We start from the raw sequence: 55,876 nt of genomic DNA on the forward strand, positions 1-55,876 counted from the left end.
CGGCTCATATTTGAGTTTGCATGGCGGTTATTGCTGTTGCATTGACGATATCGTTGACGGAGCATCCTCTGGAGAGGTCGTTTGCGGGTTTGGCGAGGCCCTGGAGGATGGGTCCGATGGCGATGAGGCCGCCCAGGCGCTGGGCGATCTTGTAGCCGATATTGCCCGAGGCGAGGTCGGGAAAGACGAAGACGTTCGGCCGGCCGGTCAGGCGGCTTGCCGGGGCCTTCCTCGCCCGGATCGCCTCGTCCAGCGCCGCGTCGAACTGCAGCTCGCCGTCGACCTCCAGATCCGGGGCGGCGGCGCGGATCAGCGCCAAGGCCTCGCGCAGCCGCCCCAGGCTGGGATGATCGGCCGAGCCGGCGGTCGAAAAGGACAAGAGCGCCACCCGCGGCGCCTCGGCCAGGAGCCGCCGGCAGCTCTCGGCCGCCGACAGCGCGATGGCGGCGAGCTCGGCCGCGTCGGGCTGGATCACCAGCCCGCAATCGGCAAAGATCATGCCGCCCCGGACCGGCGCCCCGGGCCCGCAGGACAGCATCAGAAAGAAGCTCGACACGATCCCGGCCCCGGGGGCCCGGCCGATGATCTGCAGGGCCGCGCGCACCGTGTCGGCGGTGGTGGCGACCGCGCCGCCCACCGTGCCGTCGGCCTGGCCCAGCCGCACCCGCATCGCCGCCTGGCGGATCGGGTCGCGCATCTCGGAAAGCGCGCGTTCCGCGGTCATGCCCTTGGCGGCGCGCAGCCGGTGCCAGTGGTCGGCCAGCTCGGCCAGGTCGGGCGCGCCCGCCGGGTCGATGCGGCCCACGCCGGGGATCTCGGGCCCGCCCAGCAGGGTGACGCGGGCCAGCCCCTCGGCCACCAGCCGGCGGGCGGCCTCGGCGACGCGCGGGTCCCCGCCCTCGGGCAGGATGATGTGGCGGTCCAGGGCCTTCGCGGCCTCGTGGATGCGCTCGAGCGGTTTCATGGCACTACCCCCAGAAATGCAGGCCGGCGACGACGAAGACGCCCAGGAACACGGTCTCGGCCACGATCAGCGCGATGGCGCCGCCCCCGACCTCGAGCATCCTGCCGAGCGAGGTCTTGATGCCGACCGCGGCGATCGAGATCAGCAGCGCCCAGCGGGACAGCTGCCCGGCAAGCGCCGAGACCGGCTGCGGGATCAGCCCGGCGCTGTTCAGCGCCGCCAGCGCCAGGAAGCCCAGCACGAAGCCCGGCAAGAGCGGCGGCGCCTTGCCGCCCCTGGCATCGGCCAGCCCGCGCGCCCGGATCGCCAGCGAGAAGCACAGCACCACCGGCGCCAGCATCGAGACGCGGATCAGCTTGACCAGCGTCGCGGTCTCGCCGGCCTCGGGGCCGATGGAAAAGCCGGCGCCGACCACCTGGGCCACGTCGTGGATGGTGCCGCCCAAAAAGACGCCGCTGTCGCGCGCCGTGAAGCCGAAGGCGTTCGACAGCATCGGGTAGAGCACCATGGCCAGGGTCGAGAGCACGGTGACCGAGAGCACGGTGAAGACCAGGTCGCGCTCGGATTTCTCGTGCCGGGGCAGGACCGCGGCGATGGCCATGGCCGCCGAGGCGCCGCAGATCGCCACCGCGCCGCCGGTCAGCAGCGCGAAGCGCCAGCCGCGGCCGACGAGGCGGGTGGCGAGGAGCGCGAAGAGGATGGTCAGCACCACCCCCGCGACCACCAGCGCGATGGCGCGCGGCCCCAGCCCGCTCAGCATCTCGACCGAGATCCGCGCGCCCAGAAGCGCCACCCCGAGCCGCAGCACGGTGCGGGCGGTGAAGGCGATGCCGGGCGCGGTGCGGGTGCCCTCCTCGGCCAGGAAGTTCAGCGCCAGGCCCAGAAGCAGCGCCAGCAGCATGGCCGGGGCGCCGTAATGGTCCGACAGGAACTGCGCCGTGGCCGCGACCAGCGCCGAGACCGCGAAGCCCGGGAAGGCCTCGCCGAGCAGGCTGCGCGAAGGGATCAGGGTGGTCATCATCGTCGTCACCGGGATGCGGGGATGGGGCCGGGGCGGGGGCCGCGCCGGGTCGTCGTCGGAAGGGCGTCATGCGCCCCGGGAGAGGGCCTCATGGGCGGATGTGTCCGGCGGTCCTGCGGTCCTTCCCGGCCGCCGAGGGGGGCGCTGCCCCCTCGCGCTTGCCCGGCCCCTCGACGGGGCCCGGCAAGCGCCCCCCGGAGTATTTGGGAAACGGTGAAAGCCGGGGGGCGCCGGCGCCCTGCGCCGCCTTTCCGCGTCAGGCCGCGCCCTTTTGCGGGCGCATGTCGGCCGGGTCGATGCCGGCCACCACCACCGGCTTCTTCATCGCGTCGCGGCGGAAGGGCTCGCCCAGCTCCTGGTTCAAGAGCACCTCGATGAAGGTGGTCTCGCCGTCCCGCATCTGCCGCTCGACCGCCTCGTGCAGGGCCGCGGTCAGCTCCTCCTGCGACTTGACCTGCACGCCGGCGAGCCCGCAGGCCCGGGCGATGCCGGCATAGGAGGTGTCGCGGTCGAGCTCGGTGCCGACGAAGTTGTTGTCGTACCACAGCGTCGTGTTGCGCTTTTCCGCGCCCCATTGGTAGTTGCGGAAGATCACCATGGTGATCGCCGGCCAGTCCGCGCGCCCGCAGGCGGTCATCTCGTTCATCGAGATGCCGAAGGCGCCGTCGCCGGCAAAGCCGATCACCGGCACCTCGGGATTGCCGATCTTGGCGCCCAGGATCGCCGGGAAGCCGTAGCCGCAGGGACCGAAGAGGCCCGGCGCCAGGTATTTGCGCCCGGCCTCGAAGCTTGGATAGGCATTGCCGATGGCGCAGTTGTTGCCGATGTCCGAGCTGACGATCGCCTCCTTCGGCACCGCCTGCATGATCGCCCGCCAGGCCTGGCGCGGGCTCATCAGCCCGGCGTCGCGGACCCGCGCCTCGGCGTTCCATTCGGTGCCCGGATCATCCTCCTCGTGGTCGAGGCTCGAAAGCTCCTGCGCCCAGCGGGACTTGGTCTGCGCGATGAGATCCTTGCGTTCCTGCCGCCCGGCATCGCCCGCCGCGGGGGCAAGCTGCGCCAGGATGCCGCGCGCCACCTTGGCCGCATCGCCCTGGATGCCCACCGTGACCTTCTTGGTCAGCCCGATGCGGTCGGCATTGATGTCGACCTGGATGATCCTGGCCTGCTTCGGCCAGTAGTCGATGCCGTAGCCCGGCAGGGTCGAGAACGGGTTCAATCGCGTCCCCAGCGCCAGCACCACATCGGCCTTCTGGATGATCTCCATCCCGGCCTTCGAGCCGTTGTAGCCCAGCGGCCCCATGGCCAGCGGGTGGCTGCCCGGGAAGCTGTCATTGTGCTGGTAATTGCTGCAGACCGGCGCATCCAGCCGCTCGGCCAGCTTCACCAGGTCCGGGATCGCCCCCGACAGCACCACCCCGGCGCCCGACAGGATGACCGGGAATTTTGCCTCGCTGAGCAGCCTTGCCGCCTCGGCCACCGCCTGCTCGCCGCCCGCGGGCCGCTCGAAGGCCACCACCTGCGGCAGTTCCACGTCGATCACCTGGGTCCAGAAGTCGCGCGGGATGTTGATCTGCGCCGGGGCCGAGTTGCGCCAGGCTTGCATGATCACCCGGTTCAGCACCTCGGGGATGCGGCTCGCGTCGCGCACCTCCTCCTGGTAGCAGACGCAATCGGCAAAGAGCCGCATCTGCTCCATCTCCTGGAAGCCGCCCTGGCCGATGGTCCGGTTCGCCGCCTGAGGCGTCACCAGCAGAAGCGGCGTGTGGTTCCAGTAGGCGGTCTTCACCGGCGTCACGAAGCCCGTCACCCCCGGCCCGTTCTGCGCGATCGCCATCGACATCTTGCCGGTCGAGCGCGTGAACCCGTCCGCCATCAGACCCGCATTCGTCTCATGCGCGCAGTCCCAGAACCTGATCCCAGCCTTCGGAAACAGATCCGACACAGGCATCATCGCAGAGCCGATGATCCCGAAAGCATGCTCGATCCCGTGAAGCTGCAATACCTTAACAAAAGATTCCTCAGTCGTCATTCGCATGGCTGTTTCCTCGTCCTTCAGGCGGCTTTGTCGATACCGGGGCGGGGTCCCGCGCCGGTTTCGGCGCGACGGTCGTCAAGGACCATGCGCGCCAGCTTGGCGCCGATCATCATCGCGGGCGCATTGGTGTTGCCCGAGACGATCTCGGGCATGATCGAGCAATCGGCCACCCGCAGGCCGCGGATGCCGCGCACCCGCAGGCGCGGGTCCACCACGGCGCGCGCGTCCGCGCCCATGCGGCAGGTGCCGGTCGGGTGGTAGATCGTGGTCGAGTTCATCCGCGCCCAGGCCAGCACCTCGTCATAGCCCTGCACCTCGGCGGTCGGCCGGAACTCCTCGGAAATGGCGGATTTCAGCGGCTCGGTGCGCGCCAGCTTGCGGGCGATCTCGATGCCGGCGACCAGCGTGTCGCGGTCGGTCTGGGTGGCCAGGTAGTTCGGCTCGATCAGCGGCGCCTCCAGCGGATCGGCCGAGCGCAGCGTGATGGTGCCGCGGCTTTCCGGGCGCAGCTGGCAGACCGATTGCGTGAAGGCCGAGAAGGGATGCACCCCCTCGCCGGGGCTGTCGGCAGACCAGGGCTGGATGTGGAACTGGATGTCGGGCGTCGCCAGCCCCGGCCGGGTGCGCAGGAAGCCGAAGACCAGGCTGGCCGCCATGGTCATCGGTCCGCTGCGGAACAGCGCGTATTCCAGCCCGATCCGCGCCTTGTTCATCAGGCTGCGCACCTCGTCGTTCAGCGTCGCCTCGCGGCATTTGAACACCAGCCGGGCCTGCAGATGGTCCTGCAGGTTGCGGCCGACCTCGGGCGCGTCATGGGCGACCGCGATGCCGTGGTCGCGCAGGTGCTCGGCGTCGCCCACGCCCGAGAGCATCAGGATCTGCGGCGAGCCGATGGCGCCGGCACACAGGATCACCTCGCGCGCGGCGCGGATCACCTGGCGCCTGCCGTCGGGGCGCCGGATCTCGACCCCGGTAGCGCGGCCCTGCTCGATCACCACGCGGCGCACCTGGGCGTTGGTGACGACCCGCAGGTTCTGCCGGTGCCGGATCGGCTTGAGGAAGGCGACCGCCGCCGAGCAGCGCCGGCCCTTGTCCACGGTCAGCTGGAAATGGCCGACGCCGTCCTGCACCGGGCCGTTGTAATCGGGGTTGTAGGGGATGCCGTTGGCCTTGGCCGCCTCGATCCACAATTCGCAGATGCGCCGGCGCAGGCGCGGGTCCGAGACCTGCAAGGCGCCATGCGTGCCGCGCCCCTCGCCCTCGCCGCGCTGAAAGGTTTCCAGCTCCTCGAAGATCGGGCCGACCTCGCGCCAGGACCAGCCCTCGTTGCCCATCTGCGCCCAGCGGTCGTAATCCTCGCGCTGGCCGCGGACATAGAGCAGCCCGTTCAGCGACGAGGACCCGCCCAGAACCTTGCCGCGCGGCCAGTGCAGCGAACGGCCGTTCAGGCCCGGATCGGGCTCGGTCTCGTAGCACCAGTCGAAGTCCGGGTTATGCATGGTGCGGAAATAGCCGACCGGGATATGGATCCAGGGGCTCGAGTCGCGGTTGCCAGCTTCCAGCAGGGTGACGCGGATCGCGGGATCGGCGGACAGCCGGTTGGCGACGACGCAGCCCGCCGAACCCGCGCCCACGACCACATAATCCGGCAACTCTGATTCATGGCTCATGATTTCATCCCTTGCGGGGCGGTTGCGCCCCCGAATTCCTGAAGGTCGCGGGCGGCCCGGGGCGGGCCGCCCGGCATGTGCTCAGCGGCGCTCGCGCCGGCCGATGAGAATGGCGCAGAGCATCGAGACCAGCCCGGCAAAGACCACATAGGCGCAAAGCCAGAAGGGATCGTTGTCGTTCGCCGCCATCAGCCAGGTGGCGATCATCGGCGTGATGCCCGAGGCGAAGATGCCCGAGAACTGGTAGACGAAGGACACGCCGGTATAGCGCACGCTGGGATCGAACAGGTCCGAGAACAGCGCCGCCTCGGGGCCGTAGCACATCGGGTAGACGATGCCGAAGGGCAGCACGATGCCCAGCACCACCAGCAGCGGATCGCCCGAGGACATCAGCGCGAAGGCCGGGAACACGCTCAGCGCCAGCAGGGCCGAGCCCATCGCATAGGTCCGCGGCCGCCCGACCCGGTCCGACAGTCGGCCGAAGAACGGGATGCAGACCACCATCACGATGGCCGCGCCGCAGACCGTCCACAGCGCGAAGGACCGCTCCATCCCCACATATTTCGTGAGGTAGAGGATCGAGAACACCGCAAAGACATTGAAGAACACGCCGTCGATATAGCGCGCACCCATGCCCAGCGTGACATTGCCCGGATAGCGCTTGATCATGTCGACGAAGGGCAGGCCTTGGTCCTTGGCCCGCGATGCCGCCTTGGCCTTCTTGAACTCGGGGCTTTCGCCGATATTGCTGCGGATCCAGGTGCCCAGCAGCACCAGCACGATCGAGGCGACGAAAGCGGTGCGCCAGCCCCAGGCCATGAAGGCCTCGTCTGGCAGCATGGTCAAGAGCGCCATCACGCCCGAGGCCATGAACAGGCCCAGCGACAGGCCGATCTGCGGGATCGAGGCGTAGAAGCCGCGCTTGTGCTCGGGCGCGAATTCATAGGCCATCAGCACCGCCCCGCCCCATTCGCCGCCGATGCCGATGCCCTGCGCCACCCGCAGCAGCAAAAGCAGGATCGGCGCCAGGATGCCGATCTGGTCATAGGTCGGCAAAAGGCCGATCAGCACGGTGGCGCCGCCCATCAGCAACAGCGTGATGACCAGCATGGTCTTGCGGCCGATGCGGTCGCCGAAATGGCCGAAGACCAGCCCGCCCAGCGGCCGGGCGACGAAGCCCACCGCGAAGGTCGCATAGGCCAGCAGCACCGAGATCGTCGGGTCGTCGGCCGGAAAATACAGCTTGTTGAAGACGATGCCGGCGACGACGCCGTAAAGAAAGAAATCGTACCACTCGATGGTCGATCCCACGAGGCTTGCGAAGACCACCTTCTTGACATCGTGCTCCCGGTCGCCAAACGCGTTGGCGCCAGCGGTTGTGACCGCCATGACATCCTCCCTGATGCTGCGACGTTGTTCGATTGTTCAGCTGTGCCCCGGCAAACTCCTCCTTTTGCCGGCGGACCCACGTTGCCCCAGCCTGCCGAGTCATGTCAAAGCATTTTTGGTAGTCATGCTCTCATTTTTACATATCCATGTTTCACAGCCGGCGGTTGGAGCGGCGCCGGCAACCATGTAGAGTCGGGTCGGGTAAACGACGGAAACAGCCGATCATGACGAGTATCCAGGACAAGTCCGCCCTGCCGCCGAGCTTCCGGAATCTGCAGATTCTCGAGGTTCTTGCCAGCGAGGGCCGGCCCCTGACCGCGACCGAGATCAACGCCTCGCTGAACCTGCCGGTGCCGACCATCCACCGGCTGGTCGGCAATCTGGAAGCCGAGGGGTTCCTGAGCCGCGACATCGACGGGCGCAGCTATCAGCCGGGGCCGAAGCTGCGGCAGATGATGCAGGGCGTGATCCGCTTCTGGCACCAGAACCTGCCGCAGCGCGACGTGTTGATTCGGCTGAACCAGCGCCTGGGCGAGACCTGCAACCTGTCGATCCCCGACGGCGACGCGATGCTCTATATCGACCGGGTCGAGACGCATTGGCCGCTGCGCATCCAGCTTCACATCGGCTCGCGCGTGCCGCTGCACGCCACGGCGGCGGGCAAGCTCGCCCTGTCGCAGATCAACGACGGCAGGCTGGAACGCTATCTGAAACGCGCCGAGCTGCGGGCCTATACGGCGCAGACGCTCACCGATCCGGACCGGCTGCGCGAGGAGCTGCGCCAGATCCGGCAGCAGGGCTATTCGACCGATACCGGGGAATTCGTGCCCGGCATGATCGCCATGGCCGTGCCGGTGCTGGACCGCTCGGGGCAGATGATCGCCACCGTGTCCTTCCACGCGCCGGTGCAGCGGCTGACCCTGGACGAGGGGCTGAAATACCTGCCCGACCTGCGCGCGGCGGCCGAGGAACTGGCCGAGCTGATGTGAGGGGCGTCAGGGCCGGATCATCTCGGCGGCGATGCCGGTGCTGGTGCGCATGATCAGCTCCAGCTCGGCGCGGCTGCGGATCATGAAATCGGCATCCGGGCGCCCGATCGCCTCGACGATGGCCTGCCCGGCCGAAATGCCGATCTGCTGCGCCGGGATCCGCACCGTGGTCAGCGCCGGCTCCATCTGCGCCGAGCCGGCGAAATCGCCGATGCCGATCACCGACAGGCTGGCAGGGATCGCGATCCCCAGCCGGGCCGCGGCATAGATGGCCCCCTGCGCGATCACGTCATTGGCGCAAAGCAGGGCGCTCGGCCGGTCCTCGCCGGCCAGCAGCTCCAGGCAGGCGGCCTTGGCCTGGGCGATGCTGTAGGGCACCTCGACCTGCCAGCGGTCCTGCAATTCGATCCCGGCGGCGCGGAACACCGCCGTCGCCGCCGTCTTGCGGTCCCGCGCCCGGTCGTTGTCGAAAGTGGCGGGAAAGACCATGCCGATGCGGCGATGCCCCAGCGCCACCAGATGCTCGGCCGCCAGCCGCCCCGCCTCGCGATTGTCGACGCCGATGCAGGGCAGCGGCGAATCCGCCAGGTAGTTCCAGATCGCCAGCAGCGGCACGCGCTGTTCCGCGATCAGCCGGAAGGTGCCGGGGCTGTGGTCCAGCCCGACCACCGCCAGCGCATCGACCCGGTGCTCCAGCAGCTTGCGGACCAGCCGGTATTCGCTGTCCAGGTCGTAGCCATGCGAGGCCAGCAGCAGGGTAAAGCCCTGCGCGCTGACCGTGTCGTTGAAGGCCTGCACCACCTCGGCGAAGATGGTATTGGCGACGGTCGGCACCACCAGCCCGATGGTGGCGCTGCGCTTGCCGTGCATGGCCTGCGCGGCGCGGTTGCGGATATAGCCGGATTTCTCGACCGCCAGCTCGACCTTCTTGCGGGTCGCCGGATGCACCAGGTCGGGGTGATTCATCACCCGCGACACCGTGGCAGGTGAAACGCCTGCAAGCTTTGCTACGAAAACGATATCTGGCTTAATCATCGGATTTTCCGGATATAATTTTATCAATCATGGGAGTTAATGAAAACATTTGCAAGACTGTTTTCATCGCCTAAGGTCGAAGATCACGGCAAGAGGAAGCCGTGCCAGACCAACATTGCAGACATGGTGAGACCCGGTTTCCCGGGCCGCTGATCCATTCACCTTCCCGGCGGGCAGCCTGCCGGGAACCGGAGCAAGTGACAGGTATGAACATCTCGAACGATATTCTCTCGGTCGACGCGGCGATGGCGCGGGCCCGCAAGGCGCAGGCCGGATACGAGGCGCGGGGCAGCCAGCGCCGCTATGACCGCGCCGCCCTGGCCGCCGGCTGGGCGATCATGCAGCCCGAGCGCAACCGGCAACTGGCCGAACTGGCGGTCCGCAGCACCGGGCTTGGCAATGTCGCCGACAAGATCGTCAAGAACCACCGCAAGACCCTGGGCCTTTTGCGCGACATCCGCGGCGTGGCCACGCATGGCATCCTGTCCGACGACCCCGAGACCGGCATCACCGAGATCGCCCGGCCCATCGGCGTGATCGGCGCGGTGGTGCCCTCGACCAACCCGGCGGCGACGCCCGCGAACAACATCATCAACGCGCTGAAATGCGGCAATGCCATCCTGCTGTCGCCCTCGCCCAAGGGCGTGGCCTGCTGCGAGATGCTGCTGGGCTTCATCCACGCCGAATTCGACCGCATCGGCGAGGATCGCGACCTCGTGCAGATGCTGCCGGGCCAGGGCAGCAAGGCCAAGACCCAGCGCCTGCTGGAGACCGCCGACCTGGTGGTGGTGACCGGCAGCCAGGACAACGTGCGCCGCGCCTATGAAAGCGGTACCCCAGCCATCGGCGTCGGCGCCGGCAATGTCGCGGTGATCGTGGACGAAACCGCCGACCTGGCGGCGGCGGCCGGAAAGATCGCCGCCTCGAAGACCTTCGACAACGCCACCTCCTGCTCGTCGGAAAACGCGCTGATCGTGGTCGATGCGGTCTACGACGCCTTCCTGGCCGCGCTGGCGGCCGAGGGCGGCGCGGTGCTGCCGCCGTCCGAGGCGCCGGGCATCGTCGCCCGGCTCTGGCAGGACGGGCACATGAACCGCGAGATCATCGCCCAGGATGCCGAGGTGATGATCGACAGGCTGGGACTGGCCGGCAAGGTCCCGACCGGCACCCGTCTGATCGCGGTCGAGACCGAAGGCATCGGTCCCGATCATCCGCTGTCGGGTGAAAAGCTCAGCCGCATCGCCGCGCTCTACCGCGCCCGCGATTTCGGCCATGCGGCGGAACTGGCGCGGCGCATCCTGCTGCATCAGGGCGCCGGCCATTCGGTCGGGCTGCATTCGCGCGACACCGGCCGCCCGCTCTGGCTGGGCCGCGAATTGCCGGTCTGCCGGGTCATCGTCAATCAGGCGCATTGCTTCGCCACCGGCGGCGCCTTCGACAACGGGCTGCCCTTTTCGCTGTCGATGGGCTGCGGCAGCTGGGGCGGCAATTCCATCGACGCCAACCTGAACTGGCGGCATTTCATGCAGCGCACCCGCGTCGTGCGTCCGATCCCGCCACGCGAGCCGGCGCTGGACGAGATCTTTGGCGATTACTGGCAGGAGGTCGGGCAATGAGGCTGGACCCGCACCACCCGCCGCAAGGCACCGTCCGCGACTGGCTCGACATCCGCGCCGCCGAGCGGGGCGATACCACCAGCCACATTTTCCCCGGCGACGGCGGCGCGCTGACCTGGCGCGAACTGCGGGACGAGGCCGCCCGCATCGCCGGGCACTTGGCCGGGCTGGGCCTGTCGCTTGGCGACAGCGTGGCGCTGATGATGCCCAACGGCCGCAATGCGGTGCTGGGCCTGTTCGGCGCGCTCTACGGCGGCTTTCGCGCCACGTTGATCAACCTGGTCGCCGGGGCCGAGGCCGTCGGCTATGCGCTGTCGCATTCCGGCGCCCGGGCGCTGCTGCTGGATCCGGGCCAGCGCGGGCTGCTCGACAGCGCGCTGGCCGCCCATCCCGCCGAGCCCATGGTCATCGAGGCCGGGGACGGCTTCCGCTGGCCCGCCGGCTGCGAACCGGCGGCACCGCATCCGCATGGCGCCGGGCACGACGCGCTGCTGATGTATACCTCGGGCACCACCGGCCGGCCCAAGGGCGTGCTGCACAGCCATGCCAGCCTGCTGGCCGGCGGCTGGACCACCGCGCTGGCGCATGAGCTTTGCCCCGAGGACCGGGCGCTCTGCGTGCTGCCGATCTATCACATCAACGGGCTTTGCGTGACCATCCTGGCGCCGCTGCTCTCGGGCGGCTCGGTGGTGGTCTGCGAGCGTTTCTCGGCCAGCCAGTTCTGGGGCCTCTGCGAGCGGCACGGGGCCAGCTGGTTCTCGGTCGTGCCGACGATCATCTCGCATCTGCTGCATGGCGAGGGCGCGCCGTCGCCCGAGGCCCGGGCGCGGCTGCGCTTCGGCCGCTCGGCCTCGGCGGCGCTGGCGCCCGAGGTGCAGGCGGGTTTCGAGCGCCGCTTCGGCATTCCCATCGTCGAGACCATGGGCCTGACCGAGACGGCGGCGCAGATCCTGTCGAACCCGCTGCCGCCGGGTCCGCGCAAGATCGGCTCGCCCGGCCGGGCAGTGGGCAACCAGGTGGCGATCCTGTCGCCCGACCTGCGCCCGCTGCCACCCGGAGCCGAGGGCGAGATCGCAGTGCGCGGGCCCAATGTCATGCGCGGCTATCTGGGCGATCCGGTCGCGACCGCCGCCGCGCTGACCGCGGACGGCTGGCTGCGCACCGGCGACCTGGGCCGGATGGACGCGGAGGGCTACGTCTTCGTCACCGGCCGCCTGAAGGAGCTGATCATCAAGGGCGGCGAAAACATCGCCCCGCGCGAGATCGACGAGGCGCTTTACACCCATCCCGACGTGATCGAGGCCGCGGCCTTTGCCCGCAAATGCGCCCGCTATGGCGAGCGGGTCGAGGCGGCCGTCACCCTGCGCCCCGGCTCGGCGCTGCAGCCGCCCGAGCTGATCTCGATCTGCCAGCAGCGGCTGGGGGCGTTCAAGTCGCCCGAGGTGATCCACTTGATGGCCGAACTGCCCAAGGGCCCCTCGGGCAAGATCCAGCGCCTGAAGCTGGCGCAACTGACGCAATAGCGTCCAAAGAGGCAGGAAGGAGGTGTGATTCCCAAGAACCCGGCCCGGCGCCAAAAGCCCGAAGACCCGTCGGAGGAGGGCGGGACTTCAACAGGGGACCGCGCAACGGGCCGCAAACGGACGTGCCAACACATCCAGCATAATCCAGGGAGGAGACATGCTAAGGCTTACCCGATTCAGGACGACGGACCGGGTTCTGTTCGTCATCTGCCTGATGTATCTGGTCACCTATATCGACCGGGTGAACATCAGCACCGCCGCCCCCGCCATGCAGGCCGAACTGGGCCTGACGAATTTCGAGCTGGGGCTGGCGTTTTCCGCTTTCGCCTATCCCTATGCGCTGTTCCAGATCCTGGGCGGCCGTCTGGGCGACCGGCTGGGGCCGCACAAGACGCTGATCATCTGCGGCACGGTCTGGTCGGCCGCGACGGTGATGATCGGCTTCGTCGAGGGCGCGGTCTCGCTGATCATCGCGCGCGTGCTTCTGGGCATGGGCGAGGGCTCGGCCTTCCCGACCGCCACCCGGGCGCTGTCGAACTGGATGCCGGCCGAAAAGCGCGGCTTCGCGCAGGGCATCACCCATGCCTTCGCGCGCTTCGGAAACGCGCTGACCCCGCCGCTGATCGCCTTCCTGATCATCGCGCTGTCCTGGCGCGAGGCCTTCATCATCGTCGGCCTGATCAGCTTTCTATGGGTGGCGCTGTGGTGGTGGTATTTCCGCGACGATCCCCGCAGCCACAAGGGCATCACGCCCGAAGAGCTGGAGGCCCTGCCCGACCAGAAGATCGTGGGCGAGCGCAAGACCCTGCCCTGGGGCCGGCTGCTCAAGCGCATGTTGCCGGTGACGATCACCGATTTCTGCTATGGCTGGACGCTGTGGCTGTTCCTGAACTGGATCCCGTCCTATTTCCTGCACCAGCACGAGCTGGACCTGAAGAAATCCGCCATCTTCGCCGCCGGCGTCTTCCTGGCCGGGGTGGTGGGCGACCTGGCGGGCGGCTGGCTCAGCGACGGCATCCTGCGCCGCACCGGCAACGTGACGCTGGCGCGGATCAGTGTCATCATCCTGGGCTTCCTTGGCGCCTTCGCCTGCATGCTGCCGGTGATGTTCTCGACCGATCTGGTCACCGTGGCGATCAGCCTCAGCGCGGCCTTCTTCTTCGCCGAGCTGATCGTGGCGCCGATCTGGGCCACGCCGATGGATATCGCGCCGCAATATTCCGGCACCGCCAGCGGCTTCATGAACTTCGGCTTCGGGCTGGCCGGGATGATCTCGCCCATCGTCTTCGGGCTGATCATCGACCTGACCGGGCGCTGGGACCTGCCCTTCGCGGCCTCGCTGGTCCTGCTGCTGGTGGGCGCGGCCTGCGCGCTGCTGATCCGCCCGGACCGCCCGTTCCGCGACGATCCCGCCGATGACGACGAAGGTCTCGGATGCGATCCGCAGCTGGCCGCCGCGGTGTCGAAATGACGAAAGGGGCCTGCCCTGGCGGCAGGCCCCTTTTCCCGGCCGGCCGTCAGGCCAGATGGCAGGCGACCGCCTGCCCGGCGGCGACTTCGCGCAGGGCCGGCATCCGCTGCCGGCAATCCTCGACCGCGATCGGGCAGCGCGAGGCGAAGCGGCAGCCCTTGGGCAGGTTGACCGGGCTGGGCGGGTCGCCCTGCAGCCGCGCGCCGCCGCCCCGCCGCCGATGCTCGGGCGCAAGCGAGGGCGCGGCGGCGATCAGCGCCTGGGTATAGGGATGGCGCGGCGCGGCGAAGATCTGCGCCGCCGGCGCCTTTTCCACGATCTGGCCCAGATACATCACCGCGATCTCGTCGCAGATATGGCGCACGACGCCGAGGTCGTGGCTGATGAACAGATAGGTCAGCCCGGTCTCGCGCTGCAGGCGGCGGATCAGGTTCAGGACCTGCGCCTGCACCGCCACGTCCAGCGCCGAGACCGGCTCGTCGAAGACGATCAGGTCGGGCTTGGTCGCCAAGGCTCGCGCCAGCCCGATGCGCTGTCGCTGCCCGCCGGAGAACTGGTGCGGGTAAAGCGATTTCAGCTCGGGGCGCAAGCCCACCTGGGTCAGCAGCTCCTCGACCCGCGCGTCGCGGCCGGAGGGCTCGCCCAGACCCAGCAGGTCCATGGGCTGGCGGATGATCCGCCCGACCCGGTCGCGCGGATTGAGCGACGAGAACGGGTCCTGGAACACCATTTGGAAGCGCGGCCGGGCGCGGCGCAGCGCCTCGCCCTCGATGCGGCTGACGGGCGTGCCGTCCAGGTCGATCTCGCCGCCGGTGATCGGGGCAAGGCGCATCACCGCCAGCGCCGTGGTGGTCTTGCCCGAGCCGGATTCGCCGACGATGCCCAGCGTCTGGCCGCGTTGGATGTCGAAGCTGACCCCGTCCACCGCATGGACGGTGCCGCCCTTCGCGGTGGGGAAATGCACCTTGAGGTCGCGGACGGAAAGAAGCTGGGTCATGCCGGGACCTCGCGGGATTCAAGCTGGATGCAGGCGGCCGAGTGATCGCCGGTCATGGCGATATGGCGGGGCTGGGCGGCGCGGCAGGCTTCGACGGCCAGCGGGCAGCGCGGCGCGAAGGCGCAGCCGCGCCCCAGGTCGGTCAGCGCCGGCACGATGCCGGGGATTTCCGGCAGATCGGCATCCGGGTCGGCATCGACGCGCGGGATGCTGGCCAAGAGGCCGCGCGTATAGGGATGGCCGGGGTTATCCAGCACCGCGTCGGCCGGGCCGCGCTCGATGACGCGGCCGGCATACATCACCGCGACCTTGTCGGCCATTTCCGCCACCGCGCCCATGTCATGGGTGATCAGGACGATGGCGGTGCCGGTCTTTTGCCGCAGCTCGTCCAGCAGGCCGAATATCTGCGCCTGCACGGTCACGTCCAGCGCCGTCGTCGGCTCGTCCGCGATCAGCAGCTTCGGCTCGCAGGACAGCGCCATGGCGATCATCACCCGCTGGCGCATACCGCCGGAAAGCTGGTGCGGATAGGCGCGGGCGCGCAGTTCCGGCTCGGGGATGCCGACGGCGCGCAGCATGTCGACGGCGCGGGCGAAGGCGGCCTTCGGGCTGACCTTCTGGTGCAGCCGCACCGCCTCGGCGATCTGCTCGCCGCAGGTGAAGACCGGATTGAGCGAGGTCATCGGCTCCTGGAAGATCATGGCGATGTCGCCGCCGCGGATTTTGCGCATCTCGGACTGGCGCAGCTTGGTCAGGTCGCGGCCCTGGAACAGGATGCTGCCGCCGACCACCTTGCCGGGGGGCGAGGGGATCAGGCCCAGCACCGACAGCGCGGTCATGCTCTTGCCGCAGCCGGATTCGCCGACGATGGCCAGCAGCTCGCCCGGGGCGACGCTGAAGGACACGTCGTCCAGCACATGGGCCACGCCGCGCCTTGTGGTGAAATCGACCTTGAGGTTGCGGATGTCCAGAACGGGTTCGGTCATGGCTCAGCGCTCCCTCATCCGGGGGTTGAACGCATCGTTCAGCCCGTCGCCGACCAGGCTGACGCCCAGCACGGTCAGGAAGATCATCGCGCCGGGCAGCGTCACCACCCACCAGGCGTCCAGCAGGTATTCCCGGCCCGAGCCGATCATCAGCCCCCAGGACATGACGTTGGGGTCCGACAGGCCAAGGAAGCTGAGCCCGGCCTCGAACAGGATCGCCATGCCGATGGTCAGCGTGGCCGAGACGATCAGCGGCGGCAGGGCGTTGGGCAGGATGACGCGCCAGATGATGTTGCCGTCGCCGGCGCCGATGGCACGCATGGCGCTGACATATTCCAGCGTGCGGATGCGGCGGAACTCGGACCGGGTTAGCCGCGCGGTCTGCGGCCAGCTGACGATGCCGATGGCCAGCGCCACGTTGACCAGCGTCGGCTGGAACAGCGTCACCACGACCATGGCGAACAGCAAGGGCGGCAGCACCTGGAAGAACTCGGTCACGCGCATCAGCATGTCGTCGACCAAGCCGCCGTAGAAGCCGGCATAGGCGCCGATCAGCACCCCGATCAGCATGGTGATCGCTGCGGCGGCAAAGCCCACCGCCAGCGTGGCGCGGCCGCCCGCGATCAGCCCGGCCAGGATGTCGCGGCCCAGGTTGTCGGTGCCCAGAGGAATGGTCGCCTCTTCGCCGGGCGGCGTCAGCGGCGCCCAGACGATCTCGAACGGATCGACCTGGTAGATATGAGGTCCGGCGAAGGTCATTCCCATGACCAGGATCAGCAGCGCCAGGCCCAGCATGGCCGAGGGGCTGCGGCGAAAGATGTCCCAGGCTTCGGCCATGGGACCGCGGGCGGCTGGAACCGTGGTTCTGGCGGGCGCGGTCATGTCTCAGCGACCTCCGGCAAGGCGCGGGTCCAGCAGGCGCGACACGAAGTCGGTCAGCAGGTTCGCGATGATGACGATCAGGGTGGAGAAGAACAGGATGCCCAGCACGGTCGGATAGTCGCGCGCCAGGATCGACTGGAAGGCCAGCGTGCCAAGGCCGGGCCAGCTGAACACCGTCTCGACCAGCACCGCGCCCGAGATGATGGCGCCGAACTGCATCCCCGCGACGGTGACGACGGGCAGAAGCGCGTTGCGGAAGGCGTGGCGGCCGAAGACCTGCCGCTCGCTGACGCCCTTGGCGCGGGCGGTGCGGATATAGTCGGCGCCCAGCACCTCCAGCATCGAGGCGCGGGTCAGCCGGCTGTATTGCGCCAGATAGACCAGCCCCAGCGTCAGCGCCGGCAGCACAAGATGATGGGCGATGTCCAGCGCGCGGACCAGCGGGCCGCCCTGTTTCACCACGTCGATCATGCCGGCGATGGGAAACAGCGGGATGGTGGCGCCGAACAGGATCACCAGCATCAGCCCGGTCCAGAACACCGGCGCCGAATAGCCGATCAGCGACAGCACCGTGACCAGCGCCGAGGCGATGCCGCGCGGGTTGCGCGAGGCGAGCATCCCCAGCCGCGTGCCGACGACCAGCGCGAAACCCAGCGCGGTCGCCACCAGCAGCAGCGTCGGTCCCAGCCGCGACAGGATCAGGTCGACCACCGGGCGGTTGTAGAAATAGGACATGCCCAGGTCGCCCTGCAGCGCGCGGCCCAGATACAGCGCCAGCTGGGTCGGCAGCGGCTTGTCCAGCCCATATTGCTGGCGGATCGCGGCCATGACCTCGGCGCTGGCGCCGCCCATCTCGCCGGCGATGACCTCGGCCGGGTCGCCGGGGGCGAGCTGGATCAGCAGGAAGTTCAGGACAAGGACAGCAAGGATCAGGGCGGCCGCATAAAGCAGCTGCCGCAGGATAGGTCGAAACATCGGGATTGCCTCCGCCGGTTACTGCTTCAGCCAGACCTCATCCATCGGCCCCATCGCGCCCCAGATCGAGACGGGCGGGTTCTGCACGGCCTGCGAATAGACCGTGTGATAGGGCACTTCGTTGATGAAATGGATCGGGATGTCGCTGGTGATCTGCTTGAACGCCTGGGCGTAAAGGTCCTTGCGCTTGGTCAGGTCCGGCTCGACCCCCGCTTCGTTCATCAGCTTGTCCACGCCTTCGTTGCAATATTGCTGGGTGTTGGACCAGATGATCCCCTCGCGGATGTTCGAGCACAGATAGGTCCGGTTCACCCCGATCACCGGGTCGCCCCAGTTGAACACCTGGTCCATGGTCATGTCGAAGTCATACGAGGCCACGCGCTGCGCCCAGGTCGGGAAATCGGGCGAGGCGCGCACGGCGACCTCGACCCCGGCCTTGGCCAGCGCCGCCTTGACATATTCGGCGATGGCGCGCTGCTGTTCCTCGTTGTCGGGGATGTAGTCGATGCGCAGCTTGAGCGTCTTGCCGCCCTCGCCGAAACCCGCCTCGGCCAGCAGGGCCTTGGACTTGTCAAGGTCGAAGTCGTAATGCTCGACCTCCTCGGTAAAGAAGGGGCTGCCCTGCACGACCGGCTCGATCGCGGGCTTCGACAGGCCGGAATGCAGCGCCTTGGTGATGAAATTGCGGTCGATGGCATAGGCGATGGCCTGGCGCACGCGCACATCCGACAGTCCGGGGCTTTTGGTGTTGAAGGCCAGCCAGTTCACCGGGCCGATGCCGGCATAGCCCTGATCGGTCACGGTCAGGCCGCCGGACTTCTCCAGCCGCCGAATCAGCCGGGTCGAGTCGAGCAGCGGGAACATCTGCGCCTCGCCTGATTCCAGCGCCAGCACGCCCGAGTTGGCGTCCTGGTATTGCCGGATCACGATGCGGTCCAGATAGGGCTTCCCCTCCAGGAAGAAGCCGTCATAGCGTTCAAGGATGATGTGCTGGCCCGGCTCGAAGGCAGTCACCTTGAACGGACCCGAGCCCACGGGCAGATTGTTCTTGGGGTTCGACTTGATGTCTTGGCCGTCGTCGAAGACATGCTTCGGCAGGATCGGCGTCAGCGCCGAGGACAGCACCAGCAGGATCGCCGGATGCGGCTGCTTCATGCGGATCACCACGGTCTGCGGATCGGGCGCCTCGAAGGCCTCGACCGGTTCCAGCATGCTGGAAAACGGGTGGTTCTCCTTGACCACGCCCAGCGACCAGATCACGTCATCGGCGGTGATCGGCTGGCCGTCGTGGAAGGTGGCGCCGCCGCGCAGCTTCAGGGTCAGCACCTTGCTGTCATCGCTGAATTCCCAGCTTTCGGCCAGATAGGGCTGCGGGGTGAAATCCTCGCCATAGCGCAGCAGCGTGGCGAAGATCTGCGCCGCCGGCACGCCGGTAGCGATGCCCGATTGCACGGCGGCGTTCAGGTGGCGCGGCTTCTGCACCGAGGCCACGACCAGCGTGCCGCCCTGCTGCGCCTCTTGCGCAAAAAGCGCGGGGGCGGTGGCGATCGCGGCCAGCGCCACGGCACCGGCCAGCAGGAAACGACGCGAGAAGGCGGGGGGAAGGGTCATCTGGTTCTCCGTGTTGGGCGCGCGCCGAATTCTGCGTTGACGCTGCGTCCTTATGGATCGGTCATCGGCAGGCTTTGCGGCAAATGCATTTTTGCGCCCGAATTCCTCAGAAATCCTGTGGAAGGTAGGGCCGCACGAAGGCGCGGTCGAATTCGCCGCGCATCGCCTGCATCTCGCAAGTGGCGATGATCGCTTCGCAAACCGGGGTCAGCTGCACGTCGCGCCGGGTCAGAACCCCGGCGCGCGGCGCGTCGTGTTCGCCGGCCAGCGGCAGGCGCACCAGGTCGCCGCGGGCATAGGTCTGCTTGCTCATCGGGCGGATGTTGAAGATTCCGTAGCACATGCCGGCCGCGATCAGCGCCCGCATCATGTCGGTCGAGCGCGCCGAATAGACCACGTTCGGCTTGAGGCCCCGCGTCGCGAACAGGTCCATCAGGTAGCGCCGCGACAGGTCCAGGTCCAGCACCACCAGCGGCTCGGGCGCCAGCTGCTCCAGCGTGACGAAGCGGCCGCTGGCCAGCGGATGCGCCGCCGGCAGCGCGGCATGGGGATGGCCGACGAAAAGCGGCAGGAATCGATAGGCCAGCTCGTTCATCAGCCCGTAGCAGAATGCGAAATCGGCGTCGCCCGTATCGACGGCGCGCACCACCTCCTCCCAGTTGCCCTCCATCACCTCGATCATCAGGTTCGGATAGCGTTCGCGCACCTCGCACAGGATCGTGGGCAGCAGGATCGGCGCCAGCGGCGTGAAGCAGGCGATGCGGGCGGTGCCGTCGATGCGCTGTTCAAGATCAGCGATCTTGCCGTCGAAACGCGCCTGCGCCACCAGCAGCAAGCGGATCTCGTCGATGATCTTGCGCCCGAAACTGGTCGCGGCGATCCCGCGCGAGGGCACGCGGGCAAAGACCGGCTGGCCCAGCTGCGCCTCGACATGGTCGATGGCGGCGGCGATGGACGAGGGCGAGACCGCCAGCGCCTCGGCCGCGGCGGTGATCGACTGGTGCCGCTCGGCCGCCTCGATATAGCGCAGGTGTTTCAGGGTGTAATGCATCCGACCCTCAGGAAAATAGCGGAAATCCCGCGCAATTATGCATTTCACGCAGGATGTTTGTCACGGCTAATCTGCCCGCGAAGCCGCATCTGACGGAGAAATTGCATGATCCCGACCGTTTTTTCAGCACGCCGCATCATCACCATGGACCCGTCGCGGCCCGAGGCGACGCATGTGATGGTGTCCCATGACGGGCGCATCCTTGCCGTCGGCGGCCCCGAGGAGATGCGTGGTCGCGGAGATCTGCACCACGACGACCGATTCGCGGACAAGGTGCTGATGCCCGGCTTCGTCGAGGGTCATGCCCATATGATGGAGGGCTCGGTCTGGCGCTTCACCTATCTGGGCCATTACGACCGGGTGGCCCCGGATGGCCGGCTGTGGCAGGGCATCACCAGCACCAACGCGCTGGTCCAGCGCCTGCGCGACCGCGCCGAGGAACTGGGGGACGGGCCCGTCGTCGGCTGGGGCTTCGATCCGCTTTTCGTGCCGGGCGACCGGCTGTCGCGGCTGGACCTCGACCGGGTCTCGACCACGCGGCCGGTGGTGGTGCTGCATTCCAACATGCATCTGCTGACCGCCAACAGTGTGGCGCTGGACCTGGCCGGCTATGACGAAAACACCGACGTGCCCGGCGTCATCCACACCGAGGACGGCGAATTGCACGGCGAGTTGCACGAGATGGGCGCCATGTTCCCGGTCATGCGCCGGGTCGGCGCCAGCTTCCGCGCCATGGGCGGCGATCCCGAGGCGATCTGGAACTTCGCGCGCTCGGCCTGCCGGGCGGGGGTCACCACCTCGACCGACCTGCTGAACGAGCTGGCCGAGGAGACGCTGGCCGACCTGTTCGCCACCACGGCCGAGGCCGGCTATCCCTTGCGGCTGGTGCCGATGCTGTCGGCCATGGCGCTGCCGCCCGCGGCGGTGGCGGCGCGGGCGAAGGAGCTGCGGGCGCGCTCGACCGACCGGGTGCGGCTGGGCGGGGTCAAGATCGTCACCGACGGCTCGATCCAGGGCTTTACCGCGCACCTGCTGGCCCCGGGCTATCATCGCGGCACCGACAACGGCATCTGGAACATCGCCCCCGAGGCGCTGAACGCGATGGTGGACGACCTGAACCGCCAGGGCATCCAGATGCATATCCATGTCAACGGCGACGGCGCCAGCCTGGCCGCCATCGAGGCGCTGGAGGCGGCGCTGGCCGGGCATTTCCGCCCCGACCATCGCCACACGTTGCAGCATTGCCAGATGGCCGACCGCGCCCAGCTGCGCCGCATCGCCGCGCTGCAATGCTGCGTGAACCTGTTCGCCAACCACCTGTATTATTTCGGCGACAAGCATTACGAGATCACCATCGGCCCCGAGCGCGCCTGCCGCATGAACCCCTGCGCCAGCGCGCTGGAGATGGGCATTCCGCTGGCCATCCATTCCGACGCGCCGATCACGCCGCTGGCGCCGCTGGTCACCGCCTGGTGCGCGGTCAATCGCCGAACCGACAGCGGCCGGCAGCTGGGCACCTCGGAACGCATCCCGCTGGACGCGGCGCTTTACGCCATCACCCTGGGCGCCGCCCATACGCTGAAACTGGACGCCGAACTGGGCTCGGTCGAGGTCGGCAAGCGCGCCGATTTCGCCGTGCTCGAAGACGATCCGCATGCCCTCGGCCCCGAGCGGCTACGCGAGGTCCGGGTCTGGGGCACCGTCTTCGGCGGCAGGCCGGTCGCGGCCGGGTCGTTCTGACCATGGCCGCGCCGCTGCCCGTCAACCTGCTTTGCGGCTATCTGGGCGCGGGCAAGACCACGCTGCTGAACCGGCTGCTGGACCGGCAGGACGAGCGCATCCTGGTCATGGTCAACGATTTCGGCGACATCGCGGTCGATGCGGCGCTGATCGCCGGCCGCTCGGCCGACACGATCCAGCTCAGCAACGGCTGCATCTGCTGCTCGATGGGCGGCGGGCTGTTCGACGCCTTCGAGCGGGCGCTGAGCCTTCGCGACCGGGTGGACCGGCTGGTGATCGAGGCCAGCGGCGTGGCCGAGCCGCAGCGGCTGGCCGCCTTTGCCCTTGCCGAGCCCGAGCTGGACTGCCGGGCGGTGGTGGCGGTGGTCGATCCGCAAAGCCTGGCCGAGCGGCTGGCCGATCCCCGGATCGGCAGGGTGGCGGAAAGCCAGATCCGCGGCGCCGATGCCGTGTTCCTGTCGCGCGCCGACATCGCCGGCCGCATTGCGCTGCGTCGCGCGGCGCGGCTGGTCGCCCGGCTCAACCCGCTGGCCAGCCAGCATCTGGCGGCGGACGGCGGCTTCACGCAGGCATTGGCGACGCCCCATGACGGCCGCAGCCTTACGGCCCTGGCCCCGGATCGCGACCATGGCCGGCTGTTCGCCAGCCGCATCATCGGGATTTCCCCGCCCGCGGACCGCGAAGGGCTGGCCGCAATCATCGCGCGGCATGGGCGCGCCATCCACCGCCTGAAGGGCTATGTCCAGCTGCCCGACGCGGAGCGCCCGCATCTGCTGCAGCTGGCCGCCGGCGTGCTGGCGCTGGAACCGGCCGAGGCGCCCGAAGGCATGGCCATGAACCGGCTGGTCGCCATCGCGCCGGATGCAGAGGCGTTGGCACGGCTGGCCGCCGATCTCGAAGGGTTCGGCATCTCCTCCGGCACGAACTCCTTGGCGCGCCGCTGATGCGCGCCTTCGCCGATTCCCGGCAGAAACCAGGCCAGCAGCCCGGTCAGCGTCGACGCCATGGCTCTCCGTCAGGCCGCCCAGGATCGCCGTCGCGACGAATTCCCGTCTCGGCCTGCTTGCCGGGAAGCAGCGGAGCAAGGATATCGAAAATGGTCGGGCTCGGCATCCACCGCGAACTGCCGCAGCAGGCGATGCGATGCACCGCGCCCGCCCCTTGCCGGGCAACTTGCGACGGCGGCAGTGCGTCGAAGTCGATCTTCGACATGGCCGAGGAGGATTTCGACATGACGATCCGCATCTCCGCCGCGCCTTCGGACAAGTTCACCATCTGGCGCAAGATCGGCCCGGTCAAACGCCTGCTGGTCGCGGCACCAGGCAGGCCGCATGCCGAGGTCCAGCATCCCAGCGAATTGTCGCCCGGCGATTGCCCGGCCTGCAGCGCCGGCACCCACCGGGAAAGCGGGCTTTGCGGGGCGGTCCATCAGCGCCAATGATGGCGATCTGCCGGCGCATAGGCCGATGGCGCGGGCGTGGTGCTGTTGCCGGATTTCATCCGGGCGGAACACTTGTGCAGCGGCCGATCGGGGCCGATCCTGCCCGACTGGACGCCGCCGCAGATGTCGCGCCAGTCGAATGCATGGCTCTGCAAGCCCCCGGGCAGCACGGCTCCGGCGCGATCTCGGAGACGGCGCGGGGCGTCCGCCGGATTTCCGCGGCTCGCGACCGGTCGCCACCCGGTGAAGGGCCGGGACAAGCCGCCGCGGCGAGGGTCAGAAGGAAAGGGTGAAATGCTCTCCCATATCCGGCTTGTCGCCGGTGACCTTGGACTTCGCGATCTGGTAGAGGAAGGACAGGCTGCCGCCCGTCAGCCAGACCTCGGCCTCGGCAAGGTCGAAGCGCAGAAGCTGGACATCCTCGTCCTGCCGGCCGTCCTCGAACCAGCTTGAGGCCACGGCGTTCCACAGCTCGTCAAGCTTGGCGCGGTCGTCGGACAGGGCCAGCGTGCCGTGGATCCGGGCAAAGAGCCCTTTCCCCTCGTCGCCGACCACATGCACGGCCTCCTTGCCGCCAGCGGCCAGCGAGCGGGCCAGATCCGTCCCCTTGGCGGTGATGAACCACAGCCTGCCCGCTTCGGCTTCGGCATAATGCGACATGGGCACAAGCCGCGCGTCCTGGATCAAGCCCAGCATGCCGGAGTTGATGCCGCCGAGCCGGCTCCAGAATTTCTCGACGTGGTCGTCATGATCGGTCATGCTCGCCTCCTGTTCATGCCGGTCCAACACAATGCGCCGGGAAATGTTCCTGAGGATGCATCGGGCTGGAATCTACCCAAGCCGGCGATCATGCTCATGCGATTGTTTGCCGCGAGGCTTCGCCATGCGGATCAGGGCGTGCAGGGCCAGCGCCCCGGCCAGCAGAAGCTCATGGCGGGGCGAGCCTTCCGCCGAGGCGCCGGACGCCCCATCCGTGCCGTTCCCGCCTTCGCCGTTCGGATGCGCTGTTCCGGGCGGAGGCGTGTCCGCCTTGACGGCGCCGCGCAGGCCCATGGGCTGCGGTGCGCCGGCCGTCGTGTCGCGTGCGGTCTGCTGTTCGATCTCGGCATTCAGTTCGGCGCCGGCCAGGATCACATAGGCCGACAGCCAGAGCCAGGTCAGCAGGATCACCACCCCGGCCAGCGTCCCGTAGGTTTCGGTATAGCTGCCGAAATTGCTGGCATAGAGCGAAAATCCGAAGGATGCGGCGATCCAGACGCAGACGGCCAGCGCCGCACCCAGGCTGAGCCAGCGCCATTTCGCCGCCTTGCGGGACGGGCCGAACCGATAGACCACCGCCAGCCCCAGCACCGCAAAGCCTGCAAGGATCGGCCAGGCGATCCACGAGATCGCCGCCTGCACCCTTCCGCCGAGATGCAGCAGATCGGCAGCCAGGGGCAGCACCACGATCAGGCCGATCGCGACGATCAAGCCCACCATCAGCGCCAGCGTCAAGGCGAAGCCGGTCAGGTAGAGCATCGGCAGGCTGCGCGTCTCGTCTTCGTCATAGGCGATGTTCAGCCCCTCGATCAGCGTCATCACCCCTTTCATCGCGCCGTAAACTGCGATCCCCAGGCCCGAGACCGCGACGAGCCCGGTGCCGGTCCCGCCATCGGTGACCTTGACGAGCTGGTCTCGGATGATCGCCGCGGCATCGGGGGGCAGGAAGGCGAATATCCGCTCCATCGTGCTGCCCAGATCGGTGGGATCGAGGATCAGGCCGGAAATCGCCACCAGCGCCGCGATGGCCGGGAAGATGGCGACCAGCCCATAGAAGGCGATACCTGCCGCCACCACGCCGACATGGTCTTCGGCGATTTCGGACCGGACCCGCCGGAATATCTGCCGCCAGCCGTTCCTGGGAATTTCGGCGGGAGTGTCCGCGCCATGGCCCAGATCGTCGGTTGGCCTGTCGGGAGAGATCGGCATGAAAGGCCCTTGTGAGACGCGGATGACTGAATTTCAACGCAAAGGGACGGGCGCGGATCCCTTTCCCGGAGGAACGGCCCGTGTTCGTCCCTTGCGCCGCCCGTCAGCGCGGCTGCGCGCCGCCACCCTCAAGCTCGGCAATGATGGCACCGCAGAAGGCTTCCAGGTCGTCCGGGCTGCGCGAGGTGATGATGCGCTCGTCCGATACCACCGGGCTGTCGGTCCAGATGCCGCCCGCATTCACCAGATCCGTGCGGATGGACTTGTAAGAGGTCACCTTGCGGTCCTCGACCAGATCCGCCTCGACCAGCAGCCAGGGCCCGTGGCAGATCGCCGCGACGATCTTGCCCTCGTCGTGAAAGCGCCGCACCAGATCGACCGCGCCGGCCTCGATGCGCAGCTTGTCGGGGTTGATCTGGCCGCCCGGCAGCACGATCGCGTCATAGCCCGACGCATCGACCGAGGACAAATCCAGATCGACCTGGACCCTCTGCCCCCAATCCTCGCCCTGCCAGCCTCGAATGCTTTCTCCGTCGGGCGAGGCGATCTCGACCGTCGCGCCCGCCTCGCGCAGCCGGTCGCGCGGCACTTCCAGTTCGGATTGCTCGAACCCGTCGGTGGCGAGGATGAGAATCCTGGCATCGGCCATCTTCGGCATGTCGTCGTCCTTTCCTGTTGCAGGTTTCACGCCTTCAGCAGCATGGGGACAACAACAGGGAAACGGGCAGGATGTTCCTGGCGGCCCGGCCGGCGGACCGGACAAGCCGGCCGATTGCACCGCAAGCCTTCGGCGACCGACCCTTCAGGGCCGGGTGCGGGTCAGGCTGCTTTCGCGGCCAGAAAAGACGTCTTTTGCCCGCCGATCCGGGACCGAACCGCCCGGTCGGGCGCCTGATGCGGCCTCCGGGATGGGCGAGGCCCCCCACCGGCATTGCCTCCGCCCTATCTCAAGTCGCCCCAGAGCACTTGCCAGCCCTCGTTCCCGGGGATGAAAAGCGCCTCCTGAACCTCCAGCCGGGCGGCCCTCTCTCCGAAGGTGCCGATGAAATCCTCAAGATTCATGCGGGCGCCGCCGGGGCCGAAAAACTGTATCTCCTGCTGGAAATAGCATCGGAACCCCCCGGCGTCGGGAGAGCAGGATATCTTGGTGACCGAGACCAGCTCGGATGCAAAGCCCTTTTGCCCCGTCCAGACCGCCGGCATGGTCAGGCACTCGATCCCGCGCGCCGGACTGTTGCCGATGGCCGCGACCCCCTGCAGGCAGTCGTCCTCGATCTGCGAGATCGTCGCGTTCACCTCGCGCACGCGGTCCAGCGCGAACCGGGCGATATCCTCGGCACGCGGCTCGTCCCCGCCGGGATTGCGGCTGTTGTCGGTGATGATGATCGCGCGCCACTCGGCATGTTCCAGAGCCGCCTTGTAAACCGCATCATATTCGGGCAGGCGCTGCATCGCCGCCTCGTCGAGATATTGCGCGGCAGCGGCCCGGACCGCCTCTTTCGCGCCGCGACCGGAGGGGGCATCCGCCAGCAGTTTCCGGAAAGCTTCCAGCACGGCCGGATCGCTTTCGATCATGCTGCGGCGAAGAAAGAGCGGCTGGATGCGGGGCCGGAGGTCGGCACCGAAATGCTCGTGCACCGCCTCGACGACCGGCCCAAGCGCGGCACCGATCCGCCGGGCATCCGCAAGGCCCTGCAACGAGGCCGGCAAGGTATCGACCTCGGCCATCAGCGCGGTCACGTATTCGTCGCTTATCTTCAGGGCAGGAGGCGCGATGCGATCATGCAGCTCTTGCCGCGCGTCAGGCAGGACATCCTCATCCGCGATGCGCCCGGCCAGCCGGAAAAGCTGGTCGAGGGCGCCGTCTTCCCGGCTGCCGGCGGAAAGTCCGGGCAGGTCGCGGTCGATATCGGCCCGCAGGATATCGGTGCGGATCTGACGCGCGCGAAGCGCCAGCCCCGCGTCAAGCCCGGCGATCTGCCGCGCCGAAAGCTCCCGCGCGCGATCCCGGGCCCCGGCCTTCAGCTGCTCGATCCGGGCGAGGGAAGCCGCCGTGCTGGAGAGCGCCTGCGCCTCGTCCAGCGCGGCCTCGGCCCAACGCGAGGATTCCGCCACATCGGTCAGGCGCTTGACCATTTCCCGATAGCCCCTCTGGTGCCCGATCACTTGCGCGCCGGCAAAGCCCACGTCGGCCATGCCTTGTCCCTGCTCGCAATCCTCGCGGATGAAACGGGCCAGCGCCCTGCGCTCCTCGTCGCTCAGAAGGGCGAAGGGCAGGCCGAACACCGGCTCGAACTTCGCGTCGGTGAAGGCCTCTGCCAGCTCGCGCTGCAGATTGGCGATCACCGTCCCGCGCATGTCCTTGCCTTCGGAATAGGGGGTGATCCATTCCTGCAAGACCGCGCATTGCGCCTCGCGCGAGCGCGCCGCCGCCAGCGTTCCCCCCAGCGGTTCGGGAAAGATCACCGGCGGCGTTTCGCCGGCGACGACGGCATCGGCAAGCCCGCCCTCGGACCGCTGCAAGACCAACACACTTGTCTTGGGCCCCGGCGGCGTGCCCGGCATGAGCGAGGCGGCCACGGCGAAATCGCCCGACCGGATCAGCGCCACAAGCTCAAGCCCGCCGGCCGGGGTTTCCGACACCAGATAGGCGCCGGCCTTGGCGAACGGCCCGACCGGGCCGGAACTGTGCCGCCGGACATCGTCTTGCGAAATCTCGAAGGCGCGCTGGCCAAGCGGCAGCATCAGCTGCCATCCGTTCAGCTCTCCCACCGGCGCCAGGACAAGATGCAGCTTGCTGCGCCGCTCCACGGGCAGATGCGCCGGGGCGCCGAGGCGAAGCTCGCCGAAGCCCCCGGCCTGGCCGTTCCGCAGCTCGAAATGCATGGCGATGGCGCCGTTCTGCTGTTCCGCCGTGCCGACCCAGCTGCCGGTCATGCTGTCGGGCAGGGGCGGCACAGCGGCGGGGCCGGCATAGGTCAGGCTGACCTTGTCGCAGCCGCGCATATTGACTGGGCCGCTCAGCGACTGGCCGTCGACGGCGAGGGACAGGCCGTTGATCTGGAACCGCGGGCCGCCGGGGGAAAGGCTGCCGAGCCCGGCCAGCTCCAGCCGCCCCTCGGCGCTTTGCCCGCCCAGTATCGTGCGCTGCTCGGCGGGCACGCCGCCCTGCTGGTTGGCCACATGCACCCGCGCATCCGCCGCGACGCGATCACCGTCGGTCAGGATCACCGCCTCGATCGGGTGCGACAGCGTGGTCTTGCGCTGGCCGCGGCAGATCACCTCTCCTTTCCAGCGCCCGGCCGGCGGGCCCATGGTCGGCGGCACGGGCTCGCTGTTCGCGTCCTCCAGCCGCACGGCCATCCCTTCCGCCGAGGCGCCGAGGAACCTGTCGTTCAGGGCGCAGCCCTCCATCTCGCCCTCGATGACGGCGCCGCCGTCGCGGGTCCTGCCGCTCAGCGCAAGGGCCTCGACGCCCGGCGGGCGCTCGATCCAGTCGCGCGGCTGCAGCCGGAAGCCGTCCGCGCCGCCCCGGCCCATGACCTTGTAGGCGCCCTTGAGCGCATGGCCGCCGGTCCCGATCTCGAACGAAAAGGTGCCCGAGATGATGCCGTTTCCCGCCTGCTCGGTTTCCAGGGTGAACTGCGCGCCGCCAAGCGCATTGCAGGCATAGGTGCCCGACCATCGCCCGGCCAAGGGTTCGGCCAGCGCAAGGGCCGGCCCGAACAGGAACGCGAGGGTCAGAAGGATACGGGCCATGACCTTACTCGGAAACCGATCTTCGGCCATCCTGAGAGGAAGCGGGGACCATGTCGACTTGTCCAAATGGATCAGATTGGTGGTCGGGGCCCGTCATTCGGCAGCGGTCCCGACGGGCGGCCTCGTCGCCTTGTCCTCTGGCCGGCTGCCGGGCGAGGGCAGCACCTTCGCGCCGAGAGGCCAGTTCGCCCGCACCGCGACGCGATGGAAAGCCGGCGCCGGTCGATCCAGAGCTGCCGCAAACCCGGCGCCGGCAAGGGCTGGACCGTGGCCGGCATGGCCCGTCTCCCGAAGGGCCGGGCCCGGTCCTGCTGGCGGCGGGTTTGTTCCGGTGCCTGGCGGTGGTCCGAAGCCTGCGGAACAATAAGCCGCATCACAGGTTATGCACGCATAACGTGTTCGAGGATCGCCCGCTTTGCGTTGCGCTGCCAGAAGCGCAGGCATGGATGCACAAGATTTATTGAGTTATTTCACCGGAATTTCCCAGTCATGCCGCAGGCGTTCTTCCATAAGGCCAGGAGAAGGACGATGCCGCATGCATTCCCGCACAACCCCCGCGCGACGATGATGGCTTGCATACTGGTTGCCGCCTGCTCGCCCCCGGACGCCCGGGATCCCGTCAAGGACCACGACGTGCAGGCATCACCGCCGGGAGAGGTCGAATGCAGCGCCCCCAGCGCGGCGGTCATCGGCTCCGGCCTGGCCGCAACCAACAGCGCCCGCATCCAGGCCGGCCTGCCTCCGGTCAGCGCCAACGCCTTGCTGGCCCGCGCGGCGGCCGAGCATGCCTGCGATATGGCCCGCCGGGGCAGGATGACCCATGCCGGCAGCCGCAGCAGCGGGCCGGCGCAAAGGATCAAGACGCTGGGATATTCGCCCCGGATCACCGCCGAGAACATTGCCGCCGGCCCTTACGGGGTCGATCAGGTGCTGCGGGAATGGAACGGCTCCAGCGGACACCGCGCCAACATCCTGATTCCGCAGGTCCGGCAATTCGGCATCGGCCATGCGACGGGCTCGGATGGCCGGACCCGGTTCTGGTCGGCCATCTATGCCGCGCCCAGCGGAAGATGAAGGGCACGGCGGGGCCATGCCCCCGCACCGCAGGCGGATGAGCGCCATGGAGACGCGCATGGGCCGGCGTCCGACCCGCTTCTTCCTGAACAGCTGCCCGGTTTCATCGCGGACAGCAGCGGATGAGCGAGGCCGCGGACATCGGCCAGCGCACACCGGAAGCGGGAAACAGCGGTTACGCCCCCCGGAGGCAGCGCGGGGACAGGGTTCCGATTCCGGCTTGCCTTCGGCCTCACTCCGCGGTCGCTATGCTGGCGAAGCACCGGGCCAATGAGGCAGGCGCGCCCTGGTCGGTCGCCCATTTGGCGACCTCGGCGGCCTCTGACGGATCGGCCATCCCGCCCCAGATGCCGTAGAACATCTGCTTGCCGCCCCGTTCCTGATACAGGAAGTAACCCACGCCGTCCGCATCGGGGATTTCCGCGCCGACGATGGTCCACGCGCCCTGCCGCAGGACATCGTCGACGGCGATCTGCGAAGCGGGGGGCGGCTCGGTCAGCGCGCCGGTGACGAAGGCGCGGAAGGCACTCCTGCCCGCGTCGTCCTGGATGCGGCCGACCCCGTCGCAGACCTCGGAAGCCTGCGCGACCTGCGGGAGGAGAAGAGCGATGGCGATCCACGAAACCTTGAACGAAGGCATGTCCCAATCCTTTCAATGCAATGATCTCTCCGGGCAGGTTACGATAAATTTCCGCCTTGGGGCTGGAAAAACGCGATCCCGGCTTTCAGGATGGATGGGGACGGTGGAAGGATGAAGGAGCCTGGCGATGGATGCTTACGGCCATCTTCGCATTCTCGTCAGCATGATCCTGGGGCTGGGGATCACCCGCGTCCTGTCGGGGCTGTCGCGGCGCATCCAGTCGCCCGCCCGGACCGAGGGCATGCTGGCCCAGACGGTCTGGGCGGTCATCGTCCTGCTGGGCGCGGTGCATTTCTGGTGGTGGGAATTCGGGCTGCGCCGTATCAGCGACTGGCATTTCGGCGCCTATGTCTTCGTTCTTTGCTATGCCTCGCTGCATTTCGTGATGGCGACGCTGATCTTTCCCGACGCGCTGCCCGACCATGCCGAAAGCGAGAGCTTCTTCATGCGCCGCCGCCGCTGGTTCTTCGGCGTCTTTGCCCTGACATTCGGCTTTGACCTGTTCGACACGCTGATGAAGGGCAGCGACTATCTTCATGCGTTGGGGCCCGAATATTTCCTGAGGCTGGCCCTGGGCCTGTCCGTCGCCTTCGCGGCGCTTCGCGCCCGGACCCTGCAAGGCGTCGCGCTGATCGGCGCGGTCTGGCTGGCCTATGACATCAGCTGGATCGTGCGCAGATATGACAGCCTGGGGTGATGGACATGCCCCGGCGCATGCCGCGCGGCCTGCAGCCCGGCGGCGCCTTTCCGCCAGCGCCTGTTTTCGTGATGCAACCTTGCGCCCCGTTGAGGCTATATGTTTCGCTGGATACTGCTTGGAGCACGAACGATGAAACTGGCGCCGATACTGATGGCCGCCTTGGTTGTTGCCGCGACGGGCGCCGCGCCGGTCGCGGCCGATCCCGGGCGGAACAACGGCAAGGGCGGTTTCGCGGGTCATCACGACCATCGCGGCCACAAGGACAAGCCCCGCACGCAGGCTCGCCATGTTGCCGATTGCCCGCCGGGACTTGCCAAGAAGAACCCGCCCTGCGTTCCGCCGGGTCAGGTCGGCAAACGCTATGGCACCCGGGTAGGCGACACGCTTCGCATTGGCAATTACACCTTGATCCGCAACCTGGACCGATACGGTCTGGAGCAGCGCCGGGGGTGGAATTATTATCGGGACGACGACCGGATCTATCGTGTCGACAGCGGCACCCGAAAGATCCTCGCCGTCCTGAACCTGATCGAGGCTTTCTCGAACTGAGAAAAGCCGGGCAAGCCCGGGCCTTGGCGCCAGCCGCCGGCGCAGCGGGCGGCTGACCGGCCCCGGTGGCGGTACGCTGTCCCGGCCCTCTGGATGGCGGTCGCGACAGACGGCCCCGTTCACAAGCAGGATCCTCTCGTCCGAAACGGTTCCGCCGCCCGGCGCCGGTCGCATGAGGCGGATGGCCGAAGGCCACCGAGCCGATGTGACCCTTCGTCCGGACAGGGTTGGCGCAGATAAAGGTGCCCGCAGGGCAGATCGGCCAGCTCCTGCAAAGGACTGAAAGGCGCCCGATCCCGGCCGGCCGGGCGCATGCGCTGCGCGACCCGGTGCGGGGGCAGGTCCTCCATATCGGCCATTGCTGGCTGAACGCCGCCCATCCGCCGCCCCTGGACCGACAGCCCGTCCCGACCGGGGCATGGGCTTACTGTCCGCGCCGCGCCTGGTGGAAGCCTGTGCTCTGCCCCCGCCGATCTTTGGAATGGAGATCGAACCTCCGCAAGGCGATCCTGTGGCCGCATCGGGCAGCTTTCGATGCCGTGCGGGCCGGGCAGCCATTCCGGCCCGGCCCGCCCGACCGCCAGCACAGGAGCACCGCCATGACCTTTCACCCCGCGAAAATCCCGGCAGATCCCGGCAAGCCCGTCGTGCCGGCCCTGATCGAGACGCGGGAACAGGCGCTTCAGGCGGCACGGCAGCTGGCGGCCGACTGGGCCCCCAAGGCGGCCGAGCGCGACCGCCACCGCATCCTGCCGCATCACGAGATCGCCGCCTTCACCGCCTCGGGCCTTGGCGCGATCACCGTGCCGCGTGACTGGGGCGGGCCGGGGCTGGACCATGTGACGCTGGCCGAGGTGTTCGAGATCCTCTGCGCCGCCGACAGTTCGGTCGGCCAGATCCCGCAGAACCATTTCGGCGTCATCCAGCTGCTCTCCGAGGCGGGCAGCCCGGAGCAGAAGGCGCGCTGGTTCGCCGACATCCTTGCCGGCGCCCGCATCGGCAATGCCGGGCCGGAGAAAAGCCGCAAACCCGTCACCCATAACGCCACCGGGCTGAGCCGCGGCCCCGAGGGCCTGCGGCTGAACGGCCACCGCTTCTATTCCACGGGGGCGATGTTCGCGCATTGGATCCCGACCCGCGCCGCCGACGAGCAGGGCCGCCCGGTCCAGGTCTGGGTGGCGCGCGACGCGCCCGGCGTGCAGGTGGTCGACGACTGGTCCAGCTTCGGCCAGCGCACCACCGCCTCGGGCAGCGTGATCTTTCACGACGTGCCGGTGGCCGAGGACCAGATCATCCCGGTCTGGCAGCGCGCCGAGGTGCCGGGACTGGCCGGCCCCGTCTCGCAGCTGATCCAGGCCGCCATCGACAGCGGCATCGCCATCGGCGCGCTGGACGAGGCGGTCCGCTTCATTCGCGACAAGTCGCGGCCCTGGGTGGATTCCGGCGTCGCCCGGGCCCAGGACGACCCTTATGTCATCAGCGATATCGGGCGGTTGCAGGTCGACCTGTGGGCCGCGCGGGCCGTCCTGCACGACGCCGCGCGCCTGCTCGACGACATCGCCGCGGGCGAAGTCACCGCCGAGGCCAGCGCCCGCGCCTCGGTCGCCGTGGCCGAGGCCAAGATCCTGACCACGGAAATCGCCCTGAACGCCGCAGAAAAGCTGTTCGAGCTGGCCGGCTCGGCCGCGACACGCGAAGGCCCGAACCTGGGGCGGATCTGGCGCAATGCCCGCACCCATACGCTGCACGATCCCGTGCGCTGGAAACATCACCTGCTGGGCAACTGGCACCTGAACGGCGCCCTGCCCGCCCGCCATCAATGGAACTGAGCATGAAGACCGCATCTCCTCCGCAGGGCGTGCATGTGATCGCCTCGGATGCCGAGGCCATCGAGGCCGCCCGCCGCCTTGCCGCCGCATTCGCGCCCGGCGCCTCGGACCGCGACCGCGATCGGCGGCTGCCCTGGCAGCAGCTCGACGCCTTTACCGCCTCGGGGCTCTGGGGCATCACCGTGCCGCGCGAACATGGCGGCGCGGCGGTTTCGGCCGTCACGCTGGCGCGCGTCATCGCCATCGTCGCGGCGGCCGACGGGTCGCTGGCGCAGATCCCGCAGAACCATTTCTATGCGCTCGAGGTGCTGCGCAGCGGCGGCAGCCCGGAACAGCGCGCCTTCTTCGACGGCTTGGCGCTGTCGGGGCACCGTTTCGGCAATGCGCTGGCGGAAATCGGCGCCCGCGACTTCCAGCGCCGCACCCGGCTGCTGCGCCAAGGCGACCGGCTGCTGGTGCAGGGCGACAAGTTCTATTGCACCGGCGCCATCTATGCGCATTGGATCCCGACGCTGGTCGTGGACGAGGACGACCGCCAGCAACTGGTCTTCATCCCGCGCGAGGCGCCGGGCGTCACCGTCACCGACGACTGGGACGGCTTCGGGCAGCGCACCACCGGCTCGGGCTCGGTCGCTTTCCGGCAGGTCGAGGTGCGGCCGGAATGGGTCGTCCCCTTCCAGTCCAGTTTCGAGCGCCCGACGCCCATCGGCCCGCTGGCGCAGATCATGCACGCGGCCATCGACCTCGGCATCGGCCAGGGCGCGTTTGCCGCCACCCTGCCCTTCATCCGCGACCGCGCCCGGCCATGGATCGACGCCGGGGTCGAACGCGCGGCAGACGACCCGCTGCTGGTCGCCGGCGTGGGCGAGGTCTCGGTCCGGCTGCGTGCGGCCGAGGCGCTCGTGGATCGCGCCGGCCGCGCCGTGGACGAGGCCATCGCCGATCCGACGGAATTCACCGTGGCGCAGGCCTCGCTGGCGGTGGCCGCGGCGCGCGCGCTGACGACGACGGCGGGGCTGCTCGCCGCCTCGAAGCTGTTCGAGCTGACCGGCACCTCGGCCACCTTCGCCGAGGACAACCTGGACCGCCACTGGCGCAATGTGCGCACCCATACGCTGCACGACCCGGTGCGCTGGAAATACCACGCCATCGGCAACCACAGCCTGAACGGCGTCAACCCGCCGCGACACGGAGCGATCTGAATGGCCCGCACGGACAAGCGCCTTGGCAAGCATATCATCGTCAACGCCTTCAACATGAACTGCGTGGGCCATATCAACCACGGGCAATGGACGCATCCGCGCGACCGTTCCGCGGATTACATCCGGCTGGACTATTGGACCGGGCTGGCGCGCACGCTGGAGCGGGGCCTGTTCGACGGGCTGTTCCTGGCCGACATCCTGGGCACCTACGACATCTATGGCGGCGGCGTCGACCTGACGCTGCGCGAGTCGGTGCAGCTGCCGGTGAACGACCCGATCCTGCTGGTCTCGGCCATGGCGGCGGTGACGCAGAACCTTGGCTTCGGCGTCACGGTGAACGTCAACCAGGAGGCGCCCTATACCTTTGCCCGCCGCATCTCGACCCTCGACCACCTGACCGGGGGACGGATCGGCTGGAACATCGTCACCGGCTATCTGGACAGCGCCGCCCGCGCGGTCGGGCGCGACGGCCTGACCGGCCACGACCTGCGCTATGACCAGGCGGACGAATATCTCGACGTGCTCTACAAGCTGTGGGAGGGGTCCTGGGACGACGACGCGGTGATCCGCGACCGCGACGCCCGTGTCTATGCCGACCCGGCCAAGGTGCGGCGGATCGTGCATCACGGCCGCTTCTACGACGTCGAGGGCTGGCACCTCAGCGAACCCTCGCCCCAGCGCACGCCGGTGCTGTTCCAGGCCGGCACCTCGGGGCGCGGCCAGCAATTCGCGGCGCGGCATGCGGAATGCGTCTTCATCTCGGCCCCGGACAAGGCGCTGGCCCGCAAGGCCTCGCGCAGCATCCGCGAGGCGGTGGTCGCCGCCGGCCGCCGCCCCGAGGACGTCAAGGTCATCCTCGGCATCAATGTCGTGACCGACCACAACGCCGCCGCCGCGCAGGAGAAGCTGGCTGAATACCGCGCCCATTCCAGCCCCGAGGCGGGGCTGGCGCATTTCGCCGCCTCGACCGGCATCGACTTTGCCCGCTACGGCCTCGACGACCCCATCCCCTATGGCCCGACCAACGCGATCCAGTCGGCGGCGACGCTGGCCGAAAGCCGGGGCTGGACCAAGCGCGACCTCCTGGGCCAGCTGGCGCTTGGCGGGCGCTATCCGCTGGCCGTGGGCGACCCGGCCGAGGTCGCGGACGAACTGGAATCCTGGATCCGCGAGGGCGAGATCGACGGCTTCAACCTGACCCGGCTGGTCACCCCCGAAACCTACGAGGATTTCGCCGACCTGATCGTGCCGGAATTGCAGGACCGCGGCAGCTACAAGACCGGATATGCCCCGGGGACGCTGCGCCGCAAGCTGTTCGGCCAGGGCGACAGGCTGCCCGAACGCCACAGCGCCCAGGCCTTTCGCCCGGCAGCCGCCTTGGCGGCCGAATAGGCTTCTTTCTTGGAAAAATATCCACGGGGGTATGGGGGCAGTCAGCCCCCATTTCCTTTCCCGATCAGCGCGCCCGCAGCCGGCGCACCGCGTAATCGCCGGTGAACTGCACGGCCGAGACCAGCAGGATCAGGATGGCGATGACCACCAGCATCACCGTGGTGTCGAAGCGTTGGTAGCCATAGCGGATGGCCACGTCGCCCAGCCCCCCGGCACCGACCGCCCCCGCCATGGCGGATGCGCCGATCATCGTCACCACCGTGATGGTGAAGCCGCCGATGATGCCCGGCAGCGCCTCGGGCAGCAGGACATGGCGCACGATGTCGAGGCGGCGGCAGCCGATGGATTGCGCCGCCTCGATCAGCCCGGAATCGACCTCGCGCAGCGAGACCTCGGCGATGCGGGCGAAGAAGGGCGTCGCCGAAACCGCCAGCGGCACGATCGCCGCCCAGACCCCGATCGTGGTGCCGGCGACCAGCCGGGTGAACGGGATCAGCGCCACCAGCAGCACGATGAAGGGCACGGCGCGAAAGCCGTTGACCACCGTGCCGACGATGCGGTTCAGCCGGGGCGCCGGAAAGATGCCGCCCGGTCCCGAGGTGACCAGGAACACCGCCAGCGGAATCCCCACCAGCACCGCGATCCCGGCCGAGACCGAGACCATCAGCACCGTATCCCAGAATGCCTGTTGCAGGCGATCAATCATCTGAGGCGTCAACATATCCCAATATCCTTGTCTGATCGGCCAGCGGGGCCAGCGCCTCGGGCGCGACGCCCGGCCCCAGCGCCACAAGCAGCTTGCCGATGGAATGGCCCTGGATGCGTTCCAGCTGCGAACTGACCAGCCGCAGCCGGCCCCGCCCCGCCCCTTGCCCCGTCACGGCGGCAAGCTGGCCAAGGTCCGGGGCGTTGCGGCCCAGAAAGCTCAGCTCGACCAGCGTTTCGTCGCCCGCCCCGTGCCGCTTGTCGCGCAGGCGCTGGACCAGGTCCTCGGGCAGGCCATGCTGCAGGGGCTGCAGCAGCGCCTGCGTCGCGGCATGGTTCGGCGCGCCGAACACCTGCCAGACCGGGCCCTGTTCGGCGATCCGCCCGGCCTCGAGCACCACGACGCGGTCGCAGATCTCGCGGATCACGCTCATCTCATGGGTGATGAGCACCACGGTCAGGCCCAGCCGCAGGTTGATGTCGCGCAACAGCCGCAGGATCGAAACCGTCGTTTCCGGGTCCAGCGCCGAGGTCGCCTCGTCGCAGAGCAGGATCTCGGGGCGGCTGACCAGTGCGCGGGCGATGCCGACGCGCTGCTTCTGGCCGCCGGACAGGCGCGAGGGATAGGTATCGCCCTTGCCCGTCAGGCCGACCAGCTCCAGCGCCTGGTCGACGCGGCGGGCGATCTCGCCCCCGGGCAGGCCGGCCACGCGCAGCGGCAGCGCCACATTGCCCCGCACGGTCTTGGCCGAGAGCAGGTTGAAATGCTGGAACACCATGCCGACGCGGCGGCGCAGCGCCACCAGCCCTGCCTCGTCCAGCGCGGCGATATCCTCGCCATCGACCAGCACGCGGCCGGTGCTGGGCCGCTCCAGCCGGTTGATCGTGCGCAAGAGGCTGGACTTGCCCGCCCCCGAGCGGCCGATGATGCCGAAGATCTCGCCCGCGCGGATGTCGAGGTGGATCCCCGCCAGCGCCTGCACCTGCCCCGCCGACGAGGCATAGCTCTTGCCCAGGGCTTCGAAGCGCACGGTCCCCGCCTTGCGCAGCGCCGGGGTGGCGGCGGCGGCGGCCGGGGCCAGCTCGGTCACCGCGCTCCGCCGGCCCAGATTTGCAGCCAGGCCCGTCATCAGCCTTGCCACGCGAGGATATACAGCTTGTCGCTGTCGGCGAAGGAATGGCGCACCTGATCCTTGACCGCCTGCGACTGCTGGAACAGCGCGATGAATTGCGCGATGCGCGGGTCATCCTTGTTGTCGGCGCGGGACACGAAGCTGACGGCGAATTGCTTGTCCTCGATGCCGGAATAGGCCAGCCCCGAGGTCGGATCAAAGGCTCCCGCCGCGACGATGAAATGCGGATAGCCCTGCGCCAGATCCACGTCGCCGGTGATGCGCACAAGCTGCGGCCCCTCGACCTCGGTGAATTTCAGCGCCCGCGGGTTTTCGGTGATATCGTCCAGCGTGCCCAGAAAGCCCACGCCCTCGCGCAACTTGATCAGGCCGGATTTCTCCAGCAGCAGCAAGCCGCGCCCCTGATTGACCGGGTCGTTGGCGATGGCGACGGTGCCGCCCTGCGGGATCTCGTCAAAGCTCTTGTGGCGCAGGGAATAAAGGCCGAGATTGGCCAGGATGCCCTGCCCCACCACCTCGAAATCATAGCCGCGTTCCTTTTCGGCATTCTCAAGGAAGGGCTGGTGCTGGAAGAAGTTCAGGTCGATGTCGCCGCTGGCCAGCGCGGAATTGGGCGTGGTCCAGTCGCTGAATTCGATCACCTCGACCGCCAGCCCCTTGGCCTTGGCCTCCTCGGCGGCGACGTTCACGGCATCGCCATAGGCGCCCGGCACGACGCCGATCTTCAGCGCCTCGGCCGAGGCGGACAGCCCGGCCAGCGACAGCGCGGCGGCAAGGGCGAATGTCACGAGTTTCACTCCTGTCTCCTTATTGGGTCTTGGCCGCTGCCAGCCAGGGCAGTGAGTAAAGCGCCGGGTTATGGGCATTCGAGGCGTCGATCTGGTCGCGCACGGCCTGAGATTGCTGATAGATGCGGATGAAGCCGGCGATCTCGGGATCGTCGGAATTGTCGGTCCGGGTCACGAAGCGGATGGCGAAATGCGTGTCGTCCAGCCCGGAATAGATCAGCGCCTTGCCCGCGAAATCGCCGCGTCCGGCGTTGACGTAATGGGCCGGATAGCCCTGCGCCAGATCGACATCCGACACGGCGCGGACCAGCTGCGGCCCCTCGACCTCGACGAATTCCAGCCCTTTGGGATTGTCGGCGATGTCGTCCAGCGTCGCCTTCCAGCCCACGCCGGGACGCAGCGCGATCAGCCCGGCGGTCTGCAGCAGCGCAAGGCCCCGCCCCTGGTTCACCGGGTCGCTGGCCACCGCCACGCGCGCGCCGTCCGGCAGTTGGTCAAGCCGGTCGTATCGTTCCGAATAAAGCCCGATATTGGGCAGGATTCCCAGCGCGACCGAGGTCAGGTCATAGCCGGTTTCCTGGACGGCATTGTCCAGAAAAGCCTGGTGCTGGAAATAGTTGGCATCCAGATCGCCATTCTCCAGCGCCAGGTTGGGCGTGGTCCAGTCGCTGAACTCGACAACCTCGACCTCCAGCCCCTGGGCCTTGGCCTCCTCGGCGGCGACGTTGATCGAATCGGCAAGCGCGCCGGGCGTCACGCCGATCCTGACCCCGGCCGGCGCCGGGCCGGCCAACAGCATCAGCGCGGCGACCGTAACAGGGATACGCGTTCTCCACCTCGTTGCTGAACTCATGGCTGATCCTCTGCGGTCAAAAAACGATAATTCTGATCGTCTTTTGCTACGCCGCCACTCATCCTGCGGCCATTCCAAAGGTCGTGCTGCTGGGAGAGCATCGTTCTCTTTCCCCTGGCAGCGACGCAGGCTCGGTTCCCCGGCCGGGCATGGAGGAAGCGCGGCAGACCGGCCGCGGCTGTGGCGCCGCGCCAGTCCGGGTCCGGCGGCGCAGGGCCGACCCGGCGAATCCGGCCGGACCCATGGGCGCGTTCTTCCGCGGGACGCCCGAGGCTTCCGCGCCGGGCAGAGAATATCAGTCCCCCAGCCACCGCTCGCATAGCGAATTTTTCCAAATCGGCGGCAGGAAATGCCGGTTTCAGCCCAAATTCCTGTCGCGCCCTAAATCACTATATACTTGGTCGTATTTAAGTGTTTTCCTGAGGCGCGAGAAAGACCGGCATCCGCTGCCCGGCCGTGATATCAGCAAAGGACTCCGACATGAGCATCCCTACTCCCGACAAGATCCGCGTGCTCTGGTTCCTGCCGACGCATGGCGACAGCCGCTATCTTGGCACGGCCGAGGGCGGCCGGGCGGTCAACCTGCCCTATCTGCGCCAGGTGGCGCAAGCCGCCGATTCCCTGGGTTACTACGGCGTGCTGCTGCCCACCGGCCGCAGCTGCGAGGACAGTTGGGTCACGGCGGCGGCGCTGGCCTCGCAGACCGAAAAGCTGCGCTTTCTGGTCGCGGTGCGGCCGGGGCTGCAATCGCCGACGCTGGCCGCGCGCATGACCGCGACGCTGGACCGGCTGTCGGGCGGGCGGCTGCTGATCAACGTGGTCACCGGCGGCGACCCGGTCGAGAACGCCGGCGACGGCATCCACCTGAACCATGCCGAGCGTTACGAGGTGACCGAGGAATTCCTGAACGTCTACAAGGCCCTGCTGGCCGGCGAAACCGTGAACCACCACGGCAGGCACCTGAAGATCGACGACGGCAAGCTGCTGTTCCCGCCGCTGCAGGAAAACGGCCCGCCGCTGTATTTCGGCGGCTCGTCGGAAGCGGCGAACAAGGTGGCGTCGCGGCAGATCGACAAATACCTGACCTGGGGCGAGCCGCCGGCCCAGGTGCGCGACAAGATCGAATCCGTGCGCCGGCTGGCCGCGACCGAGGGCCGCGAGGTCAGCTTCGGGATCCGGCTGCATGTCATCGTGCGCGACACCAATGCCGAGGCCTGGCAGGCCGCCGAACAGCTGATCAGCCGGCTGGACGACGCCACCATAGCCAAGGCGCAGGAGACCTTCGCACGGATGGATTCGGTCGGGCAGGCGCGCATGGCGGCGCTGCATGGCGGGCGCCGCGACAAGCTGGAAATCAGCCCGAACCTCTGGGCCGGCGTCGGCCTGGTGCGGGGCGGGGCCGGCACGGCACTGGTCGGCGATGCCGAAACCGTGGCCGAGCGCATCGACGAATACCGGCGCATCGGCATCGATACCTTCATCCTTTCTGGCTATCCGCATCTGGAGGAAGCCTACAGCTTCGGCGAACGCGTCCTGCCCCTGCTGCCGCTGGACCACCCGCTGCCGCAGGCCAGCCTTGCGGCCAACATGGGCCCCTTCGGCGAGACGATCGGCAACGACCATCGCCCGGCCCCGCCCGCGCCACGTCTTGCCGTAGCCGGAGGCTGAGACCATGACCGCGATCCAGAACCCCCTGCGCATCGTCATTCTGGGCGGCGGCTTCACCGGCGCCTCGCTGGCATGGCAGCTGGCGCGGATGCGGCTGCCGGTGCGCCTGACCGTGGTCGAGCCGCGGCCGGAACTGGGCCGCGGGCTGGCCTATTCCGCCACCGACCCGGCGCACCGGCTGAACGTGCCGGCGCATCGCATGTCGATCGACCCCGAGAACCGCAGCGATTTCGCGGACTGGCTGGCAGAGAATCCGGACCTGCCGGACCCGCAGGCGACGGCGCCGAATGGCGATCTCTATGTCCAGCGCGCGCTGTTCGGCCGCTATGTCGCCGAGCGGCTGGCGCCGCACCTGGCCTCGGGCGCGGTGCGCCATATCCGGGCGCGGGTCAGCGATGTGGCGCATGGCGCGAATGGCGATCTTTTGCTGCTGCTTTCCGACGACAACCGCATCCACGCCGACCTGCTGGTGCTGGCCAGCGGCCATCCCGCCCCTGCCCTGCCCCGGCCCCTGGCCGGACTGGCCGGCAGCAGCCAGCTGGTCGCCGATCCGGGCGATGCCGAGGCGCTGGCCGCCGTGCCGCAGCAGGCGCGGGTCCTCATCCTGGGCGCCGGGCTCAGCGCCGCCGACGCCATCGCCACGCTGGACCGCCAGGGCCATGCCGGGCAGATCACCTGCCTGTCGCGGCGCGGGCTGCACGCCCGTGGCCAGGGCGCGGCCGAGCATGACAGCCAGGCCGATTTCACCGCCCCGCCCGCGCGGCGCGTCTCGGACCTGCTGCGCCGGGTGCGCCATGCCATCGTCGACGATCAGGCGCGCGGCAACGGCTGGCACGCCACCTTCTGGCGGCTGCGGGCACAGGCCCCGCAGATCTGGGCGGCGCTGGACATGACCGAGCGGCGGCGCTTCCTGCGCCACCTGCGCGTCTGGTGGGACGTGCACCGCTATCGCCTTGCCCCGCAGACCGAGGCCGTGCTGGCCCGGCTGACCGATCAGAGCCGGCTGGAATTCGTCGCCGGGCATCTCCTGGACGCGACGAGGCGCGGCGGCGGCGTGGATGTCCGCTGGCGTCCGCGCGGCCGGTCCCAGCCGCAGCAGGCGCATTTCGACCGCATCATCGTCACCACCGGCCCCGCGCAGGACCGATGTATCGACGCCAACCCGGCGCTTGGCGCATTGGCGCGGCTGGGGCTGATCGTGCCCTGTCCGCTGGGCCTGGGCCTTGCCACCACAGAGATTTGCCGGGCACTGGATGCGCAGGGACGCGCCAGCAACCGCATCCTTATCGCCGGCCCGCTGGCCCGGGGCCATCTGGGAGAGCTGACCGGGGCACCGGAATGCGCCTCCCAGACCAGCCAGATCGCGCGCGAGATCGCCCGCCATGCCCTGCTGGGCCCCATCCTGCACCCGGCGGCGACACGACCCGCCGTCGCCGCCGGCCACACGCCGCCTCTGTCCTGACCCTTCGGGACCGCACAGAACAGGAGATCATCATGACCGCCCTGACCATCACCGGCTTTGCCGGCAGCTTTTCCGCCCCCTCGCGCAGCCGCGCCCTGGTCCAGGCCGCCGTGGATCTGGCCGCCGACCGCTTCGGCGCCGTCGGCCATGTCTTCGATCTTGCCGATCTGGGCCCGTCTCTGGGCCATGCTCGCCACATCAGCGACCTCGACCCAGAGGCGCTGTCGCATCTCACCGAGCTGATCCATGCCGATGCGCTGGTGATCGCAAGCCCGGTCCACAAGGGCAGCTATGCCGGGCTGTTCAAGCATGTCCTCGACCTGCTGGATCCCCCCATGCTGGCCGGCAAGCCGGTGCTTCTGGCCGCGACCGGCGGCGGCGACCGCCATGCGCTGGTGATCGAACACCAGCTGCGGCCGCTGATGGCCTTTTTCGAGGCGCAGACCCTGGCCACCGGAGTCTATGTCGCCGACCGCGAATTCACCGGCGGCAAGCTGGCCGACGATGCCGCCCATACCCGGCTGGGCCGGGCGGTGGACCAGTTCGCCCCCTTCCTGTCGCCCTATACCGTCCCCCAGCCCTCCGCCGCGCCCCCGCCGGTGCTGCAGGCCTTCTGAGAGGCTCCCCAGGCATCCCCGCGCAGGACGCGGATCTCGCAGGACTTGGCTATAGTGGTAACGTGCCGCCGATCTTCGCCCATGCCGCGGCCGGGCCCTTGCCGGCCCCGGGACAATCCCGGACCCCTGTTTCGCCCCGGTCCCGACACCCTCCCAACACCCGGATGCTGGTCACGAGCAACCAGTATGCCGCGAAGCCCCAGCTAGTCAGCCCAGATCCGCGGCGCATCGCGCATCAGCATCCGCGCCTCGATCAGGTCGAGGCGTCGGCAGACGGCCTCGGCATTGCCCGCGGCCTCGGCCATCAGCTTCCGCCACAGGCGCAGCGCCGAAACCGGGCTCCAGGGCAGTGCCGCCTGCGCCAGCCAGCGGCGCAACTCGGGCGGCAGGCGGTCGTATTGCGCGATCGGACAGGGCCGGCGGCGGCGGCGCAGCGAGGTGGCAAGGTTGCCGCGCATCAGTGCAGCCTCCGCGCCTCGGCTGCGGGTTCCACGGCGGGGTCGAGGGCCAGGAACAGCCGCACCCCGCCGGTTCCGGCGATGGGCGGGGAACGGTGCAGCAGCGTCGTGACCTCCTCGCCGGGCCACAGCCCGCCGCGCAGGATCGCGGCCTCGCCCGTGCGCATCTCGCCGGCCGGCACGACCTGGCCGCTTTCGTCCTGCAACCCGAACTGCGTTCCCGGCCCCCGATAGGTGCAAAGCAGCCGCGCGGGCATCTGGTCGACATGGAATTTCCGGCAGGCATCCGTGGTCACGGCTTCGAAGCGGAGATGCATCAGCGGATTGCGCATGATCTGCGCCAGCATCAGCGCCAGCGCCCCGATGTCGCTGGCCAGCAGGTCGCGCATCGTCCCGGCGGGCAGCCCGGACAGATCGCAGGCGGCATGGATGCAGTTCTCGACCGCGCGGAAATCCACCAGGGCGCGCAGCGCCGGCATCTGGTCAAGCGGAATGCCCTCGATCCATTCGGCAAAACCGGACGAGAGGCTGCGCCGCCAGATCGCCGCGCCGACCCCCGGCTGGGCAACCTGCTGCAGAACCAGCCCGCTGTCGGATTCGAGGATTTCCCGCGCCTCGGCTTGATCGGGGGATGCTCCTTGCGGAGTTGCGGAAACGGTTTCGGTCATGCAGCGGCTTCTCCTCACCTGTATGGTTCTCTCGTGGACGGGGGCAGCCCTGCCCTTCGTCCTTTCTGTCAGCCGCCGCGCTCAGGCGACGCGGCGCTGGCCCCATTGCGGAAAGGGATCGGGCAATCTCGCCCAGGCCTCGGGCGTGAAGTCCCAGGCGTCGACCAGGGCGTCGTCCAGAGCCTTGGTGATGGCCGCGGGGTCCATGCCCGCACCGATGAACACCAGCTCCTGACGCCGGTCGCCCCAGGGTTCCTCCCAGTTCTTCGCCACTTCGGCGAGGCTGTCGGGATGGGTCGGCCAGCGTTCGCGCGGCACCGAGGCCCACCAGCCGCCCAGCGGCACAACCGAGGAGACGACGCCGGCCAGGCTGAACTCCACCGCCCAGTTCGGGCGGCTTGCGATCCAGAAATGCCCCTTGGCCCGGATCACGCCCGGCAACTCGCCGTTGAAGAGGTCGTAGATCTTGCGGGGATGGAACGGCCGCCGCGCCCGGTAGACGAAGGACGAGATGCCGTATTCCTCGGTCTCGGGCACATGGTCCTGGAACCCGTAAAGCTCTTTCGCCCACATCGGATGCATATGCGCGCGGTCGAAATCGAACAGGCCGGTATCGAAGATTGCATCGGCCTCGACACGGCCGAAATCCGTCTCGATCAGCTGCGCGTCCGGGTTCAGCGCGCGCACGATCTTGCGCGCCCGGTCCAGCCGCTCGGGTCCCGCATCCGTCGCCTTGTTCAGCACGATCACATCGGCAAATTCGATCTGGTCGGTCAGCAGGTTGACCAGCGTCCGCTCATCCTCGTCGCCCAGGCTTTCGCCGCGTTCGGCGATGAAATCGTCGCTGGCGAAATCCTTGGTCAGGTTGATCGCATCGACGACCGTGACCATCGTGTCCAGCCGCGCGACATCCGACAGGCTGTCGCCGTTCTCGTCCCGGAAATCGAAGGTCGCGGCGACGGGCAGCGGCTCGGCGATGCCGGTGCCCTCGATCAGCAGATAGTCGAAGCGGCCCTCCTCGGCCAGCTTGCGCACCCCTTGCAGCAGGTCGTCGCGCAGGGTGCAGCAGATGCAGCCGTTGGTCATCTCGACCAGCTTTTCCTCGGCCCGGTTCAGCTCGGCCCCGTCGCGGACCAGATCGGCGTCGATATTCACTTCGGACATGTCGTTGACGATGACCGCGACGCGGCGCCCCTCCCGATTGTTCAGGATATGGTTCAGCAGCGTGGTCTTTCCGGCGCCCAGAAAGCCCGAAAGGACGGTGACGGGCAGGCGATTGTCGCGGGTTTGCTGGCTGGTCGGCATGGCGTCCTCGTAAGTGTAATGTTATTACGTTACTCCAATAGCCAGAATCACCGGGACCTGCAATGCCGTTTTCAGGCCGGCCCACCCCGGACAGCGAGGAGAGCAGAGCCATGCTGGAAGATGTGACGACCAGCCGCGTCCGGGAGGATGCCTTGTTCGAGGCAGCCGCGCGGCCCTATCTGGCGCAGGTGCGCCAGGCCCTGATGCGATGGGCCGAGGTGGTGTCCCTGGGCCGACTGGAGGATCTGCTGGCGCTTTACGCCACCGATGCCATCCTGGTCCCGACCATGGCGGACGAGATCGGCGGCCATGCCGAGGAACGCCGGGCCTATTTCGAAAGCTTCCTCGCCAATCCCAACTTGCGCTGTCGTATCGACACGCTGCGCAAGCGGATCAGCCACAAGCTGGGCACCGTGGTTGTCGGCGGGCATTACACCTTCACCTTCGAACGCGACGACGCGGAACAGACGCTGCCGGCCCGCTACCTGTTCACCTTCGAGGAAATCGACGGAGTCTGGCTGATCACCGGGCACCACTCCTCGCGCATGCCATCTTCGTCGTAATTCAAGCACGGAAACACAATGTCGCTCTTTTCCCCCCGTCTCACCGTCGCGCAGGTCGAGGAAGGCCACGCGCTGGCTCCGAAATTCGATGCCGCAGGGCTGATCCCGGTCGTCACCACCGACGCCGCGACCGGCGAGGTGCTGATGATGGGCGTGATGAATGCCGAGGCGCTGGAACGCAGCATCGCAACCGGCGAGGCGCATTACTGGAGCCGTTCGCGGCAATGCCTGTGGCACAAGGGCGCGACCAGCGGATTGATCCAGAAGATCGTCGAGATGCGGATCGACGACGATCAGGACGCGATCTGGCTGCGGGTCGAGATCGCCGGGGGCGCAAGCTGCCATGTCGGCTATCGCTCCTGCTTCTATCGCGCCGTGCCGCTGGGCGGGGACGGTGCGCCACGGCTCGTCTTCACCGAGTCCGAAAAGCTTTTCGATCCGGTTCAGGTCTACGGCGATGCGCCCAATCCCACGCAGCTCTGATGCGTTCTGGATGGCGCGGGCGCTGGCGCTGGCCCGGCGGATGCGCGGCCATGTCTGGCCCAATCCGCCCGTGGGCTGCGTGATCGTGAAAGGCGGCACGATCATCGCCGAAGGCGAGACGCAGCCGGGCGGACGGCCCCATGCCGAGCGGGTCGCGCTGAACCGCGCCGGGGCGGCGGCGCGCGGAGCCACGCTTTATGTCACGTTGGAGCCCTGCTGCCATTGGGGCAGGACCCCGCCCTGCGCCGATGCGATCATTGCTGCCGGGGTGACCCGTGTCGTTGCCGCGATGCAGGATCCCGATCCCCGCGTGGACGGCGGCGGCTTCGCCCGGCTGCGCGCGGCCGGCATCGAGGTGACGATCGGCGAAGGCGCAGCTGACGCCGCCGCGATCATGTCCGGCTTCCTGCACCGCACCCGGACCGGAGAGCCGGAACTGATCCTGACCGAACGGGCGGGGGCGGTCCCCGAGGGCGCCGACGCCCTGCTGGAGACGCGGAGCGGACGGCACGGGCTTCGCCTGCAAGGTTCCCGCCGCATGCCGGACATGGCCTGCGATCTCGGCCCGGATGGCCTTCTGCGCCGCCTCGGCGGCCTCGGCCTGACTTCGGTTGCCCTGTGGCGCGACGACCCACTATCCGCCGCGCTTTCTCCAACGCCTGCATGAGGATTTGGATGAACTACATTCCGCAAACCTATGATGAATGGGAACATTGCATCACCGTCAAATGCGGCATCCCGCTGACCCCGGGCTATGTGGCCGGGCGCATCGCCGCGCTTGAGGACAGGCATGACTTCCACACCCAGAAATTCATCGACCGCTGGGGCGAGGGCCATCACGCGAGGACGCTTGAATGGTTCCGCGCGGCCGCAGGCAAGCTCGCCGCCGGTTGACCCGCATTCATTCAGGAAGACACCATGCCGCAGATTCCGGTCACGATTCTCAACGGCTTTCTCGGCGCCGGAAAGACCACGCTCCTGCAAAGCCTCCTGGTGCAGGCCCGGGGCATGCCGGGCGTGCGGCTTGGCGTCATTGTCAACGAGATGAGCGCGCTTGATGTCGATGGCGCGATCCTCGACACCAGCGAGGTGATCTCGCGCCGCGACCCGCGCTTTGCCGCCATTCCGGCCGGCAGCATCAGCGACGCGCAGGGGCTGAAGCAGTTCGCCGGCGCCGTGGACAAAGTGACCGGCGCAGGCGCCACGCATATCCTGATCGAAACCTCGGGCAGCACCCATCCCTGGCCGCTTCTGGAAGCGATCCGCGTGCATCCCGCCCTGCGGCTGCACGGTTTCCTGTCGGTGGTGGACACGGTGACGCTGGCGCAGGACCACGACCTGGGCCGCGCCATCCTGCCCGCCGCCTCGCACCATCTGGCCGAGGGTCGGCGCGGGATCGAGAACCTGCTGGCCGAGCAGATCATGTTCGCCAGCCGAATTCTGCTGAGCAAGATGGACCGGGTATCCGGCGAGACGCTGCGCACTGTCGCGCAGGCCGTCCATCCGCTCAACCCCTTCGCCGACATCATGGGGATGCAATGGGGCAATGTCCGGCTGGCCGATGTGCTGGCCCTGCCGCCCTATGACCATGCGCGCGTCGCCACCCTGGGCGCCGAGCTGACCGACTGGGACCGCAGCCGCGGCACCGCCTCGATGTCCGGCGCCGAAGGCTACCGGCTCGGCAGCATCGTGATCGCGGACCCCCGCCCCTTTCACCCGCAAAGGCTGTGGAAGGTTTATAACCATTCCCTCGGCACCGGCATCCATCGCAGCAAGGGCTTCTTCTGGCTGCCTTCACGCGACAGGCTGCAACTGCTGTGGAACCAGACCGCCGGCAGCATCGGGTTGGAGATCGTCAATTACTGGAAAGTCGCGGCGCTGGAGGACGAAAGCCTGAACCTGCTGCCCGAGGAACGGCAAGAGATGCGCCGGCGCCTTGAAGGCATGTCGCCCGAGTTCGGCGACCGGCGCTGCCGGCTGACCGTGATCGGGGATCGCGACGGGCTGGCGGACTTCGCCGATGCGGTCAGGGGCTGCTTCTGCACCCCTACAGAGGTCGCGGCGTGGAGGGCGGGCGAAGCCTTCGACGATCCCTGGCCGGCAAGCACGGCGCGATTGTCGCAGCGATAGACCGCCCGGCCCGGCGTTGCGCCTGTCACCCCGGCCGCGACGTCCTGAAACGGTCGCGATAGTCGCGCGGCGTCAGCGAAAACCGGCGCAGGAAGGCCTTGCGCAATTGCTCGTCCGAGGTGAAGCCGCAGCGGAAGGCAATGGCCTTCAGCGGCAGGTCGCTGTCCAGAAGCAGCGCCTTGGCCCGTTCGCAGCGCGCGCCTTCCAGATAGCTGGCCGGAGTCGTGCCCAGTTCGGCGGCGAACAGACGGGTGAAGTTGCGCGGGCTCATCCCGGCGCGGGCGGCCATGTCGGGGATGTGCAAAGGCTGGTGCAGGTTGGCCAGCAGCCAGGACTGGATGTCCCGCATCCCCGGCGGGCCGCGCATCTGGCTGGTCAGGGCGGCGCTGAACTGCGACTGCCCTCCCGGCCGCTTGAGATAGATCACCAGGTCGCGCGCCACGGCCAGCGCCAGGTCGCGGCCGAAATCCTGCTCGACGAAGGCCAGCGCCAGATCGATCGCCGCCGTCACCCCGGCCGAGGTCCACAGGCTGCCGTCCTGCACGAAGATCGCGTCGGCATCCACGCGGACCCCGGGAAAGCGGCGCTGCAACAGCTCGGCCACGCTCCAATGCGTCGCCGCGCGGCGTCCGTCCAGGACCCCCGCCGCGGCCAGGAAGAACGACCCCGAGCAAAGGGCCGCGAAGCGTTCCGCCTCGAAGGCCCGCCTGCGGCACCACTCCACCAGCCCGGCTTCCCGCGCCAGCGCCGCCTGGATGTCCAGCGCACCGGCGACCATGACCGTGGCCAGCGGGCCGGTCTCGGGCAATCCGGTTTCGGCGGCAAGCGTGATCGGCGTATCCGAGGGGATGGCGCCGGGCCGGGGCGCGGTCAGCACGATGTCGTAGCGGCGCGGATCGCCCCGCTCGGCCAGATGGCGGTTGGCATAGCTGAGCACATTGACCGGCCCGACCGCCTCCATCGACTTGAAGCCGGGATAGATGACGATATGCACCCGGTGGCTGTCCCTGCCGGGCGCGGCTGGCCCCTGCCCTGTCATTCGCTTCCTGTCCCTTGGCCTGAACATCGGGAACCCTGTCCGAAATCGACCGGCCGGACAGGTTCCTGCAGCATCAGTAACGTAATAACATTACGTGATTGGATGCAAGCCGAGGAGACTGTCCGAGATGAAAACCCGCGCCGCCATCGCCTGGGAACCGAACCGCCCGCTGGAGATCGAGGAAATCGACCTTGAAGGCCCCAGGGACGGCGAGGTCCTGGTCCGTATCGTCACCACCAGCCTGTGCCATACCGACATGTTCACCCTGTCGGGCAAGGACCCCGAGGGGTTGTTCCCCGCCATCCTCGGCCATGAGGGCGTCGGGATCGTCGAAGAGATCGGCCGCGGCGTCACTTCGGTCAAGCCGGGCGATCATGTCATCCCGCTCTACATCCCCGAGGATCCGGACTGCCCCTATATCAGGTCGGGCAAGACCAACCTGTGCCAGACCATCCGCGAAACGCAGGGCCGCGGCGTCATGCCCGACGGCACTTCACGTTTCTCCTACAAGGGCAAGATGATCCATCACTACATGGGCACCAGCACCTTCAGCGAATACACGGTTCTGCCCGAGATCTCGGTGGCGAAGATCTCGACCGAGGCGCCGCTGGCCAAGGCCAGCGTCATGGGCTGCGCCATTCCGACCGGCATGGGTGCGGTCAGGAACACCGCCAAGGTGGAACCCGGCGCGACGGTGGCGGTCTTCGGCCTGGGCGCGGTCGGCATGGCGGTGATCCAGGGGGCGAAGATGGTCGGCGCCGGCCGGATCATCGGCATCGACACCAACCCGAACAAGTTCCCGCTGGCCCGCGGCCTTGGCGCGACCGAGTGCATCAATCCCGCGGATTTCCAGCAGCCGATCCAGCAGGTCGTCATCGACATGACCGGCGGCGGTGTAGATTACTCCTTCGAGTGCATCGGCAACGTCAATGTCATGCGCTCGGCGCTGGAATGCTGCCACAAGGGCTGGGGCGAATGCACGGTGATCGGCGTCGCCGGCGCGGGCGAAGAGATCGCCACCCGGCCCTTCCAGCTGGTCACCGGCCGGGTCTGGCGCGGCTCGGCCTTTGGCGGCGTGCGCGGGCGCAGCCAGCTGCCCGGCATGGTGGACGAATGGCTGCGGGGCGATTTCGACGTCGATCCCTATATCACCCACAACATGACGCATGAGCAGATCAATACCGCCTTCGACCTGCTGCATGCGGGCGAGTCGATCCGCTCGGTCATCCATTACCAGCCGCAGGAAACGATGCGGGTGAACAACCTGCCGGGCAAGATCGTCCCGGCGTGAGCGGATGAGGCAATCCCCGGACATCCTGCATATCCGGGGTTCGCCTGCGCCCGAAGCCGGCCGGCGGGAATATCATCGCGCGATGTCCTGCCCGGAGCTAGGGGGACGGAACCATGCCGTTCAGATAAAGCGACAGGGCATGCGCCGCCGCCCGGGCCTCGACATCCAGGGTCGCGCGTTCCGTGGCTTCATCGACCAGGTGGGCCTTGGGGCCGCTTTCTGCGCATCCTCCAAGGAGCGCGAGAATAAGGACGGTGCTGGCAATTCGCATTGGCGCTCTCTTGTCTGGTTGAATGTTTGCTGCCGCTACCGCAGCTGTCGCCGGATACCGAAGCGGCGCCGTCCCGTAGGAGCAACTTCGCCGCTTATTCGTCAGAACACCAGCGAACGATGCATCTGCGCCCCGGCCCAAGCCCCGGCCCCCACGGCAAGCGAGACCGAATGCGGCACCCGCGCCGCATCGCCGCAGGCGAAAGCGCCGGGCACCGTGGTCTCCTTCGCCGCATCGGTGCGGATCTGGGTGCCGAAAGGGGTCTCCTCCAGTTCGCAGCCCAGGCTTTCGGCCAGCGGCGAGGCCGGGACATTGCGGCCGGCGGTGAACAGCCCGGCAAAGCCCAGGCGGCGCCCGTCGGCCAGCACCACCTCGGCCTCGCCGTCCAGCCGCACGACCGGCGCCGTCTCGACCCCGACGCCCCGGGCGGCAAGGTCGGCCAGGGCCGCCGCATCCGGCGTCACCGCGCCGTTGGTGAACAGCGTGACCTCGCCCCATTCCGGCAGAAGCTGCGCCTGGTGCAGCGCCATCGGCCCGCTGGCCAGCAAGCCGATCCGGCCGCGGTCCAGTTCGTAGCCGTGGCAATAGGGGCAATGGAACACGGTCCTGCCCCAGCGCTCCGCCAGCCCCGGAATGTCCGGCAGAATGTCGCGGACGCCGATGGCGAAGAGCAGGCGCCTGCCCTCATGGCCGGAACCGTCCTCCAGGGTAACGCGGAACTCCTCTCGTTGCCCGGCGGCATCGACGGCTGTCGCGTCGATCCAGGTCAGGCTCGGATAGCGCAGAAGCTGCTCGCGCGCGGTCGCCCAGATCACCGCCGGGTCGACGCCGTCCTGTCCCAGGAAGCCATGCGAATGGCTGGCGAAGCGATTGCGCCGCCGGCCCGCATCGACGATCAGGACCGAGCGTCGCGCCCGCAGAAGCTGCAGCGCCGCGGCCATCCCGGCGTAGCTGCCGCCAATGACGATGACGTCCTGTTTCATGACACTCTCCTTGTCCTGCCGGGCCCCGGCCCCGGGCGGCCCATCAACCGAAGGGCCTGCCGCCCTGCTTGAATGCCTGGAACGCCATGGCGAGAAACGGCTGAGGCTTGCCCGAAAGCGCCTCGAATTCGGCGCGGATGGCGCCCTCGTCGAGATTGGTGCCGATGATCACCAGCCGGCTTGCGGCCTGCTCCTGCGGCCAGCCCTCCAGCCGCATGATCGGATAGAGCCGATGCTGCACGGCATGGATCAGCGCCGGCGCGGAAGGATCGTCCTGAAGCGCGACCAATCCCTTGATCCGCAAGAGCCCGTTGCCCGGCGTCGCGGTCAGCCGGACGAGGAACTGCCGCAGCGCGCGCTCATCGACCGGATCGTCGCGGACAAGCGGGATGGCGACGACGTTCCCATGCCGGTTCAGGTCGTGGAAATGGCCGCCATGGCCATGACCATGGTCATGGCTCGCTTCCGCCGCCAGCCAGGCCTCGACCCCCTCGCCCTTGCCGAAAGCGGAATAGCTGGCAGGTTCGAGCAGCGCGGCCGGTCGGAACGACGGATCGGTTCCGTCATGAATCCTCAGGCCCGGGTTGAGCCGCTTCAGCTTTTCCGGCCAATCGCCCGCCGGTGCCACGTCGGTCCTGGTCAGAACGGCATGATCGGCGAAGGCGATCTGGCGAAGGCTTTCGGGATGGCTGTCCAGTGCCGCGCCGATGCCCTGGACATCCACGACCGTGATCACGCCCGACAACCGAAAGGCCCGCGCCACCGCGTGATCGCGCAGCGACATGGCCGCCACCCCGCCGGGGATCAGGCTGTTGATGATCGGCGCCGGATCGGCCAGCCCCGTGGTCTCGACGATGACGCGCGAAAATGGCGGCAGGCTGCCATCGCGGCGGCCCACGAGCAGCTCATCCAGGGATGAGCGCAGGTCGCTGCCGACCGTGCAGCAGATGCAGCCGGTGGTGGTGACCACCGGCCGCTCCCGCCCCTCGCGGACCAGATCGTGATCGACGGATACCAGGCCGAACTCGTTAATGATCAGTGCCGTGTCGTGAAAGGCGGGATTCTCGAGGATGCGGTTCAGCAGCGTGGTCTTGCCCGCACCCAGAAAGCCGGTGAGGAGGAAGACGGGAAGCTGTTCGATGGTTCTGCCGGGTTTCATGCGGATATCCTCGCCTCGATCTTCGGTAAATCCTTGGCCGGATGCGGCAGCCGTGGCCGAACCAGGGCGGCAGCCAGTTGATAGGCCCGCACAGGGCCGATCATGCCGCCCGACACGCCGCGCGGCTGGATGCTGCGGCGCGCCCTCATCCGCCTTGCCCCACAAGCGGGGGATCTTCGACCGCGATGCCAAGCCCCAACAGCTCGTCGCGGATACGGTCGGCCGTGGCGAAATCGCGGCCGGCGCGGGCGGCGGCGCGTTCGTCCCGCAGCGCATCGATGCGGGCCACGTCTTTCTGGCCCGTCTGGCACGCGGCCAGTTCCGCCTGCCAGTCGCGCTCGGTCCTTTGCAGCAGGCCAAGCTCCGCCCCCGCCTCGACCAGGGCGGCGACATAGCGCGGCCTGAGTTCGGGATCGACCGAGCGCGCCGTGGTGGCCAGCACGAAAAGCTCGGCCAGCGCCGCCGGCGTGTTCAGATCGTCGTCCAGCGCGGCGCGGAAACGGGCCAGCAGCGGGCTGTCCCGGCACAGCCGCAGATCGCCCGGCCCGTCGCCGATGGCGACGTAAAGCCGGGAAAGCGTCCTGACCGCCTGCGGCAGCGTTTGCGCCGTCCAGCCGAGTGGCTGCCGGTAATGCGCCGAGAGCAGCGCCAACCGCACCGCCTCGCCCGGCGCCTGCCCCAACAGGTCGCGCAGCAAGAGCACATTGCCGAGCGACTTCGACATCTTCCGCCCCTCGACCGTGACGAAGCCGTTATGGATCCAGAAGCGCGCGCGGGTGCCTTGCGCGATCTCGTTCTCATGGTGCGGGAATTGCAGGTCCACGCCTCCGCCGTGGATGTCGATGGGATTGCCCAGGTGATGCTCGATCATCGCCGAGCATTCGATATGCCAGCCGGGCCGCCCCCGGCCCCAGGGGCTGTCCCAGCCGGGCTGGGTGGCGTCCGAGGGCTTCCACAGCACGAAATCCGCCGGATCGCGCTTGAAGGGCGCGACCTCGACCCGCGCGCCCGCGATCATTTCGTCGCGCTTGCGCCGCGAGAGCATGCCGTAATCGGCAAAGGAGGGCACATGATAGAGCACATGGCCCTCGGCCTCATAGGCGTGCCCCGCCGCCAGCAGGCGCCGGATCAGGTCGATGATCTGCGGAATATGATCCGTCACCTTCGGCTCGATGCCGGGCGGCCGCACCCCCAGCGCGGCCATGTCGGCGTGATAGGCCGTTGTGAACCGTTCGGTGATTGTCCCGATCGGAACACCCGCTGCGGCCGCAGCCGCGTTGATCTTGTCGTCCACATCCGTCAGGTTGCGGGCATAGATCACCCGGCCGAAATGCCGTTCCAGCACCCGCACCAGCACATCGAAGACCACGGCGGGGCGGGCATTGCCGATATGGGCGTAGTCATAAACCGTCGGGCCGCAGACATACATGCGGACCTCGCGCGGATTGCGGGGGACGAAGGGCTGTTTCTCGCCGCCCAGGCTGTTGGTGAGATATAGGGTCATCTGTCGTCTCTGTGTGGAAAATGCCGGATCGGTTGCGCGGGGACGGGCCTCAACAGAGGCATTTGTCGGCATCGCAACAGGCCAGATCGTCCAGATACATGTTGTTGGCGCGATAGAGTTCCAGCGCCGAGGTGTCGGCACCGAGCCGCCCGGCGATGGCGCGGGCGACCACGGCGAAACGCTGGCGGAACTTGTAGATGAAGCAGAAGAGATGGCCGTTATGCGACACCTCGGGCCCGACCAGGAACAGGCCCGGCAATTCGGTGGATTCGTCCTGTGGCGTC

At 68.3% G+C, this 55,876-nt stretch carries 53 protein-coding genes (1 of these 53 cut by a window edge); 22 read left to right on the forward strand and 31 right to left on the reverse strand.

Going from position 1 to position 55,876, the window contains the following annotated elements; all coding sequences use genetic code 11:
- Positions 1-4: 4 nt before the first annotated feature.
- The 5 genes from pta to L632_RS0109465 form a co-directional block, all read right to left on the reverse strand.
- Positions 5-964, reverse strand: coding sequence for a phosphate acetyltransferase (gene pta / locus L632_RS0109445; protein ID WP_028712790.1), 960 nt, complete (start codon positions 962-964; stop codon positions 5-7).
- A gap of 4 nt (positions 965-968) precedes the next feature.
- The gene (locus L632_RS0109450; protein WP_028712789.1) at positions 969-1,985 is read right to left on the reverse strand and encodes a YeiH family protein; all 1,017 of its coding nucleotides are present in this window, start codon (positions 1,983-1,985) and stop codon (positions 969-971) included.
- Positions 1,986-2,241: 256 nt separating this feature from the next.
- Entirely contained in the window at positions 2,242-4,023 is a 1,782-nt protein-coding gene (xsc, locus tag L632_RS0109455; RefSeq protein WP_028712788.1) for a sulfoacetaldehyde acetyltransferase, read from the reverse strand.
- Positions 4,024-4,040: 17 nt separating this feature from the next.
- Positions 4,041-5,693, reverse strand: a complete 1,653-nt coding sequence (locus L632_RS0109460; protein ID WP_028716705.1) for a GMC family oxidoreductase — start codon at positions 5,691-5,693, stop codon at positions 4,041-4,043.
- Between the two features lie 81 nt (positions 5,694-5,774).
- Positions 5,775-7,082 carry an MFS transporter gene (locus L632_RS0109465; RefSeq protein WP_028716706.1) on the reverse strand — a complete coding sequence of 436 codons (1,308 nt, stop codon included), beginning with the start codon at positions 7,080-7,082 and terminating at the stop codon, positions 5,775-5,777.
- 224 nt (positions 7,083-7,306) lie between these two features.
- On the opposite strand from L632_RS0109465, the gene L632_RS0109470 reads away from it, so the two are divergent.
- Positions 7,307-8,071, forward strand: coding sequence for an IclR family transcriptional regulator (locus L632_RS0109470; RefSeq protein WP_028716707.1), 765 nt, complete (start codon positions 7,307-7,309; stop codon positions 8,069-8,071).
- Positions 8,072-8,077: 6 nt separating this feature from the next.
- Here L632_RS0109470 and L632_RS0109475 read toward each other — a convergent pair whose 3' ends face one another.
- Positions 8,078-9,106: a LacI family DNA-binding transcriptional regulator gene (locus L632_RS0109475; protein WP_028716708.1), complete on the reverse strand. Its 1,029-nt coding sequence runs from the start codon at positions 9,104-9,106 to the stop codon at positions 8,078-8,080.
- 206 nt (positions 9,107-9,312) lie between these two features.
- On the opposite strand from L632_RS0109475, the gene L632_RS0109480 reads away from it, so the two are divergent.
- The 3 genes from L632_RS0109480 (at position 9,313) to L632_RS0109490 (ending at position 13,716) form a co-directional block, all read left to right on the forward strand.
- Positions 9,313-10,722, forward strand: a complete 1,410-nt coding sequence (locus tag L632_RS0109480; protein WP_028716709.1) for an aldehyde dehydrogenase family protein — start codon at positions 9,313-9,315, stop codon at positions 10,720-10,722.
- Positions 10,719-12,245, forward strand: coding sequence for an AMP-binding protein (locus L632_RS0109485; RefSeq protein WP_028712783.1), 1,527 nt, complete (start codon positions 10,719-10,721; stop codon positions 12,243-12,245). The genes L632_RS0109480 and L632_RS0109485 overlap by 4 nt, the downstream gene beginning before the upstream one ends.
- 157 nt (positions 12,246-12,402) lie before the next feature.
- Positions 12,403-13,716, forward strand: a complete 1,314-nt coding sequence (locus L632_RS0109490; protein ID WP_028712782.1) for an MFS transporter — start codon at positions 12,403-12,405, stop codon at positions 13,714-13,716.
- A gap of 46 nt (positions 13,717-13,762) precedes the next feature.
- Here the strand turns inward: L632_RS0109490 and L632_RS0109495 are convergent, their stop codons facing one another.
- The 6 genes from L632_RS0109495 to L632_RS0109520 form a co-directional block, all read right to left on the reverse strand.
- Positions 13,763-14,713: an ABC transporter ATP-binding protein gene (locus L632_RS0109495; protein ID WP_028716710.1), complete on the reverse strand. Its 951-nt coding sequence runs from the start codon at positions 14,711-14,713 to the stop codon at positions 13,763-13,765.
- Complete coding sequence (locus L632_RS0109500; protein WP_028712780.1) at positions 14,710-15,699, reverse strand: ABC transporter ATP-binding protein; 990 nt, start codon at positions 15,697-15,699, stop codon at positions 14,710-14,712. Before L632_RS0109500 ends, L632_RS0109495 begins: the two co-directional genes overlap by 4 nt.
- A 3-nt stretch (positions 15,700-15,702) precedes the next feature.
- Positions 15,703-16,536, reverse strand: a complete 834-nt coding sequence (locus L632_RS0109505) for an ABC transporter permease (RefSeq protein WP_028712779.1) — start codon at positions 16,534-16,536, stop codon at positions 15,703-15,705.
- A 48-nt stretch (positions 16,537-16,584) separates the two neighbouring features.
- Complete coding sequence (locus L632_RS0109510) at positions 16,585-17,556, reverse strand: ABC transporter permease (protein WP_028712778.1); 972 nt, start codon at positions 17,554-17,556, stop codon at positions 16,585-16,587.
- Positions 17,557-17,574: 18 nt separating this feature from the next.
- Positions 17,575-19,167, reverse strand: a complete 1,593-nt coding sequence (locus L632_RS0109515; protein WP_028716711.1) for an ABC transporter substrate-binding protein — start codon at positions 19,165-19,167, stop codon at positions 17,575-17,577.
- 106 nt (positions 19,168-19,273) lie between these two features.
- Positions 19,274-20,218: a LysR substrate-binding domain-containing protein gene (locus L632_RS0109520; protein WP_028712776.1), complete on the reverse strand. Its 945-nt coding sequence runs from the start codon at positions 20,216-20,218 to the stop codon at positions 19,274-19,276.
- Between the two features lie 105 nt (positions 20,219-20,323).
- On the opposite strand from L632_RS0109520, the gene L632_RS0109525 reads away from it, so the two are divergent.
- On the forward strand, positions 20,324-21,958 hold the full coding sequence (locus L632_RS0109525; RefSeq protein ID WP_028716712.1) for an amidohydrolase: 1,635 nt from the start codon (positions 20,324-20,326) through the stop codon (positions 21,956-21,958).
- A gap of 2 nt (positions 21,959-21,960) precedes the next feature.
- A complete protein-coding gene (locus L632_RS22370; protein WP_036697864.1) occupies positions 21,961-22,902 on the forward strand; it encodes a GTP-binding protein in 942 nt (313 codons plus the stop codon).
- Positions 22,903-22,948: 46 nt separating this feature from the next.
- Here L632_RS22370 and L632_RS24280 read toward each other — a convergent pair whose 3' ends face one another.
- Entirely contained in the window at positions 22,949-23,203 is a 255-nt protein-coding gene (locus L632_RS24280) for a hypothetical protein (protein ID WP_156933634.1), read from the reverse strand.
- Between L632_RS24280 and L632_RS24285 the strand changes: the two genes are divergently transcribed.
- Entirely contained in the window at positions 23,190-23,399 is a 210-nt protein-coding gene (locus L632_RS24285) for a hypothetical protein (RefSeq protein WP_156933635.1), read from the forward strand. The genes L632_RS24280 and L632_RS24285 overlap by 14 nt on opposite strands.
- Before the next feature lie 276 nt (positions 23,400-23,675).
- Here L632_RS24285 and L632_RS0109545 read toward each other — a convergent pair whose 3' ends face one another.
- From L632_RS0109545 to L632_RS22385, 4 genes are all read right to left on the reverse strand, one after another.
- Positions 23,676-24,158, reverse strand: coding sequence for a pyridoxamine 5'-phosphate oxidase family protein (locus L632_RS0109545; RefSeq protein WP_028716714.1), 483 nt, complete (start codon positions 24,156-24,158; stop codon positions 23,676-23,678).
- Positions 24,159-24,230: 72 nt separating this feature from the next.
- Positions 24,231-25,367: a YihY/virulence factor BrkB family protein gene (locus L632_RS22380; RefSeq protein ID WP_084648081.1), complete on the reverse strand. Its 1,137-nt coding sequence runs from the start codon at positions 25,365-25,367 to the stop codon at positions 24,231-24,233.
- Positions 25,368-25,470: 103 nt separating this feature from the next.
- Entirely contained in the window at positions 25,471-26,025 is a 555-nt protein-coding gene (locus L632_RS0109555; protein WP_028716715.1) for a type 1 glutamine amidotransferase domain-containing protein, read from the reverse strand.
- 284 nt (positions 26,026-26,309) lie between these two features.
- The gene (locus L632_RS22385; protein WP_036697867.1) at positions 26,310-29,126 is read right to left on the reverse strand and encodes a hypothetical protein; all 2,817 of its coding nucleotides are present in this window, start codon (positions 29,124-29,126) and stop codon (positions 26,310-26,312) included.
- Between the two features lie 633 nt (positions 29,127-29,759).
- Between L632_RS22385 and L632_RS22390 the strand changes: the two genes are divergently transcribed.
- Positions 29,760-30,200, forward strand: a complete 441-nt coding sequence (locus L632_RS22390) for a CAP domain-containing protein (protein WP_230378897.1) — start codon at positions 29,760-29,762, stop codon at positions 30,198-30,200.
- 232 nt (positions 30,201-30,432) lie between these two features.
- On the opposite strand, the gene L632_RS23480 is transcribed toward L632_RS22390, so the two are convergent.
- A complete protein-coding gene (locus L632_RS23480) occupies positions 30,433-30,840 on the reverse strand; it encodes a hypothetical protein (RefSeq protein WP_028712770.1) in 408 nt (135 codons plus the stop codon).
- 127 nt (positions 30,841-30,967) lie between these two features.
- Here L632_RS23480 and L632_RS0109575 point away from each other — a divergent pair, with 127 nt between their 5' ends.
- From L632_RS0109575 to L632_RS0109595, 5 genes are all read left to right on the forward strand, one after another.
- A complete protein-coding gene (locus L632_RS0109575) occupies positions 30,968-31,537 on the forward strand; it encodes a hypothetical protein (protein ID WP_028712769.1) in 570 nt (189 codons plus the stop codon).
- Between the two features lie 132 nt (positions 31,538-31,669).
- The gene (locus L632_RS0109580) at positions 31,670-32,089 is read left to right on the forward strand and encodes a hypothetical protein (RefSeq protein WP_028712768.1); all 420 of its coding nucleotides are present in this window, start codon (positions 31,670-31,672) and stop codon (positions 32,087-32,089) included.
- 599 nt (positions 32,090-32,688) lie between these two features.
- On the forward strand, positions 32,689-33,918 hold the full coding sequence (locus L632_RS0109585) for an SfnB family sulfur acquisition oxidoreductase (protein WP_028716716.1): 1,230 nt from the start codon (positions 32,689-32,691) through the stop codon (positions 33,916-33,918).
- A gap of 2 nt (positions 33,919-33,920) precedes the next feature.
- Positions 33,921-35,120: an SfnB family sulfur acquisition oxidoreductase gene (locus L632_RS0109590; RefSeq protein WP_232220960.1), complete on the forward strand. Its 1,200-nt coding sequence runs from the start codon at positions 33,921-33,923 to the stop codon at positions 35,118-35,120.
- Positions 35,121-36,512, forward strand: a complete 1,392-nt coding sequence (locus L632_RS0109595; RefSeq protein WP_028712765.1) for an LLM class flavin-dependent oxidoreductase — start codon at positions 35,121-35,123, stop codon at positions 36,510-36,512.
- Between the two features lie 64 nt (positions 36,513-36,576).
- On the opposite strand, the gene L632_RS0109600 is transcribed toward L632_RS0109595, so the two are convergent.
- From L632_RS0109600 to L632_RS0109615, 4 genes are read right to left on the reverse strand one after another with little or no spacing between them, the layout of a single operon-like run.
- Entirely contained in the window at positions 36,577-37,230 is a 654-nt protein-coding gene (locus tag L632_RS0109600) for a methionine ABC transporter permease (protein ID WP_028712764.1), read from the reverse strand.
- Complete coding sequence (locus L632_RS0109605) at positions 37,211-38,308, reverse strand: methionine ABC transporter ATP-binding protein (protein WP_232220961.1); 1,098 nt, start codon at positions 38,306-38,308, stop codon at positions 37,211-37,213. The genes L632_RS0109600 and L632_RS0109605 overlap by 20 nt, the downstream gene beginning before the upstream one ends.
- Before the next feature lie 38 nt (positions 38,309-38,346).
- A complete protein-coding gene (locus L632_RS0109610; protein WP_028716718.1) occupies positions 38,347-39,147 on the reverse strand; it encodes a MetQ/NlpA family ABC transporter substrate-binding protein in 801 nt (266 codons plus the stop codon).
- 10 nt (positions 39,148-39,157) lie between these two features.
- Positions 39,158-39,991, reverse strand: coding sequence for a MetQ/NlpA family ABC transporter substrate-binding protein (locus L632_RS0109615; RefSeq protein ID WP_051476419.1), 834 nt, complete (start codon positions 39,989-39,991; stop codon positions 39,158-39,160).
- Positions 39,992-40,495: 504 nt separating this feature from the next.
- On the opposite strand from L632_RS0109615, the gene ssuD reads away from it, so the two are divergent.
- The 3 genes from ssuD to L632_RS0109630 are packed head-to-tail and all read left to right on the forward strand — an operon-like array spanning position 40,496 to position 43,738.
- Entirely contained in the window at positions 40,496-41,659 is a 1,164-nt protein-coding gene (gene ssuD / locus L632_RS0109620) for an FMNH2-dependent alkanesulfonate monooxygenase (RefSeq protein ID WP_371255977.1), read from the forward strand.
- Positions 41,660-41,663: 4 nt separating this feature from the next.
- Positions 41,664-43,121: an FAD/NAD(P)-binding protein gene (locus L632_RS22400; protein ID WP_051416219.1), complete on the forward strand. Its 1,458-nt coding sequence runs from the start codon at positions 41,664-41,666 to the stop codon at positions 43,119-43,121.
- A gap of 32 nt (positions 43,122-43,153) precedes the next feature.
- Positions 43,154-43,738: an NAD(P)H-dependent oxidoreductase gene (locus L632_RS0109630; protein WP_028712759.1), complete on the forward strand. Its 585-nt coding sequence runs from the start codon at positions 43,154-43,156 to the stop codon at positions 43,736-43,738.
- 203 nt (positions 43,739-43,941) lie between these two features.
- Here L632_RS0109630 and L632_RS0109635 read toward each other — a convergent pair whose 3' ends face one another.
- From L632_RS0109635 to zigA, 3 genes are all read right to left on the reverse strand, one after another.
- Positions 43,942-44,196 (reverse strand): DUF6525 family protein, encoded by a 255-nt coding sequence (locus tag L632_RS0109635; protein WP_028716720.1) that lies wholly within the window; start codon positions 44,194-44,196, stop codon positions 43,942-43,944.
- On the reverse strand, positions 44,196-44,864 hold the full coding sequence (locus L632_RS0109640; protein WP_028712757.1) for a DUF1826 domain-containing protein: 669 nt from the start codon (positions 44,862-44,864) through the stop codon (positions 44,196-44,198). The genes L632_RS0109635 and L632_RS0109640 overlap by 1 nt, the downstream gene beginning before the upstream one ends.
- An 81-nt stretch (positions 44,865-44,945) precedes the next feature.
- A complete protein-coding gene (zigA, locus tag L632_RS0109645) occupies positions 44,946-46,169 on the reverse strand; it encodes a zinc metallochaperone GTPase ZigA (RefSeq protein ID WP_028712756.1) in 1,224 nt (407 codons plus the stop codon).
- Positions 46,170-46,279: 110 nt separating this feature from the next.
- Between zigA and L632_RS0109650 the strand changes: the two genes are divergently transcribed.
- The 5 genes from L632_RS0109650 to L632_RS0109670 are packed head-to-tail and all read left to right on the forward strand — an operon-like array spanning position 46,280 to position 49,345.
- Positions 46,280-46,732, forward strand: a complete 453-nt coding sequence (locus L632_RS0109650; RefSeq protein ID WP_028716721.1) for a nuclear transport factor 2 family protein — start codon at positions 46,280-46,282, stop codon at positions 46,730-46,732.
- 18 nt (positions 46,733-46,750) lie between these two features.
- The gene (gene hisI / locus L632_RS0109655; RefSeq protein WP_028712754.1) at positions 46,751-47,215 is read left to right on the forward strand and encodes a phosphoribosyl-AMP cyclohydrolase; all 465 of its coding nucleotides are present in this window, start codon (positions 46,751-46,753) and stop codon (positions 47,213-47,215) included.
- A 10-nt stretch (positions 47,216-47,225) separates the two neighbouring features.
- On the forward strand, positions 47,226-47,882 hold the full coding sequence (gene ribD / locus L632_RS24875; RefSeq protein ID WP_051416218.1) for a bifunctional diaminohydroxyphosphoribosylaminopyrimidine deaminase/5-amino-6-(5-phosphoribosylamino)uracil reductase RibD: 657 nt from the start codon (positions 47,226-47,228) through the stop codon (positions 47,880-47,882).
- An 8-nt stretch (positions 47,883-47,890) separates the two neighbouring features.
- Positions 47,891-48,109 (forward strand): hypothetical protein, encoded by a 219-nt coding sequence (locus tag L632_RS0109665; protein ID WP_028712753.1) that lies wholly within the window; start codon positions 47,891-47,893, stop codon positions 48,107-48,109.
- Positions 48,110-48,133: 24 nt separating this feature from the next.
- Positions 48,134-49,345, forward strand: a complete 1,212-nt coding sequence (locus L632_RS0109670) for a GTP-binding protein (protein WP_028716722.1) — start codon at positions 48,134-48,136, stop codon at positions 49,343-49,345.
- Between the two features lie 25 nt (positions 49,346-49,370).
- Here L632_RS0109670 and L632_RS0109675 read toward each other — a convergent pair whose 3' ends face one another.
- Positions 49,371-50,384, reverse strand: coding sequence for a GlxA family transcriptional regulator (locus L632_RS0109675; RefSeq protein WP_036713950.1), 1,014 nt, complete (start codon positions 50,382-50,384; stop codon positions 49,371-49,373).
- Between the two features lie 127 nt (positions 50,385-50,511).
- On the opposite strand from L632_RS0109675, the gene L632_RS0109680 reads away from it, so the two are divergent.
- The gene (locus tag L632_RS0109680; protein ID WP_028712750.1) at positions 50,512-51,675 is read left to right on the forward strand and encodes an S-(hydroxymethyl)glutathione dehydrogenase/class III alcohol dehydrogenase; all 1,164 of its coding nucleotides are present in this window, start codon (positions 50,512-50,514) and stop codon (positions 51,673-51,675) included.
- A gap of 97 nt (positions 51,676-51,772) precedes the next feature.
- On the opposite strand, the gene L632_RS24290 is transcribed toward L632_RS0109680, so the two are convergent.
- From L632_RS24290 to L632_RS0109705, 5 genes are all read right to left on the reverse strand, one after another.
- Positions 51,773-51,946 (reverse strand): hypothetical protein, encoded by a 174-nt coding sequence (locus L632_RS24290; protein WP_156929460.1) that lies wholly within the window; start codon positions 51,944-51,946, stop codon positions 51,773-51,775.
- A gap of 101 nt (positions 51,947-52,047) precedes the next feature.
- On the reverse strand, positions 52,048-52,929 hold the full coding sequence (locus L632_RS0109690; RefSeq protein ID WP_028712749.1) for an NAD(P)/FAD-dependent oxidoreductase: 882 nt from the start codon (positions 52,927-52,929) through the stop codon (positions 52,048-52,050).
- Between the two features lie 43 nt (positions 52,930-52,972).
- Positions 52,973-54,088, reverse strand: coding sequence for a GTP-binding protein (locus tag L632_RS22410; RefSeq protein WP_051416217.1), 1,116 nt, complete (start codon positions 54,086-54,088; stop codon positions 52,973-52,975).
- Between the two features lie 145 nt (positions 54,089-54,233).
- Positions 54,234-55,592 (reverse strand): cysteine--tRNA ligase, encoded by a 1,359-nt coding sequence (gene cysS, locus L632_RS0109700; RefSeq protein ID WP_028712748.1) that lies wholly within the window; start codon positions 55,590-55,592, stop codon positions 54,234-54,236.
- 49 nt (positions 55,593-55,641) lie between these two features.
- A protein-coding gene (locus tag L632_RS0109705; RefSeq protein WP_036697872.1) for an NAD(P)/FAD-dependent oxidoreductase crosses the window boundary here: on the reverse strand, positions 55,642-55,876 show its end. Its footprint extends 908 nt past the window's final position; only the last 235 of its 1,143 coding nucleotides appear in the window; the start codon falls outside the window, past its right edge; the stop codon is at positions 55,642-55,644.

The organism is Paracoccus sp. J39, from assembly GCF_000518925.1.
In the GTDB taxonomy this organism is placed as follows: Bacteria; Pseudomonadota; Alphaproteobacteria; order Rhodobacterales; family Rhodobacteraceae; genus Paracoccus.

What these genes read in the sequence shown, in the direction of transcription:
- L632_RS0109670 (WP_028716722.1), top strand. Translation starts at nt 48,134, where the DNA reads ATGCCGCAGATTCCGGTCACGATTCTCAACGGCTTTCTCGGCGCCGGA.
- L632_RS0109665 (WP_028712753.1), top strand. Translation starts at nt 47,891, where the DNA reads ATGAACTACATTCCGCAAACCTATGATGAATGGGAACATTGCATCACC.
- L632_RS24280 (WP_156933634.1), bottom strand. Translation starts at nt 23,203, where the DNA reads ATGCGGATCGTCATGTCGAAATCCTCCTCGGCCATGTCGAAGATCGAC.
- L632_RS0109575 (WP_028712769.1), top strand. Translation starts at nt 30,968, where the DNA reads ATGGATGCTTACGGCCATCTTCGCATTCTCGTCAGCATGATCCTGGGG.
- xsc (WP_028712788.1), bottom strand. Translation starts at nt 4,023, where the DNA reads ATGCGAATGACGACTGAGGAATCTTTTGTTAAGGTATTGCAGCTTCAC.
- L632_RS22400 (WP_051416219.1), top strand. Translation starts at nt 41,664, where the DNA reads ATGACCGCGATCCAGAACCCCCTGCGCATCGTCATTCTGGGCGGCGGC.
- L632_RS0109450 (WP_028712789.1), bottom strand. Translation starts at nt 1,985, where the DNA reads ATGATGACCACCCTGATCCCTTCGCGCAGCCTGCTCGGCGAGGCCTTC.
- L632_RS24290 (WP_156929460.1), bottom strand. Translation starts at nt 51,946, where the DNA reads ATGCGAATTGCCAGCACCGTCCTTATTCTCGCGCTCCTTGGAGGATGC.
- L632_RS0109525 (WP_028716712.1), top strand. Translation starts at nt 20,324, where the DNA reads ATGATCCCGACCGTTTTTTCAGCACGCCGCATCATCACCATGGACCCG.
- L632_RS0109475 (WP_028716708.1), bottom strand. Translation starts at nt 9,106, where the DNA reads ATGATTAAGCCAGATATCGTTTTCGTAGCAAAGCTTGCAGGCGTTTCA.
- pta (WP_028712790.1), bottom strand. Translation starts at nt 964, where the DNA reads ATGAAACCGCTCGAGCGCATCCACGAGGCCGCGAAGGCCCTGGACCGC.
- L632_RS22370 (WP_036697864.1), top strand. Translation starts at nt 21,961, where the DNA reads ATGGCCGCGCCGCTGCCCGTCAACCTGCTTTGCGGCTATCTGGGCGCG.
- L632_RS0109485 (WP_028712783.1), top strand. Translation starts at nt 10,719, where the DNA reads ATGAGGCTGGACCCGCACCACCCGCCGCAAGGCACCGTCCGCGACTGG.
- L632_RS0109640 (WP_028712757.1), bottom strand. Translation starts at nt 44,864, where the DNA reads ATGACCGAAACCGTTTCCGCAACTCCGCAAGGAGCATCCCCCGATCAA.
- L632_RS23480 (WP_028712770.1), bottom strand. Translation starts at nt 30,840, where the DNA reads ATGCCTTCGTTCAAGGTTTCGTGGATCGCCATCGCTCTTCTCCTCCCG.
- L632_RS0109510 (WP_028712778.1), bottom strand. Translation starts at nt 17,556, where the DNA reads ATGTTTCGACCTATCCTGCGGCAGCTGCTTTATGCGGCCGCCCTGATC.
- L632_RS0109595 (WP_028712765.1), top strand. Translation starts at nt 35,121, where the DNA reads ATGGCCCGCACGGACAAGCGCCTTGGCAAGCATATCATCGTCAACGCC.
- L632_RS0109480 (WP_028716709.1), top strand. Translation starts at nt 9,313, where the DNA reads ATGAACATCTCGAACGATATTCTCTCGGTCGACGCGGCGATGGCGCGG.
- L632_RS0109630 (WP_028712759.1), top strand. Translation starts at nt 43,154, where the DNA reads ATGACCGCCCTGACCATCACCGGCTTTGCCGGCAGCTTTTCCGCCCCC.
- ribD (WP_051416218.1), top strand. Translation starts at nt 47,226, where the DNA reads ATGGCGCGGGCGCTGGCGCTGGCCCGGCGGATGCGCGGCCATGTCTGG.
- L632_RS22410 (WP_051416217.1), bottom strand. Translation starts at nt 54,088, where the DNA reads ATGAAACCCGGCAGAACCATCGAACAGCTTCCCGTCTTCCTCCTCACC.
- L632_RS0109545 (WP_028716714.1), bottom strand. Translation starts at nt 24,158, where the DNA reads ATGACCGATCATGACGACCACGTCGAGAAATTCTGGAGCCGGCTCGGC.
- zigA (WP_028712756.1), bottom strand. Translation starts at nt 46,169, where the DNA reads ATGCCGACCAGCCAGCAAACCCGCGACAATCGCCTGCCCGTCACCGTC.
- L632_RS0109520 (WP_028712776.1), bottom strand. Translation starts at nt 20,218, where the DNA reads ATGCATTACACCCTGAAACACCTGCGCTATATCGAGGCGGCCGAGCGG.
- L632_RS0109615 (WP_051476419.1), bottom strand. Translation starts at nt 39,991, where the DNA reads ATGAGTTCAGCAACGAGGTGGAGAACGCGTATCCCTGTTACGGTCGCC.
- L632_RS0109495 (WP_028716710.1), bottom strand. Translation starts at nt 14,713, where the DNA reads ATGACCCAGCTTCTTTCCGTCCGCGACCTCAAGGTGCATTTCCCCACC.
- L632_RS0109590 (WP_232220960.1), top strand. Translation starts at nt 33,921, where the DNA reads ATGAAGACCGCATCTCCTCCGCAGGGCGTGCATGTGATCGCCTCGGAT.
- L632_RS24285 (WP_156933635.1), top strand. Translation starts at nt 23,190, where the DNA reads ATGACGATCCGCATCTCCGCCGCGCCTTCGGACAAGTTCACCATCTGG.
- L632_RS0109690 (WP_028712749.1), bottom strand. Translation starts at nt 52,929, where the DNA reads ATGAAACAGGACGTCATCGTCATTGGCGGCAGCTACGCCGGGATGGCC.
- L632_RS22380 (WP_084648081.1), bottom strand. Translation starts at nt 25,367, where the DNA reads ATGCCGATCTCTCCCGACAGGCCAACCGACGATCTGGGCCATGGCGCG.
- L632_RS0109505 (WP_028712779.1), bottom strand. Translation starts at nt 16,536, where the DNA reads ATGGCCGAAGCCTGGGACATCTTTCGCCGCAGCCCCTCGGCCATGCTG.
- L632_RS0109675 (WP_036713950.1), bottom strand. Translation starts at nt 50,384, where the DNA reads ATGACAGGGCAGGGGCCAGCCGCGCCCGGCAGGGACAGCCACCGGGTG.
- L632_RS0109465 (WP_028716706.1), bottom strand. Translation starts at nt 7,082, where the DNA reads ATGGCGGTCACAACCGCTGGCGCCAACGCGTTTGGCGACCGGGAGCAC.
- L632_RS0109585 (WP_028716716.1), top strand. Translation starts at nt 32,689, where the DNA reads ATGACCTTTCACCCCGCGAAAATCCCGGCAGATCCCGGCAAGCCCGTC.
- L632_RS0109500 (WP_028712780.1), bottom strand. Translation starts at nt 15,699, where the DNA reads ATGACCGAACCCGTTCTGGACATCCGCAACCTCAAGGTCGATTTCACC.
- L632_RS0109650 (WP_028716721.1), top strand. Translation starts at nt 46,280, where the DNA reads ATGCTGGAAGATGTGACGACCAGCCGCGTCCGGGAGGATGCCTTGTTC.
- L632_RS0109515 (WP_028716711.1), bottom strand. Translation starts at nt 19,167, where the DNA reads ATGACCCTTCCCCCCGCCTTCTCGCGTCGTTTCCTGCTGGCCGGTGCC.
- L632_RS0109460 (WP_028716705.1), bottom strand. Translation starts at nt 5,693, where the DNA reads ATGAGCCATGAATCAGAGTTGCCGGATTATGTGGTCGTGGGCGCGGGT.
- cysS (WP_028712748.1), bottom strand. Translation starts at nt 55,592, where the DNA reads ATGACCCTATATCTCACCAACAGCCTGGGCGGCGAGAAACAGCCCTTC.
- L632_RS0109635 (WP_028716720.1), bottom strand. Translation starts at nt 44,196, where the DNA reads ATGCGCGGCAACCTTGCCACCTCGCTGCGCCGCCGCCGCCGGCCCTGT.
- hisI (WP_028712754.1), top strand. Translation starts at nt 46,751, where the DNA reads ATGTCGCTCTTTTCCCCCCGTCTCACCGTCGCGCAGGTCGAGGAAGGC.
- L632_RS0109680 (WP_028712750.1), top strand. Translation starts at nt 50,512, where the DNA reads ATGAAAACCCGCGCCGCCATCGCCTGGGAACCGAACCGCCCGCTGGAG.
- L632_RS0109490 (WP_028712782.1), top strand. Translation starts at nt 12,403, where the DNA reads ATGCTAAGGCTTACCCGATTCAGGACGACGGACCGGGTTCTGTTCGTC.
- L632_RS0109580 (WP_028712768.1), top strand. Translation starts at nt 31,670, where the DNA reads ATGAAACTGGCGCCGATACTGATGGCCGCCTTGGTTGTTGCCGCGACG.
- L632_RS0109555 (WP_028716715.1), bottom strand. Translation starts at nt 26,025, where the DNA reads ATGCCGAAGATGGCCGATGCCAGGATTCTCATCCTCGCCACCGACGGG.
- L632_RS22385 (WP_036697867.1), bottom strand. Translation starts at nt 29,126, where the DNA reads ATGGCCCGTATCCTTCTGACCCTCGCGTTCCTGTTCGGGCCGGCCCTT.
- L632_RS0109470 (WP_028716707.1), top strand. Translation starts at nt 7,307, where the DNA reads ATGACGAGTATCCAGGACAAGTCCGCCCTGCCGCCGAGCTTCCGGAAT.